The 57,671-nt window shown below is 54.2% G+C and carries 58 protein-coding genes and 1 tRNA gene (1 of these 59 running past the window's edge); 16 read left to right on the forward strand and 43 right to left on the reverse strand.

Annotated features, from left to right (window positions below):
- Window positions 1–79: 79 nt before the first annotated feature.
- The 7 genes from HH1059_RS14020 to HH1059_RS07820 form a co-directional block, all read right to left on the reverse strand.
- Window positions 80–892, reverse strand: coding sequence for a hypothetical protein (locus HH1059_RS14020; protein WP_096409651.1), 813 nt, complete (start codon window positions 890–892; stop codon window positions 80–82).
- A 17-nt stretch (window positions 893–909) separates the two neighbouring features.
- Window positions 910–1,041 (reverse strand): hypothetical protein, encoded by a 132-nt coding sequence (locus tag HH1059_RS13960; protein ID WP_275951826.1) that lies wholly within the window; start codon window positions 1,039–1,041, stop codon window positions 910–912.
- Between the two features lie 420 nt (window positions 1,042–1,461).
- Entirely contained in the window at window positions 1,462–2,919 is a 1,458-nt protein-coding gene (locus HH1059_RS07800) for a GGDEF domain-containing protein (protein ID WP_096409652.1), read from the reverse strand.
- A gap of 21 nt (window positions 2,920–2,940) precedes the next feature.
- The gene (locus tag HH1059_RS07805) at window positions 2,941–3,372 is read right to left on the reverse strand and encodes a curli assembly protein CsgF (RefSeq protein WP_096409653.1); all 432 of its coding nucleotides are present in this window, start codon (window positions 3,370–3,372) and stop codon (window positions 2,941–2,943) included.
- A 21-nt stretch (window positions 3,373–3,393) separates the two neighbouring features.
- On the reverse strand, window positions 3,394–4,170 hold the full coding sequence (locus HH1059_RS07810; protein ID WP_197710720.1) for a CsgG/HfaB family protein: 777 nt from the start codon (window positions 4,168–4,170) through the stop codon (window positions 3,394–3,396).
- 296 nt (window positions 4,171–4,466) lie between these two features.
- The gene (locus tag HH1059_RS13350) at window positions 4,467–4,826 is read right to left on the reverse strand and encodes a CsgE family curli-type amyloid fiber assembly protein (RefSeq protein WP_162549443.1); all 360 of its coding nucleotides are present in this window, start codon (window positions 4,824–4,826) and stop codon (window positions 4,467–4,469) included.
- Window positions 4,827–5,166: 340 nt separating this feature from the next.
- Window positions 5,167–5,925: a helix-turn-helix transcriptional regulator gene (locus HH1059_RS07820; RefSeq protein WP_162549444.1), complete on the reverse strand. Its 759-nt coding sequence runs from the start codon at window positions 5,923–5,925 to the stop codon at window positions 5,167–5,169.
- Window positions 5,926–6,296: 371 nt separating this feature from the next.
- Here HH1059_RS07820 and HH1059_RS07825 point away from each other — a divergent pair, with 371 nt between their 5' ends.
- The gene (locus tag HH1059_RS07825) at window positions 6,297–6,926 is read left to right on the forward strand and encodes a vitamin K epoxide reductase family protein (RefSeq protein WP_096409656.1); all 630 of its coding nucleotides are present in this window, start codon (window positions 6,297–6,299) and stop codon (window positions 6,924–6,926) included.
- A 692-nt stretch (window positions 6,927–7,618) separates the two neighbouring features.
- Window positions 7,619–8,803 (forward strand): GGDEF domain-containing protein, encoded by a 1,185-nt coding sequence (locus HH1059_RS07830; RefSeq protein ID WP_162549446.1) that lies wholly within the window; start codon window positions 7,619–7,621, stop codon window positions 8,801–8,803.
- Between the two features lie 75 nt (window positions 8,804–8,878).
- Here HH1059_RS07830 and HH1059_RS07835 read toward each other — a convergent pair whose 3' ends face one another.
- From HH1059_RS07835 to HH1059_RS07875, 9 genes are all read right to left on the reverse strand, one after another.
- Window positions 8,879–11,269, reverse strand: a complete 2,391-nt coding sequence (locus tag HH1059_RS07835; protein WP_096409658.1) for a PAS domain-containing sensor histidine kinase — start codon at window positions 11,267–11,269, stop codon at window positions 8,879–8,881.
- A 22-nt stretch (window positions 11,270–11,291) separates the two neighbouring features.
- Window positions 11,292–11,579: a helix-turn-helix domain-containing protein gene (locus tag HH1059_RS07840; RefSeq protein WP_096409659.1), complete on the reverse strand. Its 288-nt coding sequence runs from the start codon at window positions 11,577–11,579 to the stop codon at window positions 11,292–11,294.
- A 508-nt stretch (window positions 11,580–12,087) separates the two neighbouring features.
- A complete protein-coding gene (locus tag HH1059_RS07845) occupies window positions 12,088–12,360 on the reverse strand; it encodes a 4a-hydroxytetrahydrobiopterin dehydratase (protein ID WP_231901907.1) in 273 nt (90 codons plus the stop codon).
- A 182-nt stretch (window positions 12,361–12,542) separates the two neighbouring features.
- Window positions 12,543–12,617 (reverse strand) — tRNA-Val (locus HH1059_RS07850).
- Between the two features lie 182 nt (window positions 12,618–12,799).
- Window positions 12,800–15,223 (reverse strand): sensor domain-containing protein, encoded by a 2,424-nt coding sequence (locus HH1059_RS07855; protein ID WP_096409661.1) that lies wholly within the window; start codon window positions 15,221–15,223, stop codon window positions 12,800–12,802.
- A gap of 57 nt (window positions 15,224–15,280) precedes the next feature.
- Complete coding sequence (locus tag HH1059_RS07860; protein WP_096409662.1) at window positions 15,281–16,513, reverse strand: GGDEF domain-containing protein; 1,233 nt, start codon at window positions 16,511–16,513, stop codon at window positions 15,281–15,283.
- Between the two features lie 33 nt (window positions 16,514–16,546).
- Window positions 16,547–17,710, reverse strand: a complete 1,164-nt coding sequence (locus HH1059_RS07865; RefSeq protein ID WP_096409663.1) for an HD-GYP domain-containing protein — start codon at window positions 17,708–17,710, stop codon at window positions 16,547–16,549.
- A gap of 214 nt (window positions 17,711–17,924) precedes the next feature.
- On the reverse strand, window positions 17,925–19,121 hold the full coding sequence (locus tag HH1059_RS07870; RefSeq protein WP_207148219.1) for an HD domain-containing phosphohydrolase: 1,197 nt from the start codon (window positions 19,119–19,121) through the stop codon (window positions 17,925–17,927).
- A gap of 291 nt (window positions 19,122–19,412) precedes the next feature.
- A complete protein-coding gene (locus tag HH1059_RS07875; protein WP_096409665.1) occupies window positions 19,413–20,105 on the reverse strand; it encodes a DUF3592 domain-containing protein in 693 nt (230 codons plus the stop codon).
- A 63-nt stretch (window positions 20,106–20,168) separates the two neighbouring features.
- Here HH1059_RS07875 and HH1059_RS07880 point away from each other — a divergent pair, with 63 nt between their 5' ends.
- From HH1059_RS07880 to ccmI, 11 genes are all read left to right on the forward strand, one after another.
- Window positions 20,169–20,945 (forward strand): ParA family protein, encoded by a 777-nt coding sequence (locus HH1059_RS07880; protein ID WP_096409666.1) that lies wholly within the window; start codon window positions 20,169–20,171, stop codon window positions 20,943–20,945.
- Window positions 20,946–20,950: 5 nt separating this feature from the next.
- Entirely contained in the window at window positions 20,951–22,039 is a 1,089-nt protein-coding gene (apbC, locus tag HH1059_RS07885; RefSeq protein WP_096409667.1) for an iron-sulfur cluster carrier protein ApbC, read from the forward strand.
- 87 nt (window positions 22,040–22,126) lie between these two features.
- Window positions 22,127–22,840 carry a cytochrome c biogenesis heme-transporting ATPase CcmA gene (gene ccmA / locus HH1059_RS07890; protein ID WP_096409668.1) on the forward strand — a complete coding sequence of 238 codons (714 nt, stop codon included), beginning with the start codon at window positions 22,127–22,129 and terminating at the stop codon, window positions 22,838–22,840.
- Window positions 22,841–22,849: 9 nt separating this feature from the next.
- Window positions 22,850–23,518: a heme exporter protein CcmB gene (ccmB, locus tag HH1059_RS07895; RefSeq protein WP_096409669.1), complete on the forward strand. Its 669-nt coding sequence runs from the start codon at window positions 22,850–22,852 to the stop codon at window positions 23,516–23,518.
- Between the two features lie 33 nt (window positions 23,519–23,551).
- Entirely contained in the window at window positions 23,552–24,406 is an 855-nt protein-coding gene (locus HH1059_RS07900; RefSeq protein ID WP_096409670.1) for a heme ABC transporter permease, read from the forward strand.
- Window positions 24,406–24,564 carry a heme exporter protein CcmD gene (gene ccmD / locus HH1059_RS07905; protein ID WP_096409671.1) on the forward strand — a complete coding sequence of 53 codons (159 nt, stop codon included), beginning with the start codon at window positions 24,406–24,408 and terminating at the stop codon, window positions 24,562–24,564. Before HH1059_RS07900 ends, ccmD begins: the two co-directional genes overlap by 1 nt.
- Before the next feature lie 33 nt (window positions 24,565–24,597).
- Window positions 24,598–25,047 carry a cytochrome c maturation protein CcmE gene (gene ccmE, locus HH1059_RS07910; protein WP_096409672.1) on the forward strand — a complete coding sequence of 150 codons (450 nt, stop codon included), beginning with the start codon at window positions 24,598–24,600 and terminating at the stop codon, window positions 25,045–25,047.
- Between the two features lie 5 nt (window positions 25,048–25,052).
- A complete protein-coding gene (locus tag HH1059_RS07915; RefSeq protein WP_096409673.1) occupies window positions 25,053–27,080 on the forward strand; it encodes a heme lyase CcmF/NrfE family subunit in 2,028 nt (675 codons plus the stop codon).
- A complete protein-coding gene (locus HH1059_RS07920; RefSeq protein ID WP_096409674.1) occupies window positions 27,077–27,610 on the forward strand; it encodes a DsbE family thiol:disulfide interchange protein in 534 nt (177 codons plus the stop codon). Before HH1059_RS07915 ends, HH1059_RS07920 begins: the two co-directional genes overlap by 4 nt.
- Window positions 27,607–28,140: a cytochrome c-type biogenesis protein gene (locus tag HH1059_RS07925; protein WP_231901908.1), complete on the forward strand. Its 534-nt coding sequence runs from the start codon at window positions 27,607–27,609 to the stop codon at window positions 28,138–28,140. Before HH1059_RS07920 ends, HH1059_RS07925 begins: the two co-directional genes overlap by 4 nt.
- Window positions 28,141–28,182: 42 nt before the next feature.
- On the forward strand, window positions 28,183–29,004 hold the full coding sequence (gene ccmI, locus HH1059_RS07930; RefSeq protein WP_096409675.1) for a c-type cytochrome biogenesis protein CcmI: 822 nt from the start codon (window positions 28,183–28,185) through the stop codon (window positions 29,002–29,004).
- 208 nt (window positions 29,005–29,212) lie between these two features.
- Here the strand turns inward: ccmI and HH1059_RS07935 are convergent, their stop codons facing one another.
- The 8 genes from HH1059_RS07935 to HH1059_RS07970 all read right to left on the reverse strand — a co-directional run bounded on the left by HH1059_RS07935 (window position 29,213) and on the right by HH1059_RS07970 (window position 37,641).
- Window positions 29,213–31,312, reverse strand: a complete 2,100-nt coding sequence (locus HH1059_RS07935; RefSeq protein WP_096409676.1) for a S9 family peptidase — start codon at window positions 31,310–31,312, stop codon at window positions 29,213–29,215.
- Window positions 31,313–31,522: 210 nt separating this feature from the next.
- Window positions 31,523–31,984: a PaaI family thioesterase gene (locus HH1059_RS07940; protein WP_096409677.1), complete on the reverse strand. Its 462-nt coding sequence runs from the start codon at window positions 31,982–31,984 to the stop codon at window positions 31,523–31,525.
- Entirely contained in the window at window positions 31,977–32,471 is a 495-nt protein-coding gene (locus HH1059_RS07945) for a PaaI family thioesterase (RefSeq protein WP_207148220.1), read from the reverse strand. Before HH1059_RS07945 ends, HH1059_RS07940 begins: the two co-directional genes overlap by 8 nt.
- A gap of 46 nt (window positions 32,472–32,517) precedes the next feature.
- Complete coding sequence (locus tag HH1059_RS07950; protein WP_096409678.1) at window positions 32,518–33,261, reverse strand: flagellar motor protein MotB; 744 nt, start codon at window positions 33,259–33,261, stop codon at window positions 32,518–32,520.
- 267 nt (window positions 33,262–33,528) lie between these two features.
- Window positions 33,529–34,338: a MotA/TolQ/ExbB proton channel family protein gene (locus HH1059_RS07955; protein ID WP_096409679.1), complete on the reverse strand. Its 810-nt coding sequence runs from the start codon at window positions 34,336–34,338 to the stop codon at window positions 33,529–33,531.
- A 50-nt stretch (window positions 34,339–34,388) separates the two neighbouring features.
- Window positions 34,389–34,943 (reverse strand): CDP-diacylglycerol--glycerol-3-phosphate 3-phosphatidyltransferase, encoded by a 555-nt coding sequence (gene pgsA / locus HH1059_RS07960; protein ID WP_096409680.1) that lies wholly within the window; start codon window positions 34,941–34,943, stop codon window positions 34,389–34,391.
- A 9-nt stretch (window positions 34,944–34,952) separates the two neighbouring features.
- Window positions 34,953–36,767 (reverse strand): excinuclease ABC subunit UvrC, encoded by a 1,815-nt coding sequence (gene uvrC, locus HH1059_RS07965; protein ID WP_096409681.1) that lies wholly within the window; start codon window positions 36,765–36,767, stop codon window positions 34,953–34,955.
- A gap of 211 nt (window positions 36,768–36,978) precedes the next feature.
- Complete coding sequence (locus HH1059_RS07970) at window positions 36,979–37,641, reverse strand: LuxR C-terminal-related transcriptional regulator (protein ID WP_096409682.1); 663 nt, start codon at window positions 37,639–37,641, stop codon at window positions 36,979–36,981.
- Window positions 37,642–37,776: 135 nt separating this feature from the next.
- Between HH1059_RS07970 and HH1059_RS07975 the strand changes: the two genes are divergently transcribed.
- Window positions 37,777–38,631, forward strand: a complete 855-nt coding sequence (locus HH1059_RS07975) for a RibD family protein (RefSeq protein WP_162549450.1) — start codon at window positions 37,777–37,779, stop codon at window positions 38,629–38,631.
- 149 nt (window positions 38,632–38,780) lie between these two features.
- On the opposite strand, the gene HH1059_RS07980 is transcribed toward HH1059_RS07975, so the two are convergent.
- Window positions 38,781–40,169, reverse strand: a complete 1,389-nt coding sequence (locus tag HH1059_RS07980; RefSeq protein ID WP_096409684.1) for a class II fumarate hydratase — start codon at window positions 40,167–40,169, stop codon at window positions 38,781–38,783.
- 92 nt (window positions 40,170–40,261) lie between these two features.
- Between HH1059_RS07980 and purB the strand changes: the two genes are divergently transcribed.
- Complete coding sequence (gene purB, locus HH1059_RS07985) at window positions 40,262–41,629, forward strand: adenylosuccinate lyase (RefSeq protein ID WP_096409685.1); 1,368 nt, start codon at window positions 40,262–40,264, stop codon at window positions 41,627–41,629.
- Window positions 41,630–41,633: 4 nt separating this feature from the next.
- Here purB and HH1059_RS07990 read toward each other — a convergent pair whose 3' ends face one another.
- The 14 genes from HH1059_RS07990 to rpoE form a co-directional block, all read right to left on the reverse strand.
- Window positions 41,634–42,227, reverse strand: coding sequence for a transglycosylase SLT domain-containing protein (locus tag HH1059_RS07990; RefSeq protein ID WP_096409686.1), 594 nt, complete (start codon window positions 42,225–42,227; stop codon window positions 41,634–41,636).
- 11 nt (window positions 42,228–42,238) lie between these two features.
- Window positions 42,239–42,880 (reverse strand): NUDIX domain-containing protein, encoded by a 642-nt coding sequence (locus HH1059_RS07995; protein ID WP_096409687.1) that lies wholly within the window; start codon window positions 42,878–42,880, stop codon window positions 42,239–42,241.
- Between the two features lie 24 nt (window positions 42,881–42,904).
- Window positions 42,905–44,227 carry a 23S rRNA (uracil(1939)-C(5))-methyltransferase RlmD gene (gene rlmD / locus HH1059_RS08000; RefSeq protein ID WP_170113003.1) on the reverse strand — a complete coding sequence of 441 codons (1,323 nt, stop codon included), beginning with the start codon at window positions 44,225–44,227 and terminating at the stop codon, window positions 42,905–42,907.
- Window positions 44,217–44,996 carry a 3'-5' exonuclease gene (locus HH1059_RS08005; protein WP_096409689.1) on the reverse strand — a complete coding sequence of 260 codons (780 nt, stop codon included), beginning with the start codon at window positions 44,994–44,996 and terminating at the stop codon, window positions 44,217–44,219. The genes rlmD and HH1059_RS08005 overlap by 11 nt, the downstream gene beginning before the upstream one ends.
- A gap of 20 nt (window positions 44,997–45,016) precedes the next feature.
- Window positions 45,017–45,406, reverse strand: coding sequence for a holo-ACP synthase (gene acpS, locus HH1059_RS08010; RefSeq protein WP_096409690.1), 390 nt, complete (start codon window positions 45,404–45,406; stop codon window positions 45,017–45,019).
- On the reverse strand, window positions 45,403–46,134 hold the full coding sequence (pdxJ, locus tag HH1059_RS08015) for a pyridoxine 5'-phosphate synthase (RefSeq protein WP_096409691.1): 732 nt from the start codon (window positions 46,132–46,134) through the stop codon (window positions 45,403–45,405). Before pdxJ ends, acpS begins: the two co-directional genes overlap by 4 nt.
- Window positions 46,135–46,194: 60 nt before the next feature.
- Entirely contained in the window at window positions 46,195–46,953 is a 759-nt protein-coding gene (recO, locus tag HH1059_RS08020) for a DNA repair protein RecO (protein WP_096409692.1), read from the reverse strand.
- Window positions 46,931–47,818: a GTPase Era gene (gene era / locus HH1059_RS08025; RefSeq protein WP_096409693.1), complete on the reverse strand. Its 888-nt coding sequence runs from the start codon at window positions 47,816–47,818 to the stop codon at window positions 46,931–46,933. Before era ends, recO begins: the two co-directional genes overlap by 23 nt.
- Window positions 47,819–47,850: 32 nt before the next feature.
- Window positions 47,851–48,531, reverse strand: coding sequence for a ribonuclease III (rnc, locus tag HH1059_RS08030; RefSeq protein ID WP_096409694.1), 681 nt, complete (start codon window positions 48,529–48,531; stop codon window positions 47,851–47,853).
- A 6-nt stretch (window positions 48,532–48,537) separates the two neighbouring features.
- The gene (gene lepB, locus HH1059_RS08035) at window positions 48,538–49,293 is read right to left on the reverse strand and encodes a signal peptidase I (protein ID WP_096409695.1); all 756 of its coding nucleotides are present in this window, start codon (window positions 49,291–49,293) and stop codon (window positions 48,538–48,540) included.
- A gap of 46 nt (window positions 49,294–49,339) precedes the next feature.
- Entirely contained in the window at window positions 49,340–51,139 is a 1,800-nt protein-coding gene (lepA, locus tag HH1059_RS08040) for a translation elongation factor 4 (RefSeq protein ID WP_096409696.1), read from the reverse strand.
- 103 nt (window positions 51,140–51,242) lie between these two features.
- Window positions 51,243–52,712: a Do family serine endopeptidase gene (locus HH1059_RS08045; RefSeq protein WP_096409697.1), complete on the reverse strand. Its 1,470-nt coding sequence runs from the start codon at window positions 52,710–52,712 to the stop codon at window positions 51,243–51,245.
- A 97-nt stretch (window positions 52,713–52,809) separates the two neighbouring features.
- Window positions 52,810–53,523, reverse strand: coding sequence for a sigma-E factor negative regulatory protein (locus HH1059_RS08050; protein ID WP_096409698.1), 714 nt, complete (start codon window positions 53,521–53,523; stop codon window positions 52,810–52,812).
- 22 nt (window positions 53,524–53,545) lie between these two features.
- Window positions 53,546–54,130 (reverse strand): RNA polymerase sigma factor RpoE, encoded by a 585-nt coding sequence (gene rpoE / locus HH1059_RS08055; RefSeq protein WP_276309269.1) that lies wholly within the window; start codon window positions 54,128–54,130, stop codon window positions 53,546–53,548.
- Window positions 54,131–54,382: 252 nt separating this feature from the next.
- On the opposite strand from rpoE, the gene nadB reads away from it, so the two are divergent.
- Entirely contained in the window at window positions 54,383–56,023 is a 1,641-nt protein-coding gene (gene nadB / locus HH1059_RS08060; RefSeq protein WP_096409700.1) for an L-aspartate oxidase, read from the forward strand.
- Window positions 56,024–56,036: 13 nt separating this feature from the next.
- Here the strand turns inward: nadB and HH1059_RS08065 are convergent, their stop codons facing one another.
- The 4 genes in view from HH1059_RS08065 to sdhA are tightly spaced (at most 20 nt apart) and all read right to left on the reverse strand, a layout consistent with a single transcriptional unit that may run on beyond the window.
- Window positions 56,037–56,405 (reverse strand): hypothetical protein, encoded by a 369-nt coding sequence (locus tag HH1059_RS08065; RefSeq protein ID WP_162549452.1) that lies wholly within the window; start codon window positions 56,403–56,405, stop codon window positions 56,037–56,039.
- A gap of 19 nt (window positions 56,406–56,424) precedes the next feature.
- Window positions 56,425–56,670, reverse strand: a complete 246-nt coding sequence (locus HH1059_RS08070) for an FAD assembly factor SdhE (RefSeq protein ID WP_231901910.1) — start codon at window positions 56,668–56,670, stop codon at window positions 56,425–56,427.
- A gap of 4 nt (window positions 56,671–56,674) precedes the next feature.
- Window positions 56,675–57,457, reverse strand: coding sequence for a succinate dehydrogenase iron-sulfur subunit (locus HH1059_RS08075; protein WP_096409703.1), 783 nt, complete (start codon window positions 57,455–57,457; stop codon window positions 56,675–56,677).
- Between the two features lie 20 nt (window positions 57,458–57,477).
- Window positions 57,478–57,671 carry the final stretch of a succinate dehydrogenase flavoprotein subunit gene (gene sdhA / locus HH1059_RS08080; RefSeq protein WP_096409704.1) on the reverse strand. It continues 1,597 nt past the right edge of the window, so only the last 194 of its 1,791 coding nucleotides appear in the window; its start codon lies off the right edge, out of view; the stop codon is at window positions 57,478–57,480.

A 57,671-nucleotide genomic window follows, 5' to 3' on the forward strand; every position in this document is an offset into this window, starting at 1 on the left:
TCTGCACACCTTTGCCATGGAGGCCACGATTATGCGGCCCCCATGGCCATACGCAGCCTTAAATCAGTTTTGGGTCACGTTAGCTATGTGGCCGCTGCCCTGCCTGATTGACAGAAATATTGCCGAATGCACCACCATTTTGGTCGATGTTTACCTCATGCGCACTGCCATCCTGGTGAACGTTAATAAAGCCGTATCCAGTCTCAAATGTGGTTGTGTGGAAAGTATCTTCACCTTTGTTGGATGAAATAGTACCCGCCACCCCATCTGACACGGTCAAATCGGCACTGGAACCAACACCATCTTGTAGAAGATGGACTTCTGCATCAGCGTCATGGACAGCGAGTACCGCACTATGATTGTTCCAAAAACCTTGAACTGCACTTGCGTCAGTAGAATCGGTCTGAGTAATGCTAACTATGCTGTTATCTCCAATCTGATGGAGTTCTGCAAAGGAAGCACTTACCCCACGCTGATCAATATTAGCTTCAGCGTTATTCGCATGTTGAGTGATAGAGGCATCGTTTTCACCACGCATCTGGGATATGGCTGCCGTATTACCATTCCCCACTTGGTCTATATCGGCTGTGCTGATACCGGTGCCGCCTTGTTGTCTGATATCGGCTGAGTTTTCAGTCCCATCTTGAGCAATTGATGCGTTATTATTATTACCCCAGTACGCATCTCCAGCCTCATTGGCCCCATCAAAACCTTGTTGGGGGGCACCAATGCTTGCTGTATTTTGACTTCCTTCTTGGATAATAGTCGCAAACTGTCCACCTTGCTGAACAATGCTAGCTGTGTGTCCCTCTCCGGTTTGGTCGATGGTGGCTTCACCACCAAATGTGCCGTGGTCATTATCCAGTGTTCTCTGTTCAATAGTGGCGACCAGTCCGCTTCCTGCTTGATCTACCGTGGCCTCGTGGCCACCATCCCCTCTTGGGTAACATCGATTTGATTAGCTACGCCACTATCAGCCATGATCGCGCCGGCACCGAACAGCAGAGCCGCGGTAACTGTTGAAATATAAGTCGTTTTCATGCGCATGTCTGTTAACCTCTAGTGTCAGTTCATGAATTGAGGCACTCATCAAGCTAGGCCCCACCAACGAGCCGCCATCAACACCCCCTTTTGCGTGATTTCCCACGGGTAGCGTGCAGTTACAAGTTATGCGCTTCGGGGGAAAAACTAAATCAGGAAGAGTTCGTAAATTGCAGTAAGATTTTAGGTTAGAGCCCATGTACAAGTTCTGAGGCAACACATAACAGCACTAATACTAAGGCGTGAGGCAGCATGCCGCACACATTTGCATAAAAAAACTCCCCAGGATCCATTTAGCTAACTCGGTGTAGAGGCCTGCCACCAGGGATGGCACCAGAAGCCTCCAGAGATAGATTCACAGCGCCCTGCAAAACTTGGTAGCTAAATGGCTTTGAGGAGTTTTGGAGACTCCGTTTTTGCTCAAGCTATCCGCAGCACCTCGAAAAACTGCTGCCAGCTCTCTGAGCCATCATCGACGAACAGTCCGCCAATCGCCCAATAGCCATCAGTGGCACGGCTGTAGTGGGCAACTCGCAAGGGCAGGATATGCTCTTTTAACGGCTCATCAGTGATTCGTCGATCCTCTATCAGCATGCGTACCTTAAAGCACTGCTCATTTTCCGGCGGCACCGGACTCTTCAGGCGTACCCCCAGACGGCTAATATCCTCGACAATACACTGTCGCCAATCACCGTTGAGGGCTAAGATCTCTAACCCCAGCACCCGCCGTGGGGCATTAGTAGTGCTCAGCGTTACCGCATAGCGCGGGGCACGACGCCGGGTCGCCTCCACGCTCTCCTGCCATCCCCCATCAACCACGGAATTCCGTCCCGACAGCTTGCCAAGATAGAGGCGTCTATCAGCGATCTCGAGCAATTGGCCAATATCCTGGGCATCGTGCGGCACAGCTGCTACACCGACGGTTATAGTCACCATTAGCCTCTGCTCTTCGGGACCTGCCAAGATCGGCTCATCAGCCACAGCCCGGCGCACCTTATCGGCCGCAATAGCGGCATCAGTCGATGAAGTGTTGGGCAGCAGGACTATAAACTCCTCACCGCCATAGCGGCCAACCGTATCACTATCACGCAATGCGCTGCGGATACGTGTTGCGACTATGCGCAGAACCTCATCACCGATACAGTGGCCGTAGGAGTCGTTTACCTCTTTAAAATGATCAACATCAAGGATCAGGGTCGAGAACTCAGTGCCGTAGCGCTGCTGCGTGCGTAAATGCTCTTCAATCTGTTCTTTGACATAGATCCTATTGTAGAGCCCCGTTAAGCCATCACACAGCGACCCATAACGATACCCCTCGAGCACCTGCGCGCGGCTCAGAGCATGCCCCATATCCCTGGCCATCTCGGCAAAGAATGGCAACTCATGGTTGGCGAAACCGAGGCCCTGTGTCCGATGAAAGATGACGACGCCGATCACCTCGCCATCCAGTCCGAGCATGCGCTCAGCCAGGACCGTAGTCTGCGGCGGGATAGACTCAGCGGCCACATCATCCGGCCAGTCTTGGTCATGCTCAATGATCCACTGCCTTTCACTGAGTACCGCCCGGCCAGCGATACCCTGGCCCCAGGCAAGGCTATGACTGGGTGGATACCAGCTCGTAAGATCAGGATCAACATGCAGCAGTTCGACGCTCTGTTGCGGCCGATCTATAGCATATATTGCCAGACCGTCTAGCTCGAGCAGGTCGCTGATCAATCTGTTGCCAGCCCTGACCACATCAGAGGTGTCGAGCGTGGTATTGAGCTGGCGGTTAAGAATAAATAGAACATAAACTTGGCTTAACTGATAACGCAAGTTCCCAGGAACATGGGCAATAGCTGCTGCATATCCATCTTCTTTTAGGGCATTAAGTGTCATCGTTCCCCCCTCATCAGCCCCCTACCTCCCGATGGTAAATTCGGTCTCTCTGCCTGTCATTGGATCACGAGTTATGATCTGCAACTGACCATCCTCGCGCTCTTGAATATCTATCTCAAAGTCGCCAGCCTGGATAGGCTCATCGAGCGGCTGCAAGCGCCCATCCTCATCAAGGATACCGATATTTCGTCGAACCCCAGTGGTTATCTGGTGCATAATGGAGCGCTGCAACTGGTCCTCAAAGCGTTCCTGCTGCGAGCGAATCTGGCGCCGGGCAGCCTCTTGTGGGCTGCGCGTTGTGTCCTGGGCCTGCGCTTGATTTAGATGCTGCATTTGAACGCTGGCGTTTGCGCTATTAGGCCGGTAACGCAACTCTGCCACCAGGCTACTACTCCATGCTGTAAACAGCACCGAGATTCCGGTTAAATATAGCCCACCCCAAACTAATCGCATCCTGTTCCCCCCCAGTTTTGCTTAGCCACCCTGCCCAAGCCGCTGTCTATGTTGCACAAGGTAGGCTTCAATTATCGGATGATCAAGATCTTCAGAATTAGCCAACCGCCAGTGGTTATCCACCAGGCCGCGCACGATCAGATGTATTACCGCAGCACTTATTGCATCGCTGGTAGCCAGCAATCGCGGTTCATTGAGGGTATAGCCACCTTCAGCATCGAGCAGGCGCTGGTGCCGAACGAATCTGAACAGCCCACCGGATACCTTATAAGAGTAGATGGTCTTGGTGGTTGTAACGCTAACTAGCACCATACCATTCTCAACATTCACCGCTCGCAGATTAACCGTTACCTGGTCAATCTGATACTCCTCACTTGCCCCCAGACCGAAGTAGCGCGCCGCTACCCCGCCAGTTGTTAAAGCTCGGTCGTAACCAACTATACCGCCCTCGAACAGAACCCGCGCTTCCTGCAATGCAGCCACATTATCACGCAGTTGCCGAGCCACCCGACGCTCAGTCAACAGATCTTGCAAACCCTCGCGCTCTATTGGTTGAAACCACCCCGACTCCAACAGGGCCTCGGTCAGGATAGCCCCGCCTCCCTGAGTAACCGCGGTAGACAGGTTGCTATGCGGCTGTTCACGGTACTGTCCTGTCATATCGCGAAACCCATATACTGCCGCAGGAATACGTCCTGCTGGCGATGGCAACTCAAGCAAATCGCCAAAGGTTTGGGTGTTCATACCTAGTTGTGGACCTTCAACATCATCCCACTCCGGGGTTGCGTCAAAGCCCAAATAAGTACAACCAGACAACGCCACAAGCACCCATCCCACAATAAACACTATAACGAGCGACTGCCTTTTCGCCTCTACTTTTAAAGCACCCTGAGACGCTCTACTTAGCGGCATCATCGGGAAAGCGCGTAAAATGGTGCTGCTTATCTCGGTCTAATTGCTGCATGTGTCTATTCGGATCCTGCTGACTAAGCTGATAGGAAAACCAGGCGTTAGCTACGCCGCCCCCGCCCAAGACAAGTAATGCTCCAAAAAAAGCACCGCACCGTCAGATCTTTTAACTTTTATGGCGGATTTCATAGCTCCTCCCCAGCTAAATCAGGATCATAGCCGCCCATAAATCTTTGAGCTACGCGCTGAGCAACTCGATCCGTCACTGGTGATATAGCTGCCTCAGCTACTTTTTCGGGTGATGGCTTATGTGGGCGTACATGCGCTGAAAACATCACTTGGCGTTCGTATACTACTCTGATCAGAGTGCCTTGATTAAAGGCCGGTTGCTCCTCAATTGTCAGCACTCCGCGGATGTCATACACCCCATGAGCACTCCACAACGAGCTGAACTCCCTGTAGAAACGATCACCAAGATGGGTAGTAGTCCGCCGTATCACAACATTACTTAGAGCATCTGCAAGGCCCTCTTGGACTCGCTCCAAGGGAGCCAAGCTCTCTAATGGCTTCTGCTCTGACTCAAACCCCTGAGCAGGCGTGATTACGACGGCTACGCATAAACCTAGCCCTGTGGTTATACACCTGCGCCAAACTACAACGGATGCCGTCCGGAGCGCATTTAAAAACTTCCCCCAGGGTCTCTCTAAAAACTCCGCCGTTGAGCCTAGCTGCCTTGGTATGGAGGGCTCTGTAAATCCATCACCGGAGGCTTCATGGCGCCATCCTTGACGCCAACACCTCCACGCCAAGGCAGCTAGGCTCAACGGCGGAGTTTTTAGAGAAGTCCTCCAAGACGGCCTAACTGATGCGTCATACAAGACAACATTAGTAGTCTTTGAAGACATTTTGGCGAGCCCACATAGCCGCTTCGACCCGATTGCTTACTCCGAGTTTGCGGTAAAGATTATAGATATGCGTTTTAACCGTATGCTTGCTTACGTAAAGCTTAGTAGCGATAGCTTCATTACTTGCGCCTTCACCGAGAGCCTTGAGCACAGCAAGTTCTTTCTCGGTAAGTAAATCAACTTGTTGACTTTCAAAAGGCCTGCTGTACTGCTTGCGGGTTCTATCGAGATAGCGATGCAGTGCTACGCGAGGGAACCAGTACTCGCCACTCAGCATCGCATCTATCCCTCGTATAAGTTGCTCTGGGGAAGCATCTTCGCGAAATATCCCAACTAAACCATCTATGCGCAGATAGGGCTCTACATTCATGCCTAGTGGAATGTTGATCAATGCCGAAAAAACTTTTTGCTGTGCCAGCGCAGACAGGCCCTGCACAAAATATAAGCTTTCTAACTCAAATCCAGTAGAGCATGTATCGACAAGCAACAGAGCTGGCGCATTTTTGCGCACGTATGCCTCTAATTTTTCAATAGTAATAGAATTGCAGTTACAGGCCAGCGACGAATTGATATGCTCAGCAAGTAACAGATTGTGTAGGCCTTCCTGACCAACTAGGTAGACTAAGGGCTTTTGACTCACATCACTTTCTCCAACCCCACCAAAAACGTAACCATGATGTTTGCTGCCTCTCTCCTGGTCCAGTAGCGCAAAAACTGCCCCCCCCGCTTCTACCCGCATGGCTTCATCCTCCAGGATCAACAGTTTAGATCGAAATTTGCCGTCTACACAGGTCAAACTAACCACCTGGTAAGTATAGTTCAAATGCCACACAAAAAACACAACATATTAGTTTCAAAAAAATGCCTTACACCACCCCCAAAAGAGGCGCCTAATAATTTTAGGTGAGACTATTAGCCGCGCCTCTCATACTTTTTTCTAAGTTTTTTGGTCTCTCTTCTTTGGAGTGCACGCCCACCACCTGAGTGCCTCCTAAGGTACTGCTAAACCCCGTTTGAGGTTACCTGTTGCAATCCTTGCATATCTATGCAATAGTTATTATATTAGCACATATGCATACACCATTGCTCGCACTAGTTACGGAGGCAACTATGGCTACTGAGAACACAGCTAGCAGACCCGAAGGCTTCACCACAAACTGGGAATACTCGCCCAGCGTATCCAGCTTATTCGGCACGTTTATGGGGGTAGCCGTATTCGGCTGGCTGGTAAGCGTATTCCTGAGCGTAATCCACTTCTGGGCCCTGCCTCAGATACCAGAAGGAGCCGAGGTGGCGGGTAGCCTCAAGGTTATCATGAGTGACTGGGGATATGTGCTGGGAGTTCCCTTGGCCACCCTCGGTGCGCTCTACTACTTGGCTACAATAGCCTTAGCGGCTTGGTGGTTCGATACGCGCCACCCGCTGATAATCAAGATACTCACCCCGATAACTGCTACCGGGGTAATCGCCTCAGCCTACTTCGTCTGGCTGCAGTTAGTACCGATCGGCGAGATCTGCCCATTCTGCATGATTTCCGCTGCTGCGACTGTTGTGCTCTTTGCGCTGGAGCTGATGATCCTCCGCGCCAGCGATGCACCCAGCGCCAAGGAGCTATGGCAAGATGCGGGCAACCTCTGGCAACAAAGTGCCATGAAGTGGCCGATGCTGCTGCTCAGCGTCGGGGGATTAACCCTGTTGGTGGTATGGGCGGCGACTTTCGCACCTGTACCTGGCACCTGAGATGGCCGCCACCCTGCCGCGTGAGCAGTTCCCTGCTCTCGCGGTTGTTTTTTCAACGCCAGGGATGGAAACTTCTATAAACTTCCCCGGCGCCATCTTCTGTCCCGGCGTGGAGGACGCCGTGAATCCAACTCTGGAGGCTTCATGGCGCCATCCCCAGGCGCCATGAGCTCCACAGAAGATGGCGCCGGGGAAGCTTTAGAGGCGCCCTAAAGAGCTACAACGGCGCCTGCGATAAAAAGCAGCGGAGCTTAAAAGTTTTTTACAATCTTCTATTAAGCCAGGTTAGTAAAGGGAACCGCTAAAGGCTGCTTAGACCGAATATTAAGCTCCCAAAACAATAGATTTTGATTGACAGCTCACGCTCTGACCAAGTATATTTTAGGTCGGGGTATGCGGATTATCAAATAGACTAGCCAGCTCTATTTTTAAAGGCACTGCCGTTGTGCCAAATTGTATTCCCGGTTAGGTTATTGGCACCACGGAGAGCGACTAAAACATATTGCAGCATTCCATGGGGAACTCCTAAAACTCCCCACTGAGCCTAGAACTGCCCCGGTGTGTAAATCTTTTGACGCCAGAGATGCTGCCACGAAGCCTCCAGGGATGGGCTCACGGCGTCCTCCACACCGGAGCAGCCAGTCTTAGTGGGGAGTTTTTAGAAGCTCCTCATGGCAGCGGGGGGAGATAGCATGGAGCTCCATTACTCGACATTGGGGCTCGTCCTCTGGACAGTCAGCATAATTGCCACCGCCGTACTGGTAATTGTCTGGCGTATTAATCGCAATGAGCGGGGACCGGCACTGTGGGCCGCCAGCTGCTTATTTATGGCGTTTAGCTTCATTCCGCTATGGTTCAAAGAGGACCTAGTAAGTGGACTGCTGCTAGTCAACAACATCGCGAGTGCCTTGGCAGTATTGCTGCTTCTCGAAGGCGTTTTACGCTTTAAGGGACTAGGAAACGAACATCGCAGGCTACCCTGGCATGGGGCGTACATGGCAGTTCTGGCTAGCCTTATCTATCTTGCTATCGCCATTGAAAACCACCAACTGCGCTACCTAATATTAGATGCCAATATAGCCGCTATACTCATCCTCACCGCCTTCTTTCTAGCCTGGCGCAGCACGGGGCTAGAACGACTACTGTACAGTTGCACAGCCGCGGCATTTGTATTCCTGGCAGCTGCGGTATTATACCGCTGGGGGCAAGCAGCTACCGGCGTCATCACACCGGATGATCGGGTCAACGAGGCTAGCCAATTAATCATCTTCGCCAGCATACCCTGGATGCTGGCCTGGACGTACGGCCTGACCATAGCTGCCAACCTGCGCGCACAACGCACCATAGAACATATGGCGCAGCACGACCCGCTGACTGGGCTAGCAAACCGGCGTTTTTTGAGCGCAACCATGGAACGGATGACGCTGCGTTGTAAACGCAGCGCCGAGGCACAGCAACATGGCTTTGGGGTGGTCGCCCTCGATGTGAATGGCTTCAAAGAGATTAACGATAAATACGGTCACGCATTTGGTGACACGGCCCTGACCACGCTGGCACAGTTGCTAGTCAACGCCCTGCGCCCCGAGGATGAGGTCGTGCGCCTAGGTGGAGATGAGTTTATTCTCCTGCTCCGCGGGGTATCCGACCGGGCGGATCTGGATAGGCTCTGTGGACGAGTTCTGGAGGTATTGGCAACACCGACACCCATCAAGGGCTGTATGGCCAGATTTTCGGTCAGCATGGGCAGTTCACTCTGCCCGCATGACGGCACCAATGCCGAGCAACTAATAGCGCTAGCCGACCAGCGCATGTACGCCAGCAAGACGGATAAACAAGCCGACTCTGCAGTTTGGTCGGCGGTACCCACAGAGTGCTGACTGCAGCATGTCCTGTTGGAAGGCTGTCATAGCAGGAGTATGACGGAAGTTCCGCATGACGGCGCCAAGCTCTACTCAGTTAAAGCGCCGCAGCACTTCGACTAGCTCCTTAATCTCGAGCGGCTTGTGCAAGTAGTCATCTACATCAAGACTCTCTTCTGCGTTTGGCCTATCCCCAGGGGCATACCCAGAGAGGATGATTAGTGGTGTACGGGTCAAGCAGTTTGCCTGCTCATGTTCGCGCACGGCAGACACTAGATCTTTGCCGCTTAGCCTGGGCAGTGCCAGGTCGGTAAACACAATATCGAATTCGGCATCCTGCCAGACGCTCAGCGCCTGCTCGCCGTTAAATGCCCCAGTCACCTCGGCACCTAGCTGCTCGAGCAATGTTCTGAATAGCATAGCGCTAACTGGTTCATCTTCAACTATAAGAACTTTGAGTCCCGCGCCCGGGTACACTACGCTGTACTCATTAGCTGCTATCTGAGCAGAGCCGCAATCACTAAAGACCGGTTCATTGGCCTTTTGTCGACTTACATTAGCGACACTATCTGCATCCTCACCATGATATGCCGTATAACCGGATGAGTATGTAAAAGGCACCTTAAAGTAGAAAGTCGACCCCTCTCCGGGGAGACTATTCAGCCACAGACTACCTCCCATCTGTTTGAGCAGCTCACGGCTTATTGAAAGACCGAGACCAAACCCACGATTTCCTGCGCCAGCGCTAGCCGCAAGATCACCGGGTTTTTCTTGCTCAAAGGCATCGAGAATTGCCTGTTGGCGTTGCGGAGCTATCCCAGCGCCGGTATCCCTAACCGCAAAGCGCAAAACCTGCGGCTCAGACTGGGTTACTTCTACCTGCACTGAGCCTTGATCAGTAAATTTAATAGCGTTAATGACTAAATTGGCTAGAACCTGACCTAAGCGCAGGCGATCTACCTCTACCCTCTCAGGAACACCGGCATCAATATGATGGCTCAACTCCAAGTCTTTCTCTTTCGCTTGCACACCGAAAAGCTGCATCTGCTCGTCCAAAAAGTAGTGCAAACTTAACGATTCGTAGTTGAGTTCGACGTAGCCGGCCTCTGAGCGGGCCATGAGCAGCAAGGTGTCAAGCAGGCCAAGGGATTGCATTGCGGCACTGCGACAGAGTTGTAGCTGATGCACTTGCCATGGAGTGAGGGGCGTCGCCAATAGCGACTCCATAACGCCAAGCATCGCACTTAGCGGTGTACGCATATCGTGGCTAATGGCATGCAGATAAAAGGTCTTCGACTTAAGGGCTTGCTGCAACTGCTGTTGCAGGGCCATAAAGGGTGAGACATCTCGAGCAGTTCCGACGCTACGAGCTACTTCGCCTTGCTCGTTGTAGATAGGCATGCACCGCGCATGAAGCCAGCACTGCTCATTGGTATCAGGTCTTATGAAGCGAAAAACCTCATCAAAGTACGCCCCGCCCCCAGCGCTATCATTGACCTTGGCCGCTATTGCCTCCCGGTCATCTGGGTGAATATGATCTATGAAGCCGTCAGGGTTGGCATAAGCGCTTTCCCGCGTCAGGCCGGTTTGACGTTCAAACGCCGGATTGAGATAGAGCATCTTATCCGCGGTTCGAACCCAAAATATCTCATCGATATTCTCGGCCATTTCCCGAAACCGTTTCTCGCTATCACGCAAAGCTTGCTCGGCCTGGCGACGCTCGGTCGTATCAATCCCAACCGCCTGGAAATAGATTAGCTCTGCGTTCTCATCGAAGTAGGCCTTATTGGTCCAGTGGATCCAGCGCATCTCACCGTCAGCACGCTGCTGAGCAAGCTCTACTGAGTGGACTGGCTCCTGAGGCGTGAACCGAGCAAGGTAGCAACGGGCGACTTCGCGCTCCTGAGCCGGAATCATTGCCATCCAGCGCCGCCCTATCATCTGCTCAGGGGCGCAGCCAAAGAAGTCGGCTTGCGCCTGGTTAACGAATAGAATCGTGGTGTCAGGTCGATACCGGCCTATTAAGTGAGGGTGATTCTCCACCAACTCACGATGCTCGCGCTCAAGACGTTTACGCTCTGAGATATCGTGAAAGGATACCACTGCACCGCTGATGCGACGGTGTTCATCAAACAGCGCTGCGGCATGTATCGTCACCTCCAAAATGCCGCCATCTCGGCGCACAAAGTAATCTTCCTCAGCCTGAGAGGGCTCTCCGGTACGCAAGGCATGCAAGGTTGGGCATGTTTTAGGGCCACTAGTAAAATTCGCATGACACGCCCTGCCATGAATAAGGTCGTGGCTATACTTGCCTAACAGGTCATCTGGTCGCTCATAGCCCATCAGATTACAAGCGGCTGGATTGAGGTAAGTGAAGTTGCCCTGCACATCCACGCAAAATACACCTTCAGGCAAACTATCGATAACCTGACTGGATAAGCAGGCTGTACCACATAGCCCCCCATAGCTGTCCGAATGCGCCATCTTGCCCCCCTGCAGATGCTAATCAAGATTTTTTAGTAGTGCCTTTTCGATGATACTTGTACCCACTGGTGCTATTATCGAAAACATATCGGCTGGGCCATATAGTCTTTGGCTCTACTCCGATCGCCGACGCGATCAGACGCTCGCCCTTCGGCCAGGGCCGGGTCAGTGCCGTAGCGAGTGTGGTAGGTGAAGAGTAACCGTGGTGGGTAGCTAGGCTGCGCAGACTCCACCCGGATTTACGCAGTGCCGCGACTATGTCAGCACGATGCCAGTCCTGCGGTAGTTTTTGGTTTTTCTTTTCATACATGTGATACTGCTCTTACTTAACAAGCTATCATATTGGGAACAATAAGGATGTATCTGCTCTTCTCCCCTACATCATATATGAGATAAGACAGGAGTGCCAAAATAACATCAACTAAACCATAAATGTATATGGACAAAAATCAAAGCAGCGCACCCAAAACCCTCAAAACCGCTACCGCTAACGGTTATATCAGGTGCGGCATAGGAGCGCGGACAGATAAGGTAGATGAAGGTGTTATACCGTCACTTTGCCGCGCGTCTGGAATTACACTGCAGGGAGGAATTCAATAACTTTATCGATTTGGTTATATAATGAAACAGAGCCCCTGCCCCCACCCTGAGCCGCTTAGTTGCCTCGGCGTGGAGGTCTTGGTGCCCCATGGGATGGCACCATAAAACCTTCAGGTATGGACTCGCGGCGCCCTCTAAACCGTTACAACGAAGCGACTCAGGTGGGAGGCGAGAGACACCCCCCCCTGCCCTCAATTCTCTCTTTGCCGGCGCCCCCCCTATAGCTGGTCAATCTTCGCGGCCAAGATAAAGTCGTTCTCGTGAAGCCCACCTATTTTGTGAGTGTGAACCCAGATCTCGGCGTATCCATAGCCAAGGACTATATCAGGATGATGGTCTTGCCCTTCGGCGGTTTCAGCAACTCGGTTCACAAAGGATACGGCAGCCATAAAATCGCGAAATTTGAAGTTGCGGAAAATACGCTTACCTGCTTCATCAATGGACCAGCCGGGCAACTCCTGGAGCATTTCATTAGCCTGGGAATAATCCATGGGTAAATCGCCACCCTGACATGGAACGCAGTTCCTCGTGGCAAGATTCATAGGCACCTCCACTGCAAAAAGGCCCCTTCTAACAGCTTTCTTCTAGCGCATCAAAGTGTGATCGGAATACAGCTGTGACTCACAGCTTGCGGGAAATAGCGGTGAAGGTAACGGCATGCTATTGACCATAATGGTGGGCGGCGCTGGGATCGAACCAGCGACCCCTGCCGTGTGAAGGCAGTGCTCTCCCGCTGAGCTAGCCGCCCCTAGAAGTCGAGTTTCCTCGATAGTAAACCTACATATTGGCCACAGTCAACGGCAACCTCTATCTAACTGTAACCCCCCCCCTAGAAACCACTAAACTCCCCTGAGCCATGTGGTTGCCCCAGGGTGCCGCTAAAAACTTCGCCGGTTACGCCACCATCCCCCCCGGAGCCGATGCCAAAGATTAATCAGCGCCAAGCCCTGCTGAAAAATCAAGCTTTTCCACAGGACACGGACGGGAAAAAAGGTAGCCCTGTCCCTGCCTGCAGCCTTCTTCGATAAGTGTTTTGCGCTGCCGCTCAGTCTCAACACCCTCAGCTATAACCTCAAAGCCGAGACTATCACCAAGCCCGATGATAGCCCGTGTTATAGCTGTCACACGGCTCTCCTCAGGCAAACCATCAACAAATGAACGGTCTATCTTGAGCCGATCTATGGGCAAATCACGCAGATAGCTAAGCGCCGAATAACCGGTGCCAAAATCATCTATGGCCACCGACAACCCCTGCCTACGCAGCTCTTGCAGGCTATCAATTGTTTCAGCATGAGGATCGACGAATAGGCTTTCGGTTATCTCCATCTCTACGTACCGTGGTGGCAACCCAGTTCGCTCAAGGACATCCAAGACTTTAGGAACCAAATCTGGACTTGCCAACTCAGGGGCAGCAAAGTTCACCCCCAGCTTACCGAAGTCATAGCCGGCATCCAGCCACTTACGAGCGTCACTGCAAGCCCGTTCAAAGACCCAGTCGCCAATACGCACAACCAGGCCGACCCGCTCGGCAACTGGAATAAACCTGCCGGGGGATACCCACCCGCGCTCCGCGTGAGGCCATCGCGCCAGGGCTTCGAGGCCGATCCAGCGGCCACTGATCAAATCGACCTGGGGCTGATAATGTACTGTCAAGCCGTCCTCTTCCAAGGCATGGCGCAACTCCGAGCCAAGCTGGACACGCTCACGGGCCATTTCGGTAAGTTCTTGACTATAAAAGCGGTAAGTTACCGCCTCGCTCTTCGCCTGTGCCATAGCTGCGCTGGCCTGCTCTAGCAGCTCTCCTGCATTTACATTTTGATCAGGATAGGTGCTCAAGCCAATACTGAGGTAGACGTGGAGCTCTTCTCCAGAGACAAAGAACGGCTGCCGCACGGCTTCGGAGATACGCTCTGCGGTCGCCGCAGCTTCATCGACATCCACCAACCCCGGGCACAGGATGCCGAACTCATCACCCCCAAGCCGAGCGATAGTATCCTCTGGGCGCAGAACTTCCTGCAAACGCTGACTCAGCGACTGCAGCAGTGAGTCCCCCATCACATGCCCCATACTGAAGTTGATCGACTTCAGATCATTAATATCAATCGAGATAACCGCCAACACCCCACTACTACGCTGCATACCTACCACCGCCTGCTCGAGCCTATCGCGGAACAGCAGACGATTCGGCAGCCCAGTAAGCGGATCAGCATGCATCAACCGTTCTAGCTGGCTTTGATATTCCTTAATCCGGGATATATCAGAGAAAACCGCTAAGTAGTGAGTCCTGCGGTCGAGCTCATCGCGGATATCGCGGATGGTGACTAGACCGGCAAAGGAACTGCCATCACGGCATTCACCCCAAAGCTCTCCGGTCCAGTAGCCGTATCTGTCGACAGAATCGCAGACAGCAGCATAGGTGGCCTCATCATGAAACCCTGAGAAGACAAAATTCCAAGGCTTGCCTTCGACCTCTTGCCGGGAATAACCGGTAATGTCTGAATAGGCACGATTTACCGCTATAACATTTTTGTCGGCATCAGCGATTACTATTCCTTCATGCGCCTCGTCGAAGACGATTGCTGCCTGGCGCAAGTCATCTTCAACCCGCTTGCGTTCAGTTACATCACGCAAATTAAGCAGATGTGCCGGGCTCGCGTGCCACTGCACATCGCGGATGCGCATCTCAACCGTGCGCGCCTCGCCACTAGCGGTACGCAAATCAATTTCTTGAGCATCCGGACCGCCAACCGGCAAACCGAGGACCTCACCAATAACCTCTTCCGAACTGCGCGCAAATAAATGCGCCGCTGCCGGATTGGCATAGGCTACACGACCCTCATCATCGACAACCAGTACTCCCTCGGTCATGTTAGCGAACAACTGATTGAGCTGAGACTCACGTTCACGGAGCGTCGCGGCGATACGCGCATTCTCACGACTCAACCACCGGCTCTCGGTGACATCTTCGAGTAAATGCACGGAATGGATATAATTGCCGTCGCCGTCTCTTACTACAAAAGACCTAGAGACAATCACTTCACCGCTATCAAGCTTCAGCTCCTCAACCGATTCACTCTTACAGCCATCGGCATCGGCAGACTCAAGCGCCCTCTCCAAGCCTTCCCGGCAGCTCGGCAGAGGCCCCTCCAAGCGGGGATAGGCTTGCCAATAGGGTAAGCCAACCAGCTCTTCGCGCGAGAGGCCGGAGCGCTCAATATATGCCTGATTGGCATCAATAATTCGGTAGTTTTCATCATGGATAAAAACTAAAGGATCTATGGCATCAATAGCCGCGCGCCAGTCACATTCACCTGAAGCGCAATTAATCGAATCCTGGAATGCTGAATAGTGCATTAGCTCTCCCTGGGTAAGGGGATCGTGTGTAGCATAGCAGAGCGCCAGCCAAAAAACTTACTCCGAAACGTTGTTTCTGCCCTTTTCCTTGGCTCGGTAGAGGGCCTGATCGGCTGCCTGCACCACTTCTGAGGGTTCAGCAGACTGGCCGCTGGGTTCGGCTACACCTATGCTGATAGTTATCTGCACCTGTTTACCCTTATCCTTCCGCACACCCCGATGTTTTTGGCCTCGCTCAGGATCGTCGGGACGATCAGGCTCACGCACCATAAAGGGAGTATCTGCAATCTGCTCACGCAGCTCGTCGAGCTCTTCGCTAACCGCCTCGATATTCCGACCGGGGAAAATGACCGAAAACTCCTCGCCCCCGTAACGAAACGGCCTACCGCCCTCACCAACTTGTTCTATCACTCTAGCTACCCGACACAGCACCTGATCTCCAACCTCGTGTCCGTAAGTGTCGTTAAACTTCTTAAAGTGATCGACATCCATCATGGCAATGGCATAGCGACTACCAAGGCGCTGTAACATAGAGTCCATGGCTCGACGATTAGGCAGCCCAGTCAAGCCATCGCGGAAAGCCAGGCTATGAACCTCCTGTAAGATAGCGATCAAAAACACCAACAAGGCTATAGTAAAAAGTGCCGCCGCAGTTGCGCTAGCAGGATCCTGGGCTAGCTGATTGATGGCCAGGGCACTTATCAGCATTGCTGTCAGGGTTCCTATTACCATTGGCACCCTTTCATAGCAAGCAAGAAAAACTAGCATTCCTGACGATACTGCCAATAGCGCCAAACCCTGATCAGGTAAAGCCAGCCAAGCGGTCAAAAACTCCGGGAATATCTTGTTTTGAGTTAGTAGGGATAAAATATCGGGTTGCCTGTCGAATAAGGCAACGACTAATACGGCCTGGGCACAGACAATCGCAAGCCTTATAAGACCCGGAGGGCCCAAGAGCCCCCTCTCCTCCATTAAGGCAAAGATAAGAAGATTGAGGGGGACTACAATAGCTATAGCGGCAACCGCAAGCTGACTATTTGCATTTACCACCCACAGGTAGGAGACCATCAGAACGGCCGCCTTAAATGCCGTATTGGCACTTTGGTAAAGCAGCGCCAGAATTACTACCAACCCACCAGCCGTTAGCACCAACTCTGAGTTGTGATCGACCAACACGCCACTGATCTCTTGAGGCAGCGGAGTGCCCAGTTTTAGCCACAATACCACCGCCGCGAAGACTATCAGATGAAGTAGCCAAGTGGAGCTAAGCAGGCGATTGAGAAATAGCATCACGCCTCACGGTTTAAAAGCAGTCCGCCAAAACTACGCATCATAACCCCATAACGAGGCCAACTGATACCTTTTTGCAACGCTCGGTGTAGGCTCGAGGGAGACAACGCCTGGAACATCATCAATACTAGTGTCACGCAGCAAAGGGCGCGTGGTAGGTTGACCATTGGCTTTGATAATTGCCGCCACCACCGGACTGGCACCTTTAGATCCTCTGTGGATGACCACGCCCTTTTCGCCATTTTCCAACGAAACAAAGCTCCCCGCCGGATATATCCCTATAGTGTTGATAAATCCTGAAAGGATGTCGCGATCGTACTTGACGCCGCTTTGATCAAGCAGCTCAAGCAAGGCCTCGCGCACTGCAGTAGCCCCCTTATAGCCCCGGTTAGTTATCATGGCCATATAGGTATCGGAGATCATCAGCAGCCTGGCTCCGCGGCAAATATCCCGGCTGCGTAGCCCCTCCGGATAACCACTGCCATCCAGACGCTCGTGATGTTCGGAGACGACCCGCAGGCAGAGCCTATCCTCCATACCCTCTGCCAGCAGTCTTTCTACAGAGCGGCGGGGATGATTACGAACTACCTCCCACTGATACTCATCAAGGGGGGCTCGCTGCTGATCGAACTCTTCTTGATACTCGATCATGCCTATATTGGCCGTCAGGGCCGCAGTTACTATGGAGCGCCGTTCTTGATCGGGTATTTCCATCCGCGCGGCTACGGTATCACTTAGCAACGCCTTGCGCAGCGGGTGGCGGATAAAATAGGGAAACTCCTCATCGAGATGAGCTGCACCGATAGAAGCATCGGGATCATGTTCAATGATATTGCCTATGCGGCTGACTAGGATATCCAAGCGGCGCATAAACTTGCCCCGACCGAGCCACTTGAATGTCTCCTGGAGCGCTAATGAGATGCGGTAGAGTTCATCAAAGGGGTTAAGAAACTGCGCAGCGGGGTCGTTTCTACGTTTGGTTACACCACCACTCTGGCTGCGGCGGGAGGCTACATTATATGGCTTTCTGCCAATATGTATTAATCTTTGGCGCTGTTCTTCACTCTCCAGCCTCGCCCCACGACTTAACAGCAAATGCCCGTATGCATCTTCAATATCGTAAGGCACCGGCCTGCCAACTTGGACATCCTGGGGCTGAACTCGCGCTCTCTTTGTCTGAATAGTGACCTGGTTCATTCTTTCTATTATTCCAGCGTAAAGCAATCAGTCTGGGAGCGGCTTTCTAGGGACAGGCCTAAAAGTTGCTATAGGTGCACCTCTAAAGATTTTCCCGGAGCCATTATCTGCCCCGGGGTGGAAGTCTTGGCAACAGGGATGGCGTCCTGAAGCCTCCAGGGATGGATTCACGGCGTCCCCGACATCGGGGCAGATAATGGCTCCGGAAAAATCTTTAGAGGTTCCCATAGGTTTCACGGATAGCGTTTATCTGCTGTTCAGCAACTAGAAACGCATCGACGCAATCTGGACATAACTTGCCGGCATTCGCTTCGCTCCTGAGTAGATCTGCTGCTTCTTGAAAACTCCACATGGGCTTATAAACTCTCTTCGAGGTTAACGCATCAAAGACATCAGCCACTGCTACGATACGGCCCTCCAAAGGTATCTGATCGCCGACCATACCGGCCGGATAACCGGAGCCGTCCATCCTCTCATGATGGTAGGCGACTATGCTGCGCATCATATCAGCCCGCCTATCTCCCTCAAGATCAAGCTGCTCTGCAATAGATATAATCATTGCCACCCCTCGGGTCACATGCTCGCGCATCTGAGCAAATTCATCCGGGTCCAGGCGACCGGGCTTAAGCAGTATCGAATCCGGCACTGCTACCTTCCCGACATCATGAACCGGGGCAAACTGATAGAGCATTTCAACGTACTCATCTGAAAGCTCGTATTTATCAGCAAGATTGCGCGCTATGAGGCGAGAATAAGATGCCATCCGCTGTAAATGATCACCCGTCTCATCGTCCCGGGCCCGGCCGAACATTATCGCCGTTTGCGCCGCCCCCCTTAGAACTCGCGTCTTACGTATGGAGGTAACCGCAAGCAGGCGGCAGATATCGGCATATGGAGCGAATTGCTCCATCAGTGGCCGATTAAAATAACCGGGGGCGAAGGAATTAAAGAACACGAAACCATAAAACTGATGTTCAAAGTTCAGTGGCATGATCAGCGCTGAACGAAACCCCGCTTGGCGTATCTTGCGAGTGTGTTCCTGGGTGCTAGGATGCTGCTGATATTCGTCTATCACCCGAGGCTTACCGGTACGAGCAACCTCGCTCAAGCTGGGGACCTTAGCAATCTCAATCTCATATAGCCCTAAAGGCTGCTGCCCCTGGCCAGCCGCGGCGTATGTCTTCAGCCGCCCACCCTCGGGCTCGTAGATGGCAACTGCAATACGATGCAAGCCGTCTTCACCGAGTTGTGAATTGATATGCTCCAGCAACCTGCTCAGCCGCTCCTTGAGATTCATATCAGAATTCTGCGTCTGCAGAGGGAGGGCAGAGAGCAAGGTTTGCCCATCCCTATCGACATCGGCACCCCGAAGGGCATACACAGACAGTTCCTGAGAGTTACGCTTTTTCATGTAAAACCAGTCAACTCCAAGCCAACAAGGAACCCCAAAAACTCCCCCGGCGCAGATTGGCTCCGCGGGGGAAACCTCTAAACTTCCCCGGCGCCATCTTCTGCCCCGGTGTGGAGGACGCCGTGAATCCATCCCTGGAGGCTTCACGGCGCCATCCCTGGCGCCAAGCTCTCCAAAACGGGGCAGAAGATGGCACCGGGGAAGTTTTTAAAGGCACCCCGGGGAAGTTTTTCGAGGCGCCCAACGGCTCTATTTTACCCGTATTGAATCCAAAGGGAACTTGCACTATGTTCAATCTTCGCTGCGAGGCGGATCCGCTTGCTTGATGGCGCGCTGGCGAACCTGCACTACCCTCTCGCTCACGCTATAGAACAGGCGCTTGGCATCGGCAAACAGGCCCAGGCTGCTCTCTATCTCACTACGATCAGCCTGCCCGGCGCGGATAAGCAAGGCCCCGGCGAGTATCAAGGCTAGGCTCATAAGCAGCCCGACCAAAGATATCACTATGGTCAGTGCCCCGACGCCGTAGGCCGCCAGATGCAGATATCCCTCCAGACCATCGTCGCGGTGGGCTTCTTGAGGATTGCTAGCCGAACAAGCAATTCGCACCGGACTGCCCTTCGCCGGAGGCCGGATAGTCCGGATTGAGGCCGGCTGAGTATAGCGCTTGCCGTTAACTTCGTAAGCGTATATGGGGCGAAAGCGCGGCCCGCTGCGCGCGCGCTGCAACTCGACAAAATCTGCTACTTCACCCTTTACTATGAGCTCATCTTCATAATCAGGCGGCTCTAACTGACTGCCTATGTAAAGCAGTAGGCCGCCCACCAGAGCCCCTACCGCTAGCCCCGAGACCTCACCTAAGGCACTAAACACACCAGCGACAATCAACAGCACGCCAACCAACACCTTAGCAGCACCACGGCCGGCAGCATCATCCGCCCAGTGGACACGCAGTGCAGTAAGAAAATGTCTGATCCGTTTCATCGGACCCTCCGCTGCCGGTAGAATGCTCAACATCGAGTCTCAACAGACCTGTGGGAGCACTAAATGAGGCGGGTAATATTCAATCAAAAAGGCGGTGTCGGCAAATCGACCATAACATGCAACTTAGCCGCAATAAGCGCCAATCAAGGCTTACGAACCCTTGTTGTCGACCTCGACCCACAGGGCAACGCTACTCGCTACCTGCTTGGCGAGGCTGCAGATGACTGCGATCACACCATGGCCGAATTCTTCGCCTCGACTTTAGGGTTTCGCATAGGGCCGCGCAAACCCCCTGAGTTGAGTCTCTATGTTGGCGAGACTGATTTCGCCAATCTCTCTGTCTTGCCAGCCAACCGCGAGCTTGAAAGCCTACAGACCAAACTTGAATCGCGCTACAAGATTTACAAACTGCGTGATGCCCTGGAGACCTTGCAGGATCAATTCGATGCGATATACATCGACACACCGCCGGCACTAAACTTTTTCAGCCGTTCGGCACTAATCGCTGCCAATCGCTGCCTGATACCCTTTGATTGTGACGACTTTTCGCGCCGGGCCCTATATGAACTACTCGAGCACATTCATGAGATCCAGGAGGATCACAATGAGTCACTGCAGATTGAAGGAGTAGTAGTAAATCACTATCAATCAGCAGCCAAGCTACCGCGCAACGTCGTCCAAGAACTAATCGATGAGGGGCTACCGATACTCGACGCCTATCTCTCCGCTTCAGTCAAGGTGCGCGAATCACATCAAAACGCCAAGCCCCTTATCCACCATGCCCCACGTCATAAGCTTACCGAAGAGTACCGGGCACTTTTCGCTGCCCTAGGGGGATAGTATCGATGAGTCTTGAGCGCGAAAGCATACTTGAGTGCCTTAGTAATTTTACCGAGCCACATCTGCTTTGCGACCTACCGAGCGCTGGCTGTATAAAGCAACTCGAGATCAGTGACGAGCTGATCGATATTGTGATTGAACTCGGCTTTCCCACCCATCAAGCCTATCGCGACTACCTTAGATCTGAGTTGGCTGAGCATTTGACGAGCTTAACAGATCACGATCATATCAATATTACCATCGACTCTAAGATTAATTCTCACGCCGTCCAAGCTGGTGTAAAGCCCCTTAACGAGATCAAGAACATAATCGCAGTAGCCTCCGGCAAAGGAGGCGTCGGCAAGTCGACTGTGGCCGCTAATATTGCCCTTGCCTTGCAGCTCGAAGGCGCTCGCGTCGGAGTTCTCGATGCCGACATCTACGGCCCTAGCCAAACCCGCATGCTCGGTATCCGCACTGCACCCGAGGCCAAGGACGAAAAGCACATGCTGCCGCTGGATGGTCACGGCCTTCAGGTCATGTCTGCCGGGGCGCTGATAGATGAAGATACGCCGATGATATGGCGCGGCCCCATGGTCACACGGGCCCTGGAGCAATTGGTAAGCGAAACCGCATGGCAGGGTCTCGACTACTTGATAGTGGACATGCCTCCGGGCACGGGCGACATTCAGCTCACTCTGGCCCAGAGAGTACCGGTTAGTGGCGCCGTGATAGTAACTACTCCGCAAGATATAGCCTTACTTGATGCCCGCAAAGGGCTAAAGATGTTTGAGAAGGTCGGCGTCGAGGTGCTGGGCATAATCGAAAATATGGGCCTACATATATGCTCTAACTGCGGCCATGAGGAGCCGATCTTTGGTAGCGGCGGGGGGCAACAGATGGCCGCTCAATACGGTGTTCAACTGCTCGGATCGCTGCCGCTGGATATAACTATCCGCGAGCAAACCGACAGCGGTAAACCGACGGTAATTGCCACGCCTGAGAGCCGAATTGCCGAGGACTACCGGCGCACAGCTCGCCAAGTAGCTGCTCAACTGTCGCTGCGCAAACTTAGCAGCGGCAGCGCCTTCCCGGACATTCAGCCAGGCAAATAGCTACAGGCTAGGCAAGCTGGTGAGTACATGCGACAATCACACGCAGTTTGGCATCCCACTGCAACAGGATGGAGAAGCAAATAACCTATGAGCCCCCCGCTCGGCACAGTGCTCGCAGCAATCCCTGCAGCCCCCTCTTCTCTTTCTCAGTCGGATAATGTCACTGCCGATCCCGCTAGCGCTAACCGTCGCTTGCAAGCTGAGGCCTTAGCCTGTCGCCGCGGCGACCAAAACCTGTTCAGGAATGTCGATATCGACATCACAACCGGGGATCTTTTGTTCGTGCGTGGCCGCAACGGTAGCGGCAAGACCACGCTGCTGCGCGCCTTATGCGGTCTCACCGAACCGGCAGCCGGAGCGGTTTATTGGCATGGCCAGAACATCCGCCATCTTGATGAGAACCTGCGCCGTGACATCCTCTACCTGGGGCACCGTGATGCGGTCAAGGACGAGCTAAGCCCGCTGGAGAACCTTGCCATACATTTAGGCATCCGTGGCGAGCACGCCGATCTCGATACCCAGCTCGACGCCCTAGAGCAGGCGGGGTTGGGCGGTCGGGAGGATATCCCGGTACGCTATCTTTCCCAGGGCCAAAGGCGGCGCAGCGCCCTAGCGCGATTACTAATATCACCTTGCTGGTTATGGATACTAGATGAGCCCCTAACCGCTCTGGATAAGCGCGCAGTTGCCTGGCTTTTCGAGCGCATTGCTGATCACCTAAACCGGGGTGGCATGGTCATAACTACAAGTCATCAATCCATCGACGGCTTACCTGAGCCGCTCACCCTCGACCTGGACTAAGAATCGACTATGGGAAGGTCACTCTGGACCCTAATGCAACGCGACGTATCCTTAATAGTGATGCGGCGCCAAGATGTACTGACAGTTGTTGCGTTTTTCATAATAGTCATCACCTTGTTCCCGCTCACTATCGGCCCGGAACCGGAAAAACTGCGCACTATCGCTCCGGGGGCGGTTTGGGTGGCAGCGGCCCTGGCAAGCCTGATATCCCTTGATAGGCTATTTGCTGATGACTGGCGCGACGGCACTCTAGAGCAGCTCGCCCTATCACCACAGCCTCTCGCCCTGGTTGCCCTGGCCAAGGTCGCAGCCCATTGGTGTTCACTGAGTCTACCTTTAGTGGCACTCTCCCCTGCGCTAGGCTACTCATTGGGCATGCAGGGACTGGAATTGGCTGTATTAGCGCTATCGCTTCTTATCGGCACCCCTGTGCTGAGCCTCATCGGCGCCATTGGCGCGGCGCTGACGTTAGGGGTCAGGGCTGGAGGGGCGCTGATGGCACTTCTCATCCTGCCGCTCTACGTGCCGGTTCTAGTCCTCGGCGCCGGAGCAGTCACCGAAGCAATGTATGACAGTATCTTCCACGCCCACCTCTCATTGCTCGGCGCCGGACTGGCCTTGGCCCTACCGCTAGCCCCCCTGGCAATAGCCGGGGCACTGCGCATAGCATTGGACTGAAAGACAAGATCAGGATTACAGGAGTATAAAGCCATGAGTTCGCGTTCCATCCCCTGGCTCAAATATGCAGCACCGCCGAACTTCTACGCCCTAGCCGATCGCCTCACCCCGTGGCTATGGGGTTTGGCAGGCATCACGGTAGTGATAGGCCTCTACATAGGCTTCTTCGTTGCCCCAGTGGACTACCAGCAAGGCAACAGCTATAGGATTATGTTCATCCACGTGCCCACCGCCTGGATGGGTATGTTCCTTTACCTGCTAATGGCTGTTTACGGCGCCATATTCATCATCTGGCGTATCCGCATGGCTGATGTCATGGCCCGAGCAATCGCCCCGACGGGCGCCTTGATGACGTTCCTCGCCCTGTGGACCGGTGCCCTCTGGGGGGCTCCTACCTGGGGAACATTTTGGGTCTGGGATGCCCGGTTAACTTCGACCCTTATTCTGTTCTTCCTCTTTCTAGGCTATATTGCTCTGCATGCAGCATCCGACGATCGCGATAAGGGCGGGCGTTCCGCTTCGCTGCTGGCTATCATTGGAGCGGTAAACGTGCCCATCATCTACTTCTCGGTCAACTGGTGGTACACCCTCCACCAAGGCGCCTCAGTAATGCGCGCCGACGGGCCGAGTATGGCACCGGAGATGCTAGCTGCCTTACTGGTAATGACTGCAGCATTCTGGATCTACTGTGCGGCCATCGTTCTGCGCCGCGCCCAGGCCGAAGCCCTGGAACGGGAGCCGGGGGCAGAATGGGCACAGGCTGCTGCAGCTGGCAGACTGACTCGCGAGCAACGGGAACGCGCCGCAGCGGCTGCGGATATCGGCGACATTGGCGAACAGCAAGCGGACGATAGCACTACAACTGCGCAGCAGGAGGGCAGAAGCTGATGTGGGACGGAGTTGGGGATTTTCTCGCCATGGGCGGACATGCCCCCTACGTTTGGGGCTCTTTCGGCATGGTTGCGGCAGTAATAATTGCTGAGTGGCTGTTGCTGCGTCGCCGCCGCAACCGTATTTTTTCACGCCTGGGACGACGCTCACGCTAAGCCAGTGCGTCTTCTTCTAAGGAGGAGGCCAGTATGAAACCTCGCCACAAAAGACTATTTCTGGTTCTAGGCATAGTTGCCGGGGTCAGTATCTCTACTGCGCTGGTGCTAAATGCCTTTCGCGATAACATGACCTTCTTTATCACCCCCTCGGAGGTGATGGCTAAATCGGAGATGCCCGAGCGCCGCTTTCGTATCGGCGGCATAGTAGAAGAGGGAACTGTGCAAAGGGATAGCGAGTCTACCCGGGTGGAGTTTGGGGTAACCGACACCAAGAGCAGTGTCAAGGTAACCTACTACGGCATATTGCCGGACCTGTTTCGTGAGGGCCAGGGCGTTGTTGTCGAAGGCCGCATAACCGATGAGGGCACATTCGACGCAGATAACGTGATGGCCCGTCACGACGAGAACTACATGCCCGCCGAGGCAGAGGAAGCTATCAAGCGTGCCGGCGGTGACCCAAGCGAATTCGTGGATTACTAGGGATTATGCTTCTAGGACAAATAGGCAACTTTGCACTTGTATTAGCTTTTTGCTTGGCAGTAATACAATCTGTCTTACCTTTAGTGGGCACCTACCTAGCAGATGAGCGGCTGATGCGATCAGGCCGCTCACTTGCTGTTGGTCAGTTCGCCTTTCTCCTGATCGCCTACTTAGCCTTGACCTGGGCGTTCATCAGCGATGACTTCTCCCTCGCCTACGTCTACAGTAACTCGGCCCAGGATTTGCCGCTTGTCTATAAGATCACGGCAGTCTGGGGCGGTCACGAGGGATCGATGCTCTTCTGGGTGCTCACCCTCGGCATCTGGGGCGTTGCTGTAGCTACCTTTAGTCGCGCCCTACCGCGGGAGATGCTGGCCCGGGTCCTAGCAGTAATGGGTATGGTGGGGGTCGGCTTCATCGGCTTTACCGTCTTTACCTCCAATCCGTTCGACACCCTCTTCCCGATTCCACCCGAGGGGACTGACCTGAATCCTCTGCTCCAGGATCCAGGCATGATCATCCACCCACCGCTGCTCTTTATCGGCTACACCGGCTTGGCAGTAGCCTTCGCCTTCGCCATGGCGGCACTGATCGGCGGCCGGCTCGACGCTGCCTGGGCACGCTGGTCGCGGCCCTGGACGACCGCCGCATGGGGATTTCTTACCTTAGGTATCGGCCTGGGCTCATGGTGGGCCTACTATGAACTCGGTTGGGGCGGCTGGTGGTTCTGGGATCCAGTCGAAAACGCCTCGCTGCTACCCTGGTTGACCGCTACCGCGCTGATCCACTCTCTAGCAGTAACCGAGAAGCGTGGCGGCTTTAAGGTCTGGACGGTAATGCTCGCCATCGTCAGTTTTGCCCTGACCATCTTCGGCGGCTTCCTGGTGCGCTCCGGCGTGATTACCTCGGTCCACGCCTTCGCCACAGACCCTGATCGCGGCGTCTTCATCCTCGGCCTTCTTGCCGTTACCCTACTCGGTTCCTTGGCTCTCTACGCCTGGCGAGCACCTAAGGTTGGGTTAGGCGGCGCCTTCAGCTGGTACTCCCGCGAATCGCTCTTGCTGGCCAATAACGTACTGTTAACGGTTGCATGTGCTGCGGTTCTGGTCGGCACACTTTACCCGGTAGCCGTCGATGCGCTGGGACTGGGCAAGATTTCGGTAGGTCCGCCCTATTTCGATGCCGTATTCATGCCGCTCATGCTACCGCTGCTGTTCCTGATCGGGATTGGCCCCTTAGTTTCATGGAAGCACTCTTCTCCCTATGAAACATATCGGCAACTGCGTTGGATATTTCTCGTCTGCGTGGTAATCGGCGGTCTGTGGCCGTTGACCATGGGGGCCTGGAATCCGCTCACCGCGATCGGTCTGATGATTGTGGTATGGATTCTTACCACCGCCGGCATGGACTTTTACAAGCGGGTAAACAGGCGCCTCGACATGGGCTGGGGACCGGCAATCCGCGGTGCCTTGCGACCCAATTTCTTTGGTATGCACGCCGCGCATGCTGGACTCGCCCTGATCGTCATGGCCATAGCGATGGTCAACACCTATGAGGTAGAGCGCGACGTCCGCCTGGAACCAGGGCAGAGCGAGATGGTACGCGATTATGAGTTCACTATGACCGGTACCTCAGAGGTGCGCGGCGCCAACTTTACCGCCCAGCAAGCAGAGATTGAGGTACGCCGTAATGGCCGGGTAATTAATACTCTCTATCCACAGCTCAGGTACTACGACAAAAGCCCACAGCAACCAATGCACCAGGCTTCCCTGGACCGCGGCTTGATACGCGACGTCTATGTCGCCCTTGGCGACCATCTTGGTGGCGAGGCGTGGACCATGCGCCTATACTACAAGCCTTATATGACTTGGATGTGGGCAGGCTGCCTGCTGATGGCGTTTGGCGGGTTCCTCGCTGCAGGTGACCGACGGTATCGCATGCAAGGAGATCGTCGCTCTGTCTCTGAGAAAAACATTGACAGTTCAGATAACACAGTCAAAAAACCGGCTCGCTCGGAGGTGGGCAATTCATGACCAAGCGCATCGTCATTCCGACAGTAATAGCTCTAAGTGTGCTCGGACTGTTGTACGTTGGCTTGCAGATGGAAGATCGCGGTTTACCTTCGCCACTGGTGGGCAAGCCCGCTCCGGCGTTTGAGCTTGAATCGCTGCGCGATCCCGATAAGATAATCACCGAGGAAGATTTCCTCGGTGAGGTCGCCATCGTCAATGTCTGGGCCTCTTGGTGCGATGTCTGTCGTACCGAGCATGAGCACTGGCGCAGACTGTCTGAGCGCGGCACGCCTATCCACGCCATCAACTATCGCGATACAAGGGCCAATGCCCAGCGCTACCTGGATCAGTTCGGCGATCCTTTTGAGAAGATAGCCTTCGACCCAGAGGCTCGAGCAGGGATGGACTGGGGAGTCTACGCCACCCCTGAGACGTATATACTCGACGCCGATGGCACCATTGAGTACAAACACATCGGCCCCGTTAATGATGAGATAGTAAGAGAGGAAATTCTGCCATTAATCGAAGAGTTGGAGGCAGGGCAGTCATGATGCGCATAACCTCTTCCAGTTTCTGGCGTTGGCGCGTTGCCAACCCAGGGTGGATGGCTTTGCAGATGGTAGGGGTAGCATTTGCCCTGATGCTCGGTTTGGCTCTGGCTGCTCCGGCAAACGCGATATCCATTGGTGAGCCCCTGGAATTCGAGACAGAAGAGCAGCGAGAACAATACTACACCCTGGTGCGCGAACTGCGCTGTACCGTTTGTCAGACTGAGACAATATACGAGTCGCCGGCCGATCTCGCTGCTGATATGCGTCGGCGCGTCTATGAAATGACTGTAGACGGCTACAGCAAGGAAGAGATAATCGAATTTATGACTCACCGCTACGGCGACTATGTGCGCTACCGGCCACCGATGCAACTAAACACCGCCCTACTCTGGGTCAGCCCCTTCCTGTTGCTGGTTATCGGGGTTATAACCTGGCTGCAGGTCGTAAGGCGGCGTAAGCAGCTAGCTGCACGCGGCGAGCTTACCGAATCGGAGCGCCGTGCCTTAGAGCGTTTTCGGCGTGGCTATTGAACATGGGATTGAGTACTGAATACTCATCTTCCCGGAGGGTATATGTACACAAGCTTCGTATTGATTTTGCTCGGATTCTGCCTGTTAGCGCTAGGTTTCATCCTCTTCCCGCTAATCCGCGATGCAGCGAGCCGTGCTAAGCAACAGTCGCGCCGCGAGGTAAACACACAGATCCACTACGATCGGGTGCGCGAGCTGGAGCAGGATCTGGAAAACGGCACCCTCAGCCGTGAACAGTTCGATCAGGCGATGTATGACCTGGAACGCGATCTAGTACAGAGCGGAGCCATCGATCCGGACGACGAGGAAGGTACGCAGATGGCCCGCGGCAATCGAACAGCGGTGGTCACAGCTGCGCTAGTAAGCTGCATTGCCCTGCCCGCCATGGCCTTCTCAGTCTATGGCATGGTTGGCGATCCTGATGCGGCTACACCAAGCAGCGAACGTGCTTCACAGCAGGTAAACCTCGCGCAGCGAGTCGCTTGGCAAGGCTTTACAGCTCAGGATCGGGAAAAGATCGCAGAGGCAGAACGCCTTTATGAGATCGCCATGCGCATCGGCGCACGTAAAGATGCAGACTTGCTGACCTACTATGCCGATTTTCTTGCCACTTTGCAGAATGCCGATTTTCTTGCCACTTTGCAGAATGGCGATTTCCGCGGGCGCCTCGATGAGCTGATCGACGAAATCCTTGACATGGATCCAAACCACGTCATGGGGCTGCGTCTGGCCGCTAATTCGGCATATAACAAGGGCGATTTCGAGACTGCGCGTAGTTATTTACAGCAGGCCTTAGATAACGCCCGCGAAGGCTCTCAGGTGGCCCGACAGATCGAGAACGAGCTACAACGGTTACCGGATTAAAGGGTTAAGAACAACAGAAAAATTAGCAAAAACCACTTTGCGGATAACTCAAAACAGCCCTTGGGCAATTTAACTGTTCCGGTATAGGGGGGTTGCGCCAGGGATGGCGCCCTGAAGCCTCCAGGAATGGATCCACGGCTTCCTTCACACCTAGGCAGCAAATTGCTCAGAGGGAGCCCTAGAGGTGCCCATCCCCCTCCGCGGCACTCTAGTCACATCTACCAAAGACCCACAACAAAAACGCAAACCGCAGCGCCACCTCGTGCAGATAATCAAACCGTCCCCCAGGCCCAGAGTGGCCAGAGCTCATATGCGTCCAGAGTAACAACGGATTATCATCAGTCTTAAGTGCACGCAGCCGGGCCACCCATTTGGCTGGCTCCCAGTAAGTTACACGCGGATCGGAGACCCCAGCGGTTACCAGTAACGGTGGGTATTCCTGCGCACAGACATTCTCATAAGGCGAGTAGCTAGATATATTCCGATAGGCCTGCTCATCCTCAATCGGGTTGCCCCACTCCGGCCATTCAGGCGGCGTCAGGGGCAGCGTTGGATCGCTCATGGTATTAAGGACATCGACAAAAGGCACATCAGCGACAGCAGCACCGAACAACTCCGGGCGTTGATTTAGCACCGCTCCTACTAGCATCCCGCCAGCCGATCCACCATGGACGATAAGCTTGCCAGCACTGGTGTAACCGGATTCAATTAAGTGCTCGGCGCAGGCAACATAGTCGCTAAAAGTATTCTGTTTGGCGAGCAGTTTCCCTTCCCGGTACCATCTGAAGCCGCGCTCTTTGCCGCCACGCACATGGGCAATGGCAAAAACAAAGCCACGATCCACAAGAGAGAAACGGTGCGGGGAAAAGCCGGCTGGCTGACTGATGCCATAAGCTCCATAACCGCTCAGTAGCACAGGAGTATCAGGTCCGGGCGTTAAGTCAGCTCGATATAGTAGAGAAACTGGCACCATTTCACCGTCGGGAGAATAAGCGTTAACTCGCTTGGCAACATAATCCGACGGGTCATGGCCACTAGGTATTTGCTGCTCCTTGCGCAGCTCCCGTTCCCCGGTGTCCATATCGTAATCAAAGACTTGGGTTGGTGTAGTCAATGACGAGTATTTGAAGCGCAGTATAGAGGTATCGAATTCGAGCCCGGGATCTAGGGCCAAGGCATAGGCCTGCTCGCTGAATTCCACCGTATGCTCTAGCCCATCCTCTAGGCCCCTGATGACAATCCGCGGTAGGGCATCTTCGCTCTCTAGACGCACTAGATAATCACTAAACAAAAGCATGTCATGAATCAAAACCCCCGAGCGGTGGGCAACCAACTCGTCCCATTCAGTCGCGGCCTCACCTCCCAGTTCCGCGCTGACAATACGAAAATCCTCAGCATTATGGTTGGTCAGAATCAGCCAGTGCTCACCGCAATCAGTGACGCTGTACTCCACGTCTTTTTGACGTGGAATAAGGCATCTAAAACCTGCCTCCGGCACCTCGGCAGGAGCTACATGGACCTCTGAGGTCGTATGATCATGAGTCTCTATGAGCAGAAAACGGCGACTTTCGGTACGCCCTAAATTGACAAAAAAACCGGCGTCGCGCTCTTCATAGACTAGGGTATCGTGGCGGGAGTTATCCCCAATCCGGTGACGATAGACCCATCGCGGGCGATGTGAGTCATCGAGAACGGTATACAGTATAGTATCTGATCGGCTCGACCAGACAATATCGCCGCGCGCCTGCTCGATGCTGTCGCTCAGTAGTTCACCGCTGAAGAGATCCTTGATACGGATGGTATATGATTCTGCTCCGGTAGTATCTATGGCAAAGGCAAGATAACGGTGATCATCACTATGTACACACTCACCAATATCGAAGTAGTCATATCCAGAAGCCTCAGCATCACCATCAAGCAGAATCTCTTCAAACTGCTCACCCATGCCTGCTTTACGCCGACAAATTAATGGATGCTGCCCTCCCTCGCGGTAGCGAGTATAATATTCATAGTACCCATCGGGCTCAGGAACCGAAGAGTCTGCCTCTTTTATCCGTCCTCGCAGTTCGCTGAATAGTCTTTCGCGGAGATCTTTTTGGCCGCGGAGAACAGCTTCGGTATAGCTATTTTCAGCCTCCAGGTAGCTACGAATATCCTCCTGCAGACGGCTCGGATCGAGCATGGCGGCTCGCCAGTCGGGATCTCGTAGCCAAGCGTAAGGGTCACTGCGCTGCTCGCCGAACTGCTCAATAGTGTGCTGCTGCTGTGCCGCTCGCGGCGGCCGGGAAGGTGGTAAGTGTTGACTCATGTTGTTCTTGTTCCTCCTGTGAGACTAGGGAGTTTTGAGATGCCCCTTAGGGAACCTCTAACCCCCCCCCTGAGCCACTCATCTGCCCCGGTGTGGAGATCTTGGCGCCAGGGATGGCACCATGAAACCTCCAGGGATGGAGTGAAGGCGAGCTCCACACCGGGGCGATAGGTGGCTCCGGGTAGTTCGAGGTTCATCTTAGGAAAAACATTATTCCGGTGGAGTGAGCAGAAAATGACCGCGAGCAGCCGCGATCGGTCGCTGCCTGTTGCCTTGCCACGCTAGCGCATGAACATTAGCAACTCGCCTCCCCTGTCGGCGGATCTCTACACCAGCAAAGGTCTTCTCCTGCGCCCCGCGACGTAAGTAATCAATGTGAAAGTTGACTATCCGAGGCAAATACCGGCTCTCCCCGTTCCATAGGATCTGCACAATCGAGGCGTGCTCGAGGAAGGCACCCAGCAAACCACCGTGTAGAGAGCCGCTCCCAGGCCGGCCGATAAGATCATCCCGATAGGGCATGCTCATCAGCAGCTGCCCCGGATCCGCACCCGAGCATTCATCTGGCTCTACCTCAATACCAATCAGACTAGCGTAAGGGAACATTCGAGATAGCGCCGAGTAATCTTCCTCAGCGCGGGCAGCACGCACCTGTTCAAGCAACTCAACCATTCTGTGCTACCTCATCTCTCAGGCGCATGAAGGCACTCATGCTAGTCGCAAATGGATATGCCGGGTCTTCTTGGTAAGCCGAACAACGGGCAAAGGCAACTTCACGGCCAACCCGGTAACACTCAGCACGGGCATAAACGTCACGCCCCGGAGCTGCCGGGCGCAGATGATCAATCCGCAAATCAAGGGTTACTATTCCCTCTTGGCCGCCTGTAGCGAGCATGACCGAGGCCCCGCTGCTCTGATCTATAATGGTAGTTATAACCCCACCGTGGAGGTATCCTGTTTGCGGATTGCCCACTAACTCGGGGCGGTATGCCACTTTTGAGACCACAAAATCGCTGCCCAAATCGACTAGCTCTAGACCTATCAGTGAGCCGTGGGGTGAGTCCTGAAACAGTCTACGGGCTATCTCAAACTCTACCGGGGGGTCTTCAGTAGGATAACCGCAATCCTGTGTGGGTTGGTGATTACCTCGCTCTCTCAAAATTGGTTCCCTTTTTGCTAATGGGGTAGTAACAAGTAGTCTTGTCCTACTCTGAAGTATCTTCGGGGGCCTCGGTAAGAACAACTTCTACACGGCGATTCTTGGCCCTATTCTCATCACTAGTGTTTGGCACCAGCGGTCGCGTATCGGCATGCCCCTGAGCCACCATTCGTCGCGACGGCAGTCCACTTTCTTGAAAGACGTGAACTACCGATACCGCCCTGGCCGAAGATAGTTCAAAGTTAGAGCGAAAACGATCTGTCTGAATGGGAAGATCGTCTGTGTGTCCTGCAACTCTTATAATACCGGGAGTCTCTGCCAATACACCGGCGATCCTCTCGAGCACCGGTAAGAAATCATCCTGCAGTTCCTTTCTGCCTAACTCAAATGCCGCATGGTCCTCGAAACGCAACAACACTCCCTCATCATCTTCCCCTAATTGAATTACCCCATCTTCGATGTCATCTGCCAAGGCTTCGCGTAAGGCGTCCCGAATCTCATCGAGCTGGGTATATTCTGGCTGATCAATGTCATTTATTTGGGGTCTTTCAATAGATGCAAAATCACCATCAAAATCTACCAATGAGGGGGCCGGACGAGGGGTATCATCCCCTACCGCGGACGGACCAAGCACTTCACGCAAAGAGTCAGCCATCTGCTGATAGCGCAAATTATCTATGGTTGACATCGAGTAAAGCATAACAAAAAACACTACCAGCACCGCCATTAAGTCGGCAAAAGTCGTCATCCACCGCGGCGCCCCTGCGTCTTTTCTGCCCCATATCTTCATAAGGGAACCCCTAAAACTCCCCTGGTAGCCTCCCAACTGCCCCGGTGTGGAGGCCTTATCGCCAGGGATGGCACCATGAGGGAACCTCTAAAAACTTCGCCGGCGCCATCATCTGCCCCGGAGTGGAGGTCTTGGCACCATGGACGGCGCCATGAAGCCTCCAGGGATGGATTCACGGCGTCCTCCACTCCGGGGCAGATGATGGCGCCGGCGAAGTTTTTAGAGGCACCTATGAAGCGTCCAGATTAACGAAAGTCAGCATGCCACTCATCTTCCACCCTGATTCGGATCAAATGCCTGATTACCTTCGGCTCCCTGCCCAGGGACATCTAAACCGCGATGATTGCGGGGCAGGTAATTGGACAGCAACTCGTCAACCAAGCGTGAATTATAGCGGTTGTGGATGCAATCTACTGCTTCAATAATAAGAGATTGATTAACATACTCATTCTGAGCACGCATCTCCAGATTGTCAGCTATAGGAATGGCGATTAGTTGGGCAAAGACCGCCCCGTACAGGGTTGTCAGCAGCGCTACAGCCATTCCTGGACCAATCGCTTCAGGGTCTTCCAGATTGCCGAGCATTTGCACCAAGCCAACCAGGGTACCAATCATACCGAAAGCAGGTGCCTGCTCACCGATACTGCGAAATATTCTCTGCCCTACCTCATGACGCTGAGTCGAAAGCTCCTGCTCTTCGCGCAGTATCTTTTGGATAAGCTGCAGATCGACTCCATCTACTAGTAGGTCAATGGCCTTGCGGAAAAAAGGGTTGCGGATGTCAACATCTTCCAGGGCCAATATGCCATGCTTGCGCGCTACTGCTGTTAACTCTTTGGTCTGCTCAATCAACTCACGAGGCTCTTCCTTCTGAGTAGTAAAGGCTAAAGATGCCAGTTTTACCGAGTTGATTACTTGCCAAAAGGAAAACTTTATCAAGGTTGCCGAGAAGGTACCCCCGAAGACGATCAGCACTGCCGGCAAATATAAAAACTGAGCACCCTCACCGCTGGCGGCAATGGCCGTAAATATAACCGTTATGCCAACCAACAACCCGGTAAAGGACGCTTTATCCAAATCATACCCCCTAGATCAAATATATGATCTGTTTTCCATTCCAATCATAATCAGGAGTCTAGAACCTTAATAGCAGCTCGCAGATAGGCGAAGGCAGAGTAGAGAGTAAGGATTGCTGCCAACCAGATCAGCACCACTCCAAATTCCGGTATGGGCACCCCGGCGATAGGCTCGCCATAGAGCAACATCATTATTGCCGCCATCTGTGCAGCTGTCTTTACCTTACCTAGCTGACTCACAGCGACACTGGCCCTCTTGCCGAGTTCGGCCATCCACTCGCGCAGCGCCGATACCGCTATCTCACGTCCTATGATAACGGCTGCAGGAATCGCCATCCACAGACCGGGATAGAGGGCTACCAAAGCAACCAGCGCCACAGCAACCATCAGCTTATCCGCAACCGGATCAAGAAAGGCGCCAAATTCAGATGACTGTTCAAGGCGTCGTGCAAGGTAGCCATCCAACCAATCAGTAATTGCTGCTAAAGCAAATACCGCTACCGTCAAGATATTGGTCCATGGTGCGGGCAACAGAAAGCACAGCCCAAAGACGGGTATCAGTGCTATCCGCATTAGTGTTAAGGCGGTAGGCAATGTTATCTGCATTGTCAAATCCTAGCCATGTAACGCATCGTAGATTCGCTGTGCAAGCGAGCGGCTTATGCCGGGCACCGCTGTTAAATCATCGACTCCGGCCTGACGCACACCCTGAACCCCGCCAAAACGCTTAAGCAGATTTTGGCGGCGTTTCGGCCCAAGCCCCGGAATCTCTTCCAACATCGACTCGCGCCGACTCTTCGCCCGCCGCTGGCGATGCCCACCGAGAGCGAAGCGGTGCGCCTCGTCACGAATTTGCTGTAACAGGTGCAGTGCCGGAGAATCCGAGGACAACTCCACTTCTATACTGCCATTAGCAAGCAACAAGGTCTCCTCGCCTGGGCGGCGTTCCGGCCCTTTAGCAATCCCCATCGTCGCTACCCCCTCTACGCCTAGCTCGTCGAGCACACCCTGCGCGCGAGCCAATTGACCCTTGCCACCATCAATTAAGAGCAGATCGGGTAGTGCCACATCACCGCTCTTTACCCTCTGATAGCGCCGCCGCAAAGCCTGTTCCATGGCTGCATAGTCATCTCCTGGCTCAATCCCCCGAATATTGAAGCGCCGGTAATCACTTTTCAACGGCCCGTCCTGATTGAAAACCACACATGAGGCTACTGTTGCCTCACCGCCGGTATGGCTGATATCGAAACACTCGATTCGCTGCGGCGGGCTATCCACATCCAGCACCTCGGCCAGGGCATTATAGCGCTTTCGCTGATTAGCTGCCGAAGCACTCCGTGAAGCGAGTGCATAGCGGGCGTTCTCCTCTGCCATCTCGACCCACCGCCGCCGCTGGCCGCGCACCCGATATCGAATTGCCACCTGTGCTCCGCTCGACGTTCGCAGCACCTCGCTGAGTAGCTTTCGATGCGGGACTGGGCTATTGAGCACCAGTTCTGTCGGTACTTCGCGATCTAAGTAGTATTGCGCCAAAAAACCGGCCAGCACCTCCGCTTCACGCGCCCCGGGCGGAACCCGCGGGAAGAAACTTTGATTACCCAAACCACTGCCCGAACGCACGAAAAAAACCTGGATGCAGGCACTATCCCCCTCCATTACGCAGGCTACAACATCCATATCATCGTCGCGATCACGGGCCACATACTGCTGCTGCTGAATCTGCTGCAGAGTAGCGATGCGATCACGCAGTCGGGCTGCATCCTCGAAGCGTAACTGCTCGGCAGCCTCGTCCATTCGTGCCGCCAACTCATCAATAACTTGTGCCGAGCGCCCCTCTAGAAAACCAATAACGTGTCTTACCTCTTGAGCATAGTCTTGCTCATTAATATAACCCACACAAGGTGCAGTACAACGTCTTATTTGATACTGCAAGCAGGGTCGCGACCGATTATTGAAAAAACTGTCCCGACACTGACGAATCGGAAACACTTTCTGGAGATAGGCGAGTGTCTGGCGAACCGCATTAGAGCTTGGATACGGACCAAAATAACGCCCCTTAGTGCCACGCGCACCACGGTGGAAAGCCAGTCGCGGGAAGGGATGATTGGTAGAAAGGTATATATAGGGGTATGACTTATCGTCTCTTAGTAAGACATTGTAGCGGGGATGGTGCTCCTTAATCAGATGGCTCTCGAGTATAAGCGCTTCAGCTTCAGTATGGGTTACAGTGACCTCGAGATCGGCAATGCGCTCAACCATTCGGGCTGTCTTGATCGGCTTATTGGCAGTATTGAAATAACTAGCAACGCGGCGACGCAGACTCCGTGCTTTACCAACGTATATAACCTCGCCATCCTGGGCCAGCATCCTGTACACCCCGGGCCGCTCAGGCAGATTGCGCACCTTTTCTCTAAGCTCAGGACTGTACACTTAGCCCGATCCTCCCGACACTTATGACTCCTTGAAGGAACCTCTAAAATCGCCGGCGTCACCATCTGCCCCGGTGTGGAGGTCTTGGCGCCAGGGATGGCGCCATGAAGCCTCCAGGGATGGATTCACGGCATCCTCCACACCGGGGCAGATGGTGACGCCGGCGAAGTTTTTAGAGGTTCCCTTAAGGACAAATTCTATTTATCAACAGCTAGTTATTATTCCTAAGCAGAGCAGCGCCAGGCGAAACGTCCATGCCGTATTCAATTGCTAGGCGCACTAACTCAGCCTGATTTTTTACCTTGAGCCTTTCAAAGAGCTTTGCCTTATGGTTGCTGACAGTCTTTGGGCTCAGACACAGGTCAGCAGCAATATGGGCATTTTTATAGCCACTTATTATCCCCATAAGCACTTCACACTGGCGTTTTGATAAGCCATCAAAAGGGTTGCTTACCTCACCAGCCAGGCTTCTAATAGAGAACCATTGAGTAATACGCGGATCTATGTGCGGCTGCCCCATAGATAGATCTCGAATTGCTGCCCAAAGGTCTTCTTGTCGGCAGTTCTTTGTCAAACATCCAATCGCTCCTGCCCGAAGGGCCAGGGTTGCAAACGAATTCTGCACATTATTTATAATCACTAGTATGGCAGCATCTGGGGCATGACGAATAATGGCTTGCGTCGCTTCTAAGCCCCTCTGTGGATCACTCCAATCTATCACAACCACATTTGGTTGGCTCTCTCTTACCCTAGCAGTAGCTTCGTTGATGCTGCTCGACATCGCCGTTACTTCAATATCTGCTTGTGAACAGATAAGATTTCCTAGTGCATCACAGTTGAGCTGATGCCAATCAACGACTACTACTCTGATCATCCAAGCACTCCTTACTTACTCAAGGCTTGCTGTGAAGAAACCTGCAACCACCGCTTGCAGGAAGTGTCGCGCTCATGGGATTTCCCCATAAAAAAAGAGCGCACATTCTCCAAATTTTGCCTAGGAGACGCAATAATGGCCTACACGCCTATAAACACAGGCGATGTTATCGAGCTAGATCAAGCAAAGTGCACTAGTCATCCACTGAAAGACCTGTACATAGACAAAATCCCCCCTCCAGCAGTGGACCAACAAATCTGGTGTTATATGAGCTTCATCACCAGTCTGGATGGCCGGATCAGCCTCGATTTCGGCAAGGGCGCCTGTAGAGTTCCGCCACATCTCGCCAACCCCCGCGATTGGCGACTGTTTCAAGAATTGGCAGCACACAGCGACTGCCTGGTCACAACGAGTCGCTATCTGCGCGATCTACAAGCCGGCACGGCGCAAGCCCCACTACCTGTGGACGTGGCTTATCAGGATCTTATCTATTGGCGACTCGACAACGGGCTCAACAAACAACCTGATGTGGCCGTAATCGGCAGCTCAAGCGACTTTACACTACCCGCAGAATGGTTTGATCAAGGCAGACTGGTTTGGCTCTTTGCTCCCTCTAACACTGAAGCAGACAACCTCAGGCGACACCACAGCCTAGGCGCTCAAGTGGCTGCTTACTTCACAGGCAACCGCGCAGGAGGTAAGACCATAACCAGTACCCTATCGAGGCTAGGTTATCGGCGGGTGTTTTTTATCGGCGGCCCCCAACTATCACACTCACTGCTCGCAGATGACGCCCTCGATACGCTTTTTTTGACGATACGCCAGCGCATAATCGGCGGCCAACAAGGCAGCTACGAGAGCATTGTCGAAGGTCCAGCTTTAGAGCTGGGGTTAGATTTCGAGTTACGCTGGATATTTCTTGACACCGCAGCGGGCAATGAAGCCGGGCAGCTATTTACCCGTTACGACCGAATTCGCCATTCGGTATAAAGCGGTTTGCCGGTGCCACTCATCTGCCCCGGTGAGGAGGTCTCGGCGCCAGGGATGGCGCCATGAATCCTCCAAGGATGGATTGACGGCGTCCTCCACGCCGGGGCAGATGAGTGGCACCTGGGGAACCTGCTTAGCTCAGGCCGGCATCACTCGGCGCGGCCGCCGTGCGCTAGGACCCGCGGATTAAGCAGGCGCTGCAGCTCATCCTCAGAGAGCTCGGTCATCTCCCGCGCCACCTCAATCACCGGCCTGCCCTGCTGGTAAGCCTGCTTAGCAATCTGAGCTCCTTTCTCATAGCCAATAACCGAATTCAAGGCAGTAACCAAAATAGGATTACGATCAAGGGCATCGCGCAGATTAGCCTCGTTAACTGTAAAGCCGGCTATAGCGTCATGGCCAAGAACTCGTGCGGCATTAGCCAATAATTTAATACTTTTGAGCAGGTTTGCCGCTATCACAGGGAGCATGACATTAAGCTGGAAATTACCTGATTGACCGGCAACTGATATCGCAGTGTCATTACCCATTACCTGAGCACTAACCATCGACACTGATTCCGGGATAACTGGATTCACTTTACCAGGCATAATGCTCGAACCAGGCTGCAGTGCCGGTAAAGATATTTCGGCCAATCCAGCAAGGGGACCGCTGTTCATCCAGCGTAGATCATTGGCTATCTTCATCATAGAGACTGCAACGGTACGCAACTGACCCGATAGCTCAACCGCTGTATCCTGACTGGAAAGGGCCTCAAAACGATTAGCGGCCACCTGGAACGGGATACCACTTGATTCGGCCAGGATTGTACTTACCCTCTCGCCCAAATTAGGGTGGGCATTGATTCCTGTGCCTACCGCGGTACCGCCAATTGCCAGTGAGTGCAGCCGCGGCAAGGCACTTTCAACTCTAGCCACTCCAGATCGTATCTGCCGCGACCATCCGGACAACTCCTGACCGAGTGTAACCGGCATCGCATCCATGAGATGAGTTCTTCCGGTAGTAGTAACTTCAGCAAGCTCCTCGCTGCGCTCGTCTATGATGTCGGCCAAAGTGGTTAGCGCCGGCAATAGCTGATCGTGAACCTCAAGCGCGGCACTGACGTGAATTGCTGTCGGAATAACGTCGTTAGAGCTTTGCCCCATGTTGACGTGGTCATTAGGGTGCACCGAAACCCCGGATCGCTGCGCGGCCAGTTTGGCAATCACCTCGTTGGCATTCATATTACTTGAGGTACCAGAACCGGTCTGAAAGATATCGACCGGGAACTGATCGTCATGCTCATTACGCGCTACAGCATCGGCAGCTGCAGTTATGGCATCAGCAATCTCCGGATCAAGTCCGTCCAGTTCACGGTTGGCCCGAGCACACGCTGCCTTGACCATCCCCAACGCGCGTATAAAGGGAGCCGGCATAGGCTCGCCACTAACGGGGAAGTTGTTTACAGCACGCTGGGTCTGAGCACCGTAGAGGGCATCCTCAGGCACCCTTAGCTCACCCATGCTATCTCTTTCTATACGGTAACCTTGCACACTCATTAGTTCCTCTCTCCTCTCTTTTAATTGGGTTCTATGCCCGCAGCCAAGCGCATTGTAGAATATCGCTACCAATTTGGCATGGAGCAAAACCTGTGGAGCTCGATACACTGACCGCCATCTCGCCAAGCGATGGCCGCTATGCAGATAAAACCGCCCCGTTGCGCCCTTGGGTTAGCGAGTACGGGCTGATATACAACCGCGTCCTGGTCGAGGTACGCTGGTTTGAGGCGCTGGCCGCCGAGCCGGCCATAGGTGAAGTACCCCAGCTTTCTAGTGCAGCAGAGGATTTTCTCAACTCCCTGATCAACGAGTTCGATGCTTGTCAGGCACGCCGGGTAAAAGAGATAGAAGCAACAACTAACCACGACGTCAAAGCGGTAGAGTACTTTCTTAAGGAGCGTTTTGCGCAGAACCCTGAGCTAGCTCCCTACCATGAGTTTATCCACTTCTCTTGCACCTCTGAGGATATCAATAATCTATCCTGGGCCTGCATGCTGCGCGGCGCCCGCGATGAAGTAATGCTGCCCGCGATTGACCGGGTGATTGAGCAATTGCGCGCGCTAGCTCACGAGCATGCTGAAGTCGCCATGCTCTCCCGCACCCACGGCCAAAGCGCCTCACCCACGACCCTTGGCAAGGAACTCGCCAATGTAGTTTATCGCCTTCGTGAACAGCGCCACCGCTTAGCCACAATCGCGGCACAGGGTAAAATCAACGGCGCCGTAGGCAACTTCAACGCCCACTTAGTAACCTACCCGGAAGTAGATTGGCCAGCGTTAGGCAAGCGTTACGTGGAGACCCTAGGGCTGCGCTGGAACCCCTATACTACCCAGATTGAACCGCACGATTGGATTGCCGAAATGTTCGATGCCTATGGCCGAATCAATACGGTATTGCTCGATCTGAGCCGGGACCTGTGGGGGTATATATCGCTGGGCTATTTCGGTCAACGGTTAGTTGCGGGCGAAGTTGGCTCTTCAACCATGCCCCATAAGGTCAACCCGATAGATTTCGAGAATGCCGAGGGCAACTTAGGCGTTGCGACCGCGCTGCTCGATCACCTCGCCCGCAAACTCCCGGTATCTAGGTGGCAGCGCGACCTGAGTGACTCTACGGCACTGCGCAGTACAGGCTTAGGCCTCGCCCACACCCTAATAGCGCTACGATCTCTCGAGAAAGGCCTGGGCAAGCTTGAGGCCAACGAGCAGCGTATTGCTGCCGACCTAGAACCAGCCTGGGAGGTGCTTGCCGAAGCGATACAGACCGTGATGCGCCGCTATGGCGCCGATCAGCCATACGAGCAGCTCAAGGGTCTTACACGTGGTCAGGCGATTGATGAGGGCGCGGTAAAAGAATTCATCGAGGGGCTTGAACTACCGGAGGAGGCCAAAACCAAGCTGCGCGAACTCACGCCGAGCAACTACACCGGCAACGCCGCAGCACAGGCACGGAATTGTTAAGTGCCTATTGCGCAATGAAGTTGTCATAAAAAAACCTGACCTTACCCTCTGAGACGTGGTCAGCTATCGACTGGGCATAAGGGTGGCCATAACCGAAGCGCCGCGAACCGCGTAAGCCCTCATTGTAAGCTATGAGGGTTTCGCGCCAGCTGAGTCCCTGGTTTTGCAGATGGGCTAGATAGCAGGCTGCCACCTGCATGTTCCAGTGGTGGTCATATAGCAACTTAGCTATTATCTCTTCGTCCGTTGATAGCCCCTCATCCAGCTCAGGGCAGATAAAACTGATGACATCCTTGGCCGTGTGGAGTTTAAGCTGCATTACACCGTAGCTGCGCTTGCCGAAGCCGTGACGCCGATCACCTACCGGGCCAAAGCGGCCCATCCGCGTCTCTTGCACCAGAACACCCATCATTGCCATCCCTAGATCGTGGGGTTTACCCAACTCATAGGCTTGGCGCATAAGCTGTTCTTCATGATCGTTGAACCGAAAGTGCTGCGCGGTGACTGAACTAGATCCAAGCATTACACCGCTTACGAAGAAGAAGATTGCATACAACTTCAGGGTATCCGAGCATATAAATCTATTTTTATATATCATTCCAGGCCTCTTCACTGATCCTCTTCAGTCCACAAGCTCTCGGACCAACTCCCCCCGGTCCACTCTTTGCGCAGTCGCTGCCGATTGAGGGCCAACCACTGCAAAGCGATGATCGGCATTGCTGACCGCATACCACCCGAGAGTGCCTGCTCAATCGCCTCGTCAGCGCCTAGTACATGACTGAGGATATCCTCATTCTCGCCTGCAAGGCCGTGCACCCCGCCAGCTTGGCTACTATCACAGCGCCCGCAATAGATCATAACCCGCTCCGTGCTCCCGCCAGGACTAGGCAGGTAGTCCGCTATCAACTCCAGGTCACTAATCTCTAACCCGGCCTCTTCTTGTGCCTCACGATAAGCCACGCTGCGCGGCTCCTCGCCCGCCTCAGCTATACCGGCCACGGTCTCAATAAGCCAGGCACCGCGCGGATCATCAATGCATCCAACCCGAAACTGCTCAACCAATACGACCTCATCGCGCTCAGGATCGTATGGCAAAACGGCTACCGCTAGATCGCGAACCAAACACTCTCGAGTCAGCTCCGGGGTCATACCACCAGCAAACAAAGCATGGCGCAAACGGATACGCTCCATGCTCATGATGGCACCCTTAAAGAAGCACTCACGCTGCAAGATCTCATAACGATGGGCCATACTCTCCCCCGCAGTTACTCTTTATCAGTTGTGCCGATCCAGCACGGCAAAGCTTTCTACATGGGCAGTGTGCGGGAACATATCCATTATCCCTGCCGCACTAAGCTTAAACCCGTATTTATTAACTAGCGTACCGACATCACGAGCCAATGTGGCAGGGGCACAGGAGCAATAGACAACTCGCTCGGCACCGGTAGCAGCAACCGCACTTATCATCTGCGCCGCTCCCGAGCGCGGCGGATCGAGCAGCACCGCATCATATTGACCACGAAACTGCTCAATCGCGGCTTGCTCAGTCAGATCGGCGACAGCAAAGCTGGCGCTAACACTATTGGCAGCAGCATTCTGCTCGGCCCGTGCAACTAGAGCAGCATCTCCCTCAATTCCCGTCACTGCGCAGCCGGACTTGGCTAGCGGCAAGGTAAAGTTACCGAGCCCGCAAAACAGATCGAGTATCCGTCGTCCTGAGGCGGGTTGCAGCCACTCCAGAGCGCGCCCCACCATGGCAGCGTTGATCTGGGCATTTATCTGAGTGAAATCGGTCGGCTCAAAACTCAACTCGATACCGATCTGGTCTATGGCGTAGGACAATCTTGGCTGCTCCGGAAAGACCGGGGTAACTGTGCTCTCATCGCCGGGTTGACGCAGCACAGCCAAACCAGTTGTGGCGGCAAATTCACTAAGCCGCTGCAGATCAGCCTCACTCAGCGACTCTAAATGACGAAAGACCAGAGCTGCCTGCTCATCACCACAAGCTACCTCTATCTGCGGTATCTTATCTGGTATAGAAAGCGATTCAATAAGTCGAGCTAGCTCGCCTATTCGCTCGCCTACCCGGGGATCGAGGACTGGGCATGACTGTAGCGGGGCAACCAGAGGGCTGTGCTTTTCGCGAAAGCCAACCAAGACGCCACCTTTTTTGGGCACTAATCGCACCGCCAGCCTAGCCTTACGCCGATACCCCCAACTAGGCCCTGTCAACGCTGGCAGCCATTGCTCCGGACTGACGCCGCCAATCCTCTCGAGCTGCTCGCTTAGCACCCGCTCCTTATGCTCTATCTGCGCCTGGGCAGGGATATGCTGCAAGGCGCAGCCGCCACATACTCCAAAATGTGGGCAGCCTGGCTCTATGCGCTCTGCTGCAGGCTCAATAATCTCAACTGCGCATGCTTCGGCCAGCGAGCGGCGCAGCTTGGTATAACGATAGCGCACCAATTCATCTTCAAGGGCAAAGTCAACAAAGACCGGCCTGCCTTTATCATCATGAGTTATACCGCGACCCTCATGACTGAATCCGCTTATCCGCGCCTCAACAAGCTCTTTAGGTAAGCGCCTCTTACGTCCCACACCAAGCCTCCAGAAAGGCCTGCAGGTGGGGCTTGTCGGTGGACTCGCCCAGAGCTGTAGCCACTCGCTCCGTCTCCAACTTATATTCAGCAGCATCGAGTGCGCCGCGAAAATGCTGAAAGCGTAGATATAGCAGGTAAGTATTCAACACATCGGTCTCACAATAATCACGCACTTGCCCAAGCTCACCGCGGGCTACGGCATCTGCCACATCTGCCCCGCTCATCCCCATCTTGCCCGGCAGCCCACACATGGTTGCTATTTGATCAAGCGGCGCGGCACCGCGTAACTGATAGCAAGAGAGGACATCCATAAGATCGGTATGGCGCTCGTGATAGCGGTTTATGTAATTGTTAAAGCGAAAGCTACTATCGCCTTGACCATTCTCCCAGTAACGCGGGGCAGTTACTGCATGGATAAGAGCGCGGTGGTGGATCACGGGGATATCGAAACCGCTACCATTCCAAGAGACCAGATCAGGGACAAAACGCTCAAGACCATCGAAAAAGCGCTCAATGAGCTGTTTTTCCCCATCTTCTAGGTCGCCCAATGACCAGACCCTAAACCGACCATTAATCACCCCGGCGAGAGATATGGCCACTATCTTGTGAAGATGCAAACGGTGGAACTCGCTGCCAATCTCCTGACGGCGCCGGGCAGCCATGGCGCGCGCCACATCTTCGTCCTGCAAATCGTCGAGACCAAAGACCAACCGTCCCCCTTCAAGGTCGGGAACAGTCTCGATATCAAAGGCTAGAACATTTCCCACGCGTTTCTGCTCCTACCAGGTTAATTTTGCCCCGCAACTATAATCACGAACGCCACAGCGTAATCGCGTTCATCGCTAAGGCTCAAATGAATTTCACTTACCTTGAGAGCCTCGCCGCGTTTAGCCGCACCATCAAGCAGCCGCAACCCAGGCTTACCAAGTCTGTCATGCCCTACCTCCAAGCTGCGCAGCCCGACCCCATCGCGAAAACCGGTACCCAACGCCTTGGCTGCGGCCTCTTTCGCCGCAAAGCGGCGGGCTAAAAAGGCGACCTCATTGGCAACGCAGGAATCGAACAGATCAAACTCATGGGGAGTAAGAATGCGCTGAGCCAGCCTTTCGCCATGACGCTGCCAGGCCTTGCGCATGCGCTCAATTGCCACAATATCTGTGCCAATGCCTGCAATCATGCGAATCTCATCAGCCGTTTCATCTCTGCGACTGCTGGCGCTAGGCCGGTGAAGATAGCCCGGGCAACTATGGCATGACCGATATTAAGCTCAGCCACTTGAGGCCAAGCCGCTATGGCTTCGACATTGTGGTAATGCAAACCGTGTCCGGCGTTAACCTGTAGACCAAGTTGCCCTGCATACTCAACTGCTCGCTGCAAACGCGCTAGTTCCTTACCTCGCGCTTGCAGGTCCGGGGCATCTGCATATGCACCAGTGTGCAGTTCTATCACCGGAGCCCCGACATTCAGCGCAGCATCAATTTGCTCGCTTTCCGGATCGATGAACAGAGACACCCGTATGCCAGCCTCTGCAAGTTGCTGACAAGCGCGGCGCACCCTTTCCGGATCGGCTGCCACATCCAGCCCGCCCTCAGTGGTAAGCTCCTCACGCCGCTCCGGAACAAGGCAGCAGTCGGTGGGCTGCAGAGACCTGGCAATACCGACCATCTCCTCAGTGACTGCCATTTCGAGATTAACGCGGGTCTGGACGTGGCGCAGTAGCTCCTCGACATCACGATCTTGGATATGCCGTCGGTCTTCGCGCAGGTGAACGGTAATGGCATCGGCCCCACCGCGCTCAGCCTCGGCAGCAGCGTATAGTATATTTGGATAACGGGTACCCCTAGCCTGGCGAAGAGTGGCGACGTGATCTATATTTACACCGAGTTGGATTGGAGTCGTACGCATTTGAGCTAGTCTTTGCTCCGCTGGTTGAATTCTAGCTTGTTATCGATGTATCAATTGGGATTAACCTGACAGGCCCCGCCTAGAGGCAACGCCCCTAAACATCTCCCGGCTATGTAGTCGCTTGCCATTAAGGTGCTTATCGATAACCGCGCGCAGCAGTTGGCGCGACTCTAGGCGCCCCGGATCCTGCCCTAAATAATCTTTATCCCCCTCAGCTAGGGCCAGCAGAGTGGCCCCGCCAACCATCACGGCAACATCACCAGCACGGGAGTGGCCTTGAGCTGCCGCGGCCGCAACCGGCACCGGGCCGCGTTGAGGGTAGTATAAGTAACTCGCTGATCTTTGTATCTGGGCACCGTGGACATCTTCATGCACGGCCAATCCGTAGCCACACTCCTCCAGCAAGGCAACCTCAAAACAGCGCAAAAGTGGTTCTCGCCGCTGATCCATAATACCATCCAGGGCTATACCATAAGCTTGCCAGGTCCGGGGATGAGGATCCTCACGACGAGTAAGAGCCATAATCAGCTCTGCCATATAGAAGCCACAGGCAAGAGCAACCCCGCTGAGCCGATACGATCTTCCTGCCTGTTCCAGATCGTTGATACTTTTCAACTCACTACGGCCACCCCAACTCACCCGAAGCGGCACAAAAGGCTCGATAAGAGCGCTCCAGCCGCGATTTTTGACTCCCCGCGCTACCGCTCCCAAACGGCCATGCTCATAGGTAAAAAGCTCCAGCAGGGCGCTGGTCTCACGGTAAGGCCGCCTATGCAGAATCCATGCTGGTTGCTGCTCAATCCGTGTAGCCAAATTCATGCAAAGCGCGCCGATCGTCGGTCCAATGCTCTTTGACCTTGACCCACAATTCTAGATGTGCCTGCTGTTCGAGCAGTTCTTCGATCTGTTGGCGTGCCAAACTGCCGACTTTTTTTAGGCGTTTTCCTCCTTGGCCAATAACTATAGGTTTCTGTGCTGAGCGCTCCACCCAAACCACTGCACCGATCCGAGTCAAACTCTCTCCAATCTGCAGCTCTTCTATCTGCACCGTGGTCGAATAGGGTAGCTCATCACCAAGGGCAACTATCAACTGTTCCCTGATCAGCTCACCGATTCGAAAGGCCGTGTCTCTATCGGTGATCTGCTCAGCAGGAAAGAGTGCCGGCCCCTGCGGCAAACGCTTCACCACCTCTAGCTGTAATTCTTCCAGATTGGTCCCGCGAGTTGCTGAAACCGGGACCACGGCTGCGAAATCACGCAATTTCGTGAGCCGCTCTAAATGGGGCAAAAGCTTGCGCTTGTCTTTTACCCGATCAACTTGATTGACCGCGAGTATGACCGGAACGTCAACGCCTTCTAGCGCCCCCAGAGCGCTATCATCCGCATCCCGCCACTCCAAGCCACAGCAGACAAAGAGAGCTAGATCGATATCTTCCAGTGCCCCCAAGGCAGCGCGATTGAGCTGACGATTGAGTGCTCGTTTTTCATGTTGATGCAAGCCTGGGGTGTCGACAAATACGACTTGCGTACCGCCACCATTGAGCACTCCGAGAATACGGTGTCGGGTAGTCTGCGGCTTGCGCGTCGCTATGCTGACCTTCTCACCTAGCAGGGCATTGAGCAGGGTCGACTTGCCGACATTGGGCCGGCCCAGAATAGCGCACATTCCGCTATGCTCTAGCATTAATTTTGCCCTCTTGAGTTCTCCATGGACTACTACGCCTCTTCACCACCCAAAACCCCCAACATCGTCGCTGCAGCCTGCTGCTCTGCCTGCCTTCTGCTCCCCGCCTCGCCAACACTCCTCTGCTCAGAGTCGACCAGCCGACACTCAACGCGAAACATTTGGTGATGGGCACGGCCACTGACATCGAGGACCTGGTACTCCGGCAAGGGCCGACGGGTTGACTGCAGCTTTTCCTGCAGGCGTGTTTTTGGGTCCTTGAGCAGACCTTCATCAGGCAGAGAATCGAGCCGCTCTCTATAAAGGGCAACTACCATCGCTGCCACCGAGTAAAAATCACTATCTAAGTACGCGGCACCTATAACGGCCTCGAGGGTATCGGCCAGGATTGAATCGCGACGATGGCCACCGCTCTTCAATTCGCCCCCGCCCAAGCGCAGATGAGAGCCTAAATTCAGCCCCCGAGCAATCTCAGCCAATGTCGAACGATTTACCAAACTCGCCCTCAGCCGCGACAAAGAACCTTCGCTATCCTGCGGCCGGCGGCGAAATATCTCCTGAGCAATCACGAAGTTAAGAACAGAATCACCCAGAAACTCCAAACGCTCATTGTGCCTAGCCGCGGCACTGCGATGGGTTAGAGCCTCCTGCAGTAGACCGATCTCATTAAAACGGTATCCTAGCTGGTGCTGCAGCTCTTGAAGATCTGACATACTTGGCTACTCAATGCGCTGACCGATGCGATCCCAGGCTAATCCGCCCTCCTCACTATCCCAACTCATCCATATCATCATTGCCCGACCCGCCAAATAGTCATCCGACACAGGCCCCCATACCCGGCTATCAGCACTCCGATCCCGATTATCGCCGACGGTAAAGTAGTGGCCTTCAGGAACCGTATATGTAAAGCTACCAGTCGCCGGCTCCTCATGATGGATTATACGGTACTCGTTATCATCAGCCTGCTCTCTGTAGACGCGAGCCGAGCCCCCTGCGTCGGAGCGCTGATAAGGGCCGACATGGCTCTGCTCGAGAGGCTCGCCGTTAACATAGAATACCCGGTTCTGATAGCTGATTTCATCACCAGGCAGGCCAATCACGCGCTTTATATAATCCTGGCTAGGATCGCGCGGATACCGAAAGACCGCCACCTCACCACGCTCAGGCTCACCTTCACCAAACAGCCGAGTGCGCAGCAACGGCAAGCGGATTCCGTATGCCGACTTATTCACCAGGATAAAATCACCCGCCTGCAGGGTCGGCAACATCGACCCAGAGGGGATGCGAAACGGCTCAGCAATAAACGAGCGCAACAGCAAAACAATAAGGATAATAGGGAACAGCGAGCGAGGCAGATCGATATACCACGGATCTTGAGAACGATCTACGCCCTCACGCTCGCGCAACCACTTATCCCACCCCCACACCAGAGCGGTCAATATAGTCAGGACTACCAGCAACAACTCAAAGTTCATGGCGTTTCCAGTTATTCTAAGGTTATTGGGGATTGGCTAATCCGGCTCACTCTTTAGCACTGTCAACTCGCAACACCGCAAGGAAGGCATCCTGAGGTATCTCCACCTTGCCAACTTGCTTCATGCGTTTTTTACCCTCTTTTTGTTTCTCCAGCAGCTTGCGTTTGCGGGTCACGTCACCGCCGTAGCATTTAGCCGTAACGTTTTTACGCATCGCCTTAACCGTGCTGCGGGCAATTATCTGGTTACCTATAGCCGCTTGAATAGCCACCTCAAACATCTGTCGCGGGATTATCTCCTTGAGCTTTTCAACCAAAGAGCGTCCCCTGTGGTATGAATGCTCGCGATGGACTATGTTCGACAGTGCATCTACCTTGTCGCCATTTATTAATACGTCCAGCTTGACTAGGTCATCGCCTTGGAAGCGCTTCAGCTCATAGTCAAAAGAGGCGAACCCCCGGGTAGCCGATTTCAAGCGGTCGAAGAAGTCCAGCACCACTTCACTTAGCGGCATCTCATAGATCAAGGAGATCTGCTGCCCGACATACTGCATCTCTTTCTGAACCCCGCGCTTCTCCTCACACAGGGCCAAGACATTACCAACCAACTCCTGTGGCACCAGGATACTGGCTTCGATGATTGGTTCACGGATCTCCTCAATCTCCCCTATCGGCGGTAGATTGGCCGGATTATCAATCTCTAGCTGCTGACCATCTTTGGTTATTACGTGGTGAACAACGGTCGGCGCGGTAGTCACTAAATCGAGGCCGTACTCTCGCTCCAAGCGCTCCTGGATAATTTCCATATGGAGCATACCGAGAAAACCGACCCGGAAGCCAAAGCCGAGTGCCTGCGAGCTCTCCGGCTCGTAGTTTAAGGCTGAATCGTTTAGGCGCAGTTTTCCTAGGGCGTTGCGCAAGGCCTCAAAGTCATCAGAAGAACTTGGGAAGAGCCCAGCAAAGACTCGTGGCTGGACCTGTTTAAAACCGGGGACCGGATCGGCAGCCGGACGGGACTGATGGGTAAGGGTAGCGCCCACCGGAGCGCCATCAATATCCTTAATGCCAGCCACAACATAGCCGACCTGACCGGGTAAAAGCCGCTCACAAGGCGTTCTCTTGGGAGTAAAGATGCCGATCTCGTCGACCTGAAACTCCCGACCCGTAGCCATTACCTGAATCTTATCGCCTTTGCGCAGCTCGCCGTCAAAGACCCGCGCCAAGGTAACCACACCCAGATAATTATCGAACCAGGAGTCCATTATTAGCGCCTTAAGCGGCTCCTGCGGCTGCCCTTTGGGCGGGGGAATCCTAGCTACCAAGGCCTCAAGCAGGTCATCGACACCCTCGCCGGTCTTAGCACTAACCATAAGCGCTTCACTGGCATCTAGGCCGATTATCTCCTCAATTTGCTCTAGCACCCGCTCTGGCTCGGCCGAGGGCAAGTCGATCTTATTGAGTACCGGAATCACCTCAAGATCTTGCTCAATTGCGGTATAACAATTGGCCACGCTCTGCGCCTCCACTCCTTGTGACGCATCGACTACGAGCAGGGCACCCTCACAGGCAGCCAAGGAGCGTGACACCTCATAGGAGAAGTCGACGTGGCCGGGGGTATCGATAAAATTCAATTCGTAGGTCTGACCATCCCGCGCTTTATACTGGAGCGAGACACTCTGCGCTTTAATGGTAATACCCCTTTCGCGCTCCAGATCCATGGAATCCAGAACCTGTTCGTTCATCTCACGGTCGGTAAGGGTTCCAGCCATTTGGATGAACCGATCAGATAAGGTGGATTTACCATGGTCGATGTGGGCAATAATCGAGAAGTTGCGGATGTTCTCCATACCTGGCGCGTCCTATTTGTCGCCGTCACAAAAACAAAAAAACGCCCCGCACTTGAGCAAAGGCGCTCATATTCTACCTTTTTAAGGTCCCTATGGGAGACTATCAGGGCACTTGCAGAGCGAGGAAACTCGGCTGCCCGTCGCGGATAACTAGCACCGGTACCGAACTGCCGCTCTCTAAGTCCTCGGCCAGGGTGGCAAATTCTTCTGCGGATGAGACCGGCTGATGATCTAGAGTAACCAAGATATCGCCAGGCTGGAACCCGGCATCTATCGCCTCCTGACCGCTAACCTCTGTTACAAGCACACCCCCGTCACTCTTTTCGAGATCTAATCTAGAGCGCTCCTCTTCCCGCAAAGGCTCAACTCTAATCCCAACAGCACTTGCCTCTCCTTGCTCTACATTACCCTGCTCGTCATCCGCAGCGGGCTCAGCGATTCGGCTATCATCGGGCAGAGGCTTTATATCTACCTCAACACTCTTCTTTTCACCATCGCGCAAAACTACGACTTCAACAGTAGAACCGACCTCCGCCCTACCTACTATTGGCGGCAATGCTGCAGAGCTATCCACTGAACGGCCTGCAAACTCAAGTATAACATCACCGCTCTTGATTCCAGCGTCCGCGGCTGGGCCATCTTCTAGCAATTCTGCGACTAGTGCCCCATACGGCCTATCAAGGCCGAACCCCGCCGCCAGTTCGCGGGTAACATCTTGAATCATTACTCCTAACCAACCGCGCTGCACCTGGCCAGTCTCTTGCAGCTGCTCTGCAACCTCCATTGCCAATTCAATGGGTATGGCGAACGAGAGCCCCATGAAACCGCCTGTGCGGCTATAGATCTGCGAGTTGATTCCTACCACCTCGCCGTCGAGATTAAACAGAGGGCCGCCGGAATTGCCGGGATTTATAGCAACATCTGTCTGGATGTAAGGTACGTAGTTACCATGAGGCAAGGAGCGACCCTTGGCCGATACTATCCCTGATGTAACTGAATGCTCAAAGCCGAATGGCGACCCGATGGCAAGCACCCATTCGCCAACCGCCAAGTCTTCGCCACTGCCGATACTGACGGTCGGCAGAGACTCGGCGTCGATCTGCAACACTGCCAAATCGGTACGCTCATCGGCCCCTATGACCTCGGCCTCAAGCTCACGACCATCGGAGAGGCGTACAATGATCTCTTGCGCACGGGCAGTTACGTGGTCATTGGTGAGGATGATACCGTCGCTGCCGATGATAAAACCTGACCCCAGCGACTCGCCATCCTTCCCAAACGGATCCGGCATTGGCTGCCCGTGAGGATGGCCCGGAGTGCCTTCGGGCATACCTTGACGTGGGGCTTGATGCGGGTCAGGCAATGACTCCTGTCCAGGATCTAATCCCTCTGGAAGAAAATCGTACTGCTGAAACTGTTGACGGGTACTTATATTAACGACAGCGGCGCGATTCTCGCGCACCAGATCGACGAAATCAGGCAATTGAGCGAGACAGGACGGGCTGAAAAAGAACATAGCCAGCAGGGCGAAGGCTGTCCAACCCTGCCAAAACCCGTGCCTAATTCCATTCATGCGCTTGCAGACCTCCAATAAGCGAAGGTCAACTCACTCTCACTCCGTCTATCCAGGTGTCAGCTAATTTTGCCAACAAAAAGCACAACTAGACGGCTCAAGGCGCAGCTGCACGTTGACCTTCAAATGACTCGTACGACTCTATAGGGTCATCGCTACCAGGCACAACCTCTGGCACACCAGGATACCCATGATATTTACTTCTATCCCCGCTCTGCTCGGCTTGTGGCGGTTGGCGACGCTCTAGCTCTGCCCCACTGACACGCTCGACATTGTGCCAAGGTTCAGCAAAACCGACGTCAGCACCTACTGGCATAGTCGCGCCGCCACTGCTCACAGCCTGACTTTCAGCAGGCTGTTGCTGCTCAGCTGCAGGACGGCCAGATTGACTCTCCGTACCTATATCAGCCTGCTGCTGAGCAGGGGGTGGCTGCGGCACCTCACCTGCCTGATCACCCGCATACTGCATATTTCCCTGCCACCATAACACGGATACGAGCGCAACGCTCGCTGCTATGGATCCGCCTAAAGCAGGGCGACGCCAATTGAAGGCGGAACTACCACTGTGCCCAGGCTTCGCCTCGTGCTCCAATGCGGCATGTACCCGCTCGGCCAAACCTGCTCGTGGATATTCTGGGAGGTTGCGCTGCAATGCATCGCGCATCACGAAATAACGAGCCAGGCGCTCACGGACCGACCTGTCGTGACCTATACGGCGAAGAACAAAAGCCTGCTCCTCTTTGCTCAACTCACCGTCGACCAGGGCCGATAGCTGCTCGTCGAGACGATCCTGTTCATCTTTTGTGGACATAACCAACCCCTCCCGTTACACCTCAGCGTTGCTCGGCAAGCGGCCGCAAACGCTTATCTATGGCCTCGCGGGCTCGAAATATCCGCGACCGAACAGTACCGACAGGGCAATCCATTACCTGCGATATCTCCTGATAGCTCAAGCCTTCAAGCTCGCGCAGAGTGATTGCTGTTTGCAGCTCTTCAGGCAAGGCCTCAATGGCCCCCACTACCGCACGCTCTATCTCCTCTCGAGCAACTTCTGCCTCCGGCGTATCTTGATCCCGTAAAACGGTATCTATATCAAATCGCTCTGCATCCTCTGCATCGACGTCAGAATCCGGAGGCCGGCGATTCTGCGCCACAAGATGATTCTTCGCCGTGTTAACGCCTATCCTGTACAACCAGGTATAAAAACTACTGTCGCCTCTGAAGCTGTCCAAGGCACGATAGGCCTTTATAAAGGCCTCTTGACCGACATCCTGAGCCTCTTGCGGATCCCGCACGTAGCGCCCTATCAGCTTGACAAGCTTCTGCTGATAGCGCAGCACCAAAACGTCATAGGCTTGTTTATCGCCAGCCTGGGCTCGCTTAACAAGCTCTCTGTCCGCTTCCCTGGATATGGTCACTACCGGTCCCCTCCTGTGCTCGCGCAACATGCCCCACACGTACGCTGCACATTAAGGGAGAGCGGAGCCGACAGCAACTGGGCCCAAAGCCGCTCAATCCTAGATCTGCTATGCTTGTAGACACTCTGGCAAGGCGTGAGTTCGCACACTATCAAAAATTATCGGTGATTTGAGGATGGGTGATTTGCCGCGGTCAACCCGACCATGCGAAGCTTGGCAGACTATCCGATGCATGTACAGTAGCGCAAGTAAATGGCAAAACAACGCAAAGCATACGATGTCTTAATCATTGGCACCGGTTTGGCGGGGCTAACCGTCGCCCTCCAACTGCCGGAGAGATTGCGTATAGGGATCCTGTCCAAGGGCGCTATGACCGACGGGGCAACGCCTTATGCCCAGGGCGGGGTCTCTGCGGCCATTGATGCCACTGACTCGGTCGATGCCCATGTCGAGGACACCCTTGAGGCAGGTGCCGGACTGAGTGACCACTATATCAGCCGATTAGTCGCGACACAGGCGCGTGAGGCTATCGAGTGGCTGATCGACAAGCAGGTTCCTTTCTCGCGTATTCACCCCGGCGCCGGAACAACCGGACTGCACCTCCACCAGGAAGGTGGCCACAGCCATCGCCGCGTTGTCCACGCTGAAGACGCTACGGGCTTGGCAATATCGCATACCCTGACATCGATCATCGAGCGGCGGGCAAACATAGAGCTGCTCGAGGGACGCTACGCGATAGACTTAATAACTGGTTCACGCCTAGGACTGGCTCAAGATCGTTGCTACGGGGCATACGTCTATAACTCTGCAACGGAATTGGTCGAATTGATCCACTCCCCCTGCGCGGTCCTGGCTTGTGGAGGAGCAAGCAAGGTCTACCTTTACTCGACCAGCCCCTATGCCGCAACCGGTGATGGCATTGCCATGGCCTGGCGCGCCGGCTGCCGTGTTGCCAACCTGGAATTCAACCAGTTTCACCCCACCTGCCTTTATCACCCCCAGGAGCGCTCGTTCCTGATTAGCGAAGCGGTAAGAGGTGAGGGAGGAAAACTCCTTTTGCCTGATGGCCAAAGGTTTATGGACCGCTTCGATGAGCGCGGCGAACTGGCACCTCGCGACGTGGTGGCCCGCGCCATTGACCATGAGATGAAGCGACTAGGGGCGGATTGCCTATACCTAGATATCAGCCACCGCCCTGCAGAATTAATCCGCGAGCGCTTTCCGAACATCCACAAGCGCTGCCTCGAACTCGGTCTGGATATGACCCGGGATCCACTGCCAGTTGTGCCTGCAGCCCACTATACCTGCGGCGGGGTGGTCACCGATGAGGCTGGGCGCACCGGCGTCCCCGGGCTATATGCAGTTGGGGAGACCGCCTGTACCGGCCTGCACGGGGCCAATCGACTGGCTAGCAATTCGCTGCTTGAGTGCCTGATATTCGGTTCAGCTGCAGCGCGGGATATAGCCGCTAGCGGAGCGCGCCATGAGTCTCTTCCGCAACTACCCGCCTGGGATGAAAGCCGAGTAACAGATTCTGATGAGCAGGTCGTTGTCAGCCACAACTGGGCAGAAATCCGGCGCGCGATGTGGAATTATGTTGGTATTGTCCGAACCGACCGGCGATTAGAGAGAGCGAGCCGCAGGATCGATCTACTAATGCGGGAAGTTCATGAATTTTATACCCACTTCCGGGTCAGCGGCGATCTGATCGAACTGCGCAACCTCATCCTGGTAGCTCAACTAACCGTCCGCTGTGCCGCGCGCCGTCGCGAAAGCCGGGGACTGCACTACACCCTGGATTTTCCATCCCCCGATGAGGCACAGAAGTCGAGTACCTTGCTTGTGCCGGCACGGCCGCGACCTTTTGCACATTTGCGCAGCCGGGGCAGATAAAGGCCCTTTGGCATCACCGACGGATGGCGCAAACCCTCTCGCGGAGCGCCCTATGGCAGTTCTCAGCAAACAGAAAACGCGGTAGTGTAAGGCAGTAGAGCTGCTTATCACTCGCTCGCAAGCAGATGACAACTAAGTATGGATGGACAAAAGAGGCCCTCAGGGTTGCTACCATGCGCCTGCCGGACTTGGTGCGCAAATAGATCATGCCATTAGGAGCGAAATGGCAGGTATCAACCCGCTCTGCCCTCCGCCATAACCTGTAATCCGGGAAAAGGGCAGCTGTGACAGCGAGTATGAAGAGCACAACCAGCCAGCCGTTGGCCGCACCCAGCAATGGGAATGTCAGGGCTGTTAGCAGTGCAACAGACAGCGCAGCCAACAAGACTACCCCATTACCTTTAGGACTTATACATAGATTGCCTGATCCGCTCGACAATTCTGGCTAACTCCCCTTCCGTGGGATCGCTACCGAAGATCAACCACTCCTGGAGCAGGTGATCTTCCTGCTCAAGCAGGTCATAAAAGGCAGCTTGACCTGAGGCGTCAAGCTGCTCAAATCCACCTTCTTCGACGAACCTACCTAGGACCAAATCCAGCTCTTTGGTCCCGCGCCGGCATCGCCAGCGCAACTGCTGCAGTGTCAACAGATCAAACCTCGCGCTCGGCGAGCAAACGCTTCACCTTTGCTATGGCCTTGCCCGGATTCAAGCCCTTAGGACAAGTAGCCGTACAGTTCATGATGGTATGGCAGCGGAACAGCCGGTAGGCATCGTTAGCCAAGTCGAGCCGCTCCTCTGTTGCCTCATCCCGACTATCGGCAATCCACCGATAAAGCTGCAGCAGTGCCGCGGGGCCCAGATAACGATCACTGTTCCACCAATAGCTTGGGCAAGATGCCGAGCAGCAGGCACAAAGGATGCATTCGTAAAGCCCGTCCAGGGCTTCACGCTCCTCTTTGGACTGATACCGTTCATGATCTGGTGGGGTGGCAGTCTGCGTCTTGATCCACGGCTCAAGGGCTGCGTACTGGCCGTAGAAGTGGGTCATATCCGGCACCAAATCCTTGATTACATGCAGATGAGGCAATGGATAGACCTTTACATCCCCCTTTATCTCCTCAAGCTCCTTAGTACAAGCTAGCGTATTGACACCATCGATATTCATCGCGCAGGAGCCACAGATGCCTTCACGGCAGGAGCGCCGGAAGGTCAAAGTCGGATCAATCTCATCCTTTATCTTAAGCAAAACGTCCAGAACCTTGGCGCCGGTGCGATTGGCATCAAGGATGAAGGTGTCCATCCGCGGATTATCGCCACTCTCCGGATCATAGCGGTAGATACGCACCCGCCGCGTCTCGCCACCGCCCTCCGCGGCATCGTAGACCTTGCCCTTGCGAACCCGGGAGTTGGCCGGAAGTATGAACTGTGCCATTGCTCTCTTCCCTTAGCTGATCAGTATACCCGCGCCTGCAGCGGGACGCTCTCTACTTCGTCGGTCAGAGTGTTGAGATGGACCGGACGCTCATCAAGGCTAACCTTGCCGTTTTGCTGCAGGCTAGCGAGGGAGTGTTTCAACCAATTCTGGTCATCGCGCTCGGGGAAGTCCTCACGCGCATGGGCCCCTCTACTCTCCTGGCGATTACGTG

Origin of the sequence: Halorhodospira halochloris, assembly GCF_002356555.2 — a bacterium.
GTDB lineage: Bacteria > Pseudomonadota > Gammaproteobacteria > Nitrococcales > Halorhodospiraceae > Halorhodospira > Halorhodospira halochloris.

Bases quoted from the DNA above. Each gene is read 5' to 3' on its own strand.
- HH1059_RS13960 (WP_275951826.1), bottom strand. From the start codon at position 1,041: ATGAAAACGACTTATATTTCAACAGTTACCGCGGCTCTGCTGTTCGGT.
- HH1059_RS07800 (WP_096409652.1), bottom strand. From the start codon at position 2,919: ATGACACTTAATGCCCTAAAAGAAGATGGATATGCAGCAGCTATTGCC.
- HH1059_RS07805 (WP_096409653.1), bottom strand. From the start codon at position 3,372: ATGCGATTAGTTTGGGGTGGGCTATATTTAACCGGAATCTCGGTGCTG.
- HH1059_RS07820 (WP_162549444.1), bottom strand. From the start codon at position 5,925: ATGCGGGTAGAAGCGGGGGGGGCAGTTTTTGCGCTACTGGACCAGGAG.
- HH1059_RS07825 (WP_096409656.1), top strand. From the start codon at position 6,297: ATGGCTACTGAGAACACAGCTAGCAGACCCGAAGGCTTCACCACAAAC.
- HH1059_RS07830 (WP_162549446.1), top strand. From the start codon at position 7,619: ATGGAGCTCCATTACTCGACATTGGGGCTCGTCCTCTGGACAGTCAGC.
- HH1059_RS07835 (WP_096409658.1), bottom strand. From the start codon at position 11,269: ATGGCGCATTCGGACAGCTATGGGGGGCTATGTGGTACAGCCTGCTTA.
- HH1059_RS07840 (WP_096409659.1), bottom strand. From the start codon at position 11,579: ATGTATGAAAAGAAAAACCAAAAACTACCGCAGGACTGGCATCGTGCT.
- HH1059_RS07845 (WP_231901907.1), bottom strand. From the start codon at position 12,360: ATGGATTATTCCCAGGCTAATGAAATGCTCCAGGAGTTGCCCGGCTGG.
- HH1059_RS07855 (WP_096409661.1), bottom strand. From the start codon at position 15,223: ATGCACTATTCAGCATTCCAGGATTCGATTAATTGCGCTTCAGGTGAA.
- HH1059_RS07860 (WP_096409662.1), bottom strand. From the start codon at position 16,513: ATGCTATTTCTCAATCGCCTGCTTAGCTCCACTTGGCTACTTCATCTG.
- HH1059_RS07865 (WP_096409663.1), bottom strand. From the start codon at position 17,710: ATGAACCAGGTCACTATTCAGACAAAGAGAGCGCGAGTTCAGCCCCAG.
- HH1059_RS07870 (WP_207148219.1), bottom strand. From the start codon at position 19,121: ATGAAAAAGCGTAACTCTCAGGAACTGTCTGTGTATGCCCTTCGGGGT.
- HH1059_RS07875 (WP_096409665.1), bottom strand. From the start codon at position 20,105: ATGAAACGGATCAGACATTTTCTTACTGCACTGCGTGTCCACTGGGCG.
- HH1059_RS07880 (WP_096409666.1), top strand. From the start codon at position 20,169: ATGAGGCGGGTAATATTCAATCAAAAAGGCGGTGTCGGCAAATCGACC.
- apbC (WP_096409667.1), top strand. From the start codon at position 20,951: ATGAGTCTTGAGCGCGAAAGCATACTTGAGTGCCTTAGTAATTTTACC.
- ccmA (WP_096409668.1), top strand. From the start codon at position 22,127: ATGAGCCCCCCGCTCGGCACAGTGCTCGCAGCAATCCCTGCAGCCCCC.
- ccmB (WP_096409669.1), top strand. From the start codon at position 22,850: ATGGGAAGGTCACTCTGGACCCTAATGCAACGCGACGTATCCTTAATA.
- HH1059_RS07900 (WP_096409670.1), top strand. From the start codon at position 23,552: ATGAGTTCGCGTTCCATCCCCTGGCTCAAATATGCAGCACCGCCGAAC.
- ccmD (WP_096409671.1), top strand. From the start codon at position 24,406: ATGTGGGACGGAGTTGGGGATTTTCTCGCCATGGGCGGACATGCCCCC.
- ccmE (WP_096409672.1), top strand. From the start codon at position 24,598: ATGAAACCTCGCCACAAAAGACTATTTCTGGTTCTAGGCATAGTTGCC.
- HH1059_RS07915 (WP_096409673.1), top strand. From the start codon at position 25,053: ATGCTTCTAGGACAAATAGGCAACTTTGCACTTGTATTAGCTTTTTGC.
- HH1059_RS07920 (WP_096409674.1), top strand. From the start codon at position 27,077: ATGACCAAGCGCATCGTCATTCCGACAGTAATAGCTCTAAGTGTGCTC.
- HH1059_RS07925 (WP_231901908.1), top strand. From the start codon at position 27,607: ATGATGCGCATAACCTCTTCCAGTTTCTGGCGTTGGCGCGTTGCCAAC.
- ccmI (WP_096409675.1), top strand. From the start codon at position 28,183: ATGTACACAAGCTTCGTATTGATTTTGCTCGGATTCTGCCTGTTAGCG.
- HH1059_RS07935 (WP_096409676.1), bottom strand. From the start codon at position 31,312: ATGAGTCAACACTTACCACCTTCCCGGCCGCCGCGAGCGGCACAGCAG.
- HH1059_RS07940 (WP_096409677.1), bottom strand. From the start codon at position 31,984: ATGGTTGAGTTGCTTGAACAGGTGCGTGCTGCCCGCGCTGAGGAAGAT.
- HH1059_RS07950 (WP_096409678.1), bottom strand. From the start codon at position 33,261: ATGAAGATATGGGGCAGAAAAGACGCAGGGGCGCCGCGGTGGATGACG.
- pgsA (WP_096409680.1), bottom strand. From the start codon at position 34,943: ATGCAGATAACATTGCCTACCGCCTTAACACTAATGCGGATAGCACTG.
- HH1059_RS07970 (WP_096409682.1), bottom strand. From the start codon at position 37,641: ATGATCAGAGTAGTAGTCGTTGATTGGCATCAGCTCAACTGTGATGCA.
- HH1059_RS07975 (WP_162549450.1), top strand. From the start codon at position 37,777: ATGGCCTACACGCCTATAAACACAGGCGATGTTATCGAGCTAGATCAA.
- HH1059_RS07980 (WP_096409684.1), bottom strand. From the start codon at position 40,169: ATGAGTGTGCAAGGTTACCGTATAGAAAGAGATAGCATGGGTGAGCTA.
- HH1059_RS07990 (WP_096409686.1), bottom strand. From the start codon at position 42,227: ATGATATATAAAAATAGATTTATATGCTCGGATACCCTGAAGTTGTAT.
- HH1059_RS07995 (WP_096409687.1), bottom strand. From the start codon at position 42,880: ATGGCCCATCGTTATGAGATCTTGCAGCGTGAGTGCTTCTTTAAGGGT.
- acpS (WP_096409690.1), bottom strand. From the start codon at position 45,406: ATGATTGCAGGCATTGGCACAGATATTGTGGCAATTGAGCGCATGCGC.
- pdxJ (WP_096409691.1), bottom strand. From the start codon at position 46,134: ATGCGTACGACTCCAATCCAACTCGGTGTAAATATAGATCACGTCGCC.
- recO (WP_096409692.1), bottom strand. From the start codon at position 46,953: ATGAATTTGGCTACACGGATTGAGCAGCAACCAGCATGGATTCTGCAT.
- era (WP_096409693.1), bottom strand. From the start codon at position 47,818: ATGCTAGAGCATAGCGGAATGTGCGCTATTCTGGGCCGGCCCAATGTC.
- rnc (WP_096409694.1), bottom strand. From the start codon at position 48,531: ATGTCAGATCTTCAAGAGCTGCAGCACCAGCTAGGATACCGTTTTAAT.
- lepB (WP_096409695.1), bottom strand. From the start codon at position 49,293: ATGAACTTTGAGTTGTTGCTGGTAGTCCTGACTATATTGACCGCTCTG.
- lepA (WP_096409696.1), bottom strand. From the start codon at position 51,139: ATGGAGAACATCCGCAACTTCTCGATTATTGCCCACATCGACCATGGT.
- HH1059_RS08045 (WP_096409697.1), bottom strand. From the start codon at position 52,712: ATGAATGGAATTAGGCACGGGTTTTGGCAGGGTTGGACAGCCTTCGCC.
- HH1059_RS08050 (WP_096409698.1), bottom strand. From the start codon at position 53,523: ATGTCCACAAAAGATGAACAGGATCGTCTCGACGAGCAGCTATCGGCC.
- nadB (WP_096409700.1), top strand. From the start codon at position 54,383: ATGGCAAAACAACGCAAAGCATACGATGTCTTAATCATTGGCACCGGT.
- HH1059_RS08075 (WP_096409703.1), bottom strand. From the start codon at position 57,457: ATGGCACAGTTCATACTTCCGGCCAACTCCCGGGTTCGCAAGGGCAAG.